Below are 57,671 nucleotides of genomic sequence, written 5' to 3'. Positions count from 1 at the left end.
CCAGGACTCCGGCGAACCACCAGTTGACGCCCGACCAGCCGTACTGGCCGACCTCGCCGCCCGTCAGCGCCGCGAGCAGCGCCACGAGCAACCCCGCGATCACCGCGGCGACGACGACCTCGACGTACGGGCGATCGGATGCACCCTTCCGCAGATGACGATGGACGCGCCACACCGCGATGGCCACCGGCACCGCCAGCAGCACACCGAACGCCGGAGACAGATGCGATTGGGGCATCGCCGCGAGCGTCGGCAACGGCGGCAGGGTGCCCGGAGTGACGGCGAACAAACCGGCCTCGGCGACGCCGACGTTCGCGGGCGCTCCGACGAGGATGCCCGCCGCGGCGAAGGCGATGTTGGGCAGGTAACAGATCGACAGCAACAGTAGCCCCGCGACCCCGCCACCGCCGCCGGCGATGGAGAAGGTCTCGCGGACCGACTCGTGGTGCCAGGCCATGGACGCGATCGTCGCCACCGCACCGGCGGCCCACAGCCAACCGACGTACTCCGCGGCCAGTCGCAGCGACGCCAGCGGCCACTCCGGCCACGACCGCCGGCGCAGCAGGGCGCGCGTCAGCCGCGGGCCCATGCCCGCCAGCAGCGCACCCGCATGGATCGCCGCCGTCGAGCCCAGCGCGGCGGGCAGGAACGGCGCGTCGATGCGCAGGACGCCGGACGCGTCCCACAGCATCAGCCAGGCGACGAGGGTCAGCACAAGGGGCACGCCCAGGAACACGGCGGCCATGGTGCGGACGTCGCGGATGCTCACGGGCCCCGAGACCTCCTTTCGGACGCGCCAGGCGACGGCCAGGAAATACGCCATCGCGGGCAGGGCGGGCACCAGGCCGAGATCGGTGCCCCCGAACTCGAAGGGGCCGAGATTGAGGAGCATCCACGACGCCGCAATGGTCGCGGGCAGCGGCGTGAAGCCGCCGCCGACGACGGTGACGCCGATGACCGCGATGGAGATGATCAGCAGAAGCGCCACCCCGTGCACCCCGGCGGCCGCGAGCAGAAAGCGGCGGATCCGGGCGGCACGGGCCGTGCCGGCCGCCGGGCGCGGATCACCCGCGGCGGGTACTCCGGCGGCGCCGGCGGTGGCGGTTGCCGCGGACGTGGCGGCTGCGGGCGCAGTGGCGCCGGCCGCGGCGGGCACCGACGAGATGCGCTCCGGCCGCGCCGGTTCCCTGCGCGGCGACCGGCCCTTCGCGCGACGGGAGGAGGGCCCGGTGCGGCGGGTTCCCCGCCCCGGGGTTCGCTTGCGCGGATTGGCGTCACTCACTTCGATGCCGTCCCTTTCCTCCGTTGGCGTTCATCGGCCACCGCGGAGCGGCCGAATCATCTGGGACGAGACTATCGCGATGCGCGGATGCGGCCCGGGCGACGCGGCGGAACGCCCGAATCGGAGAAATCCGTGCAACGCGACCCGTTACAGCGGGGGTGGCGGGGGTGACGCCCCCTCGAACCAGCCCCGCCGATCCCCCTGGCCCACGCAACAGATGGGACTGAAGTGGCAAAAGTGGACTTATTGAAAAAGCCTGGGACCAACGTAAAGAGGTCCAGGTCACACAACTCGGCAAATCGCGCCAAACAGGTTGCCCGAGGGTTGCCGTTTCGTTATCGTTGCACCCGCTGCATAACGACATGGTTACGTTTTGCGGCCTCGGGGCAGTCACAGAGGCCCAAGGTAACCAAGAGATCACATGACGCAAGGGGAACGAAAGTGACGCAGACCATTACGCGACGCAAGGCCGGTGCCCACCGCAAGCCGGGCAAGTCGATCAAGAGCCGCATCGCGATGGTCGCCCTCACCTCCTCCGCCGTCTCCGTCTCCGGCGCCGCGGCCACCGCCGCCGCCGACACCAACGAGGACACCGACAAGGATCTCGTCGCCCAGGACGCCGCCCAGACGCAGATGTCCTCCACCCCGACCGTTCTGTCGGTCCGCGACTTCCGCCCGGCCTCCGATCTGGGCACGCACCTGGCGACCGCGCTGGAGTACAACAACCTCCGCACCGCCGCCGACCGCGCCGCCCGCGCCCCCCAGCTGTCCGTGCCGGCCATCGGCGCCTTCACCTCCGGCTTCGGCCCGCGTTGGGGCACCATGCACAACGGCATCGACATCGCCAACGTCACCAACACCCCGATCATGTCCATCATGGACGGCACCGTCGTCGATTCCGGCCCGGCCCAGGGCTACGGCCAGTGGATCCGCGTCCTCCACGACGATGGCGCGGTGTCGGTCTACGGCCACCTCGAGACCCTCGGCGTCGCCGTGGGCGAGCGCGTCTCCGCCGGCCAGGTCATCGGCGGCATGGGCAACCGCGGTTTCTCCACCGGCACCCACCTCCACTTCGAGATCCACCCCGATGGCGTCACCCCGGTCGACCCGGTGGCCTGGTTCATCCAGCGCGGCCTCGACGTCGTCTCCGGCGGCTCCCTCTAGGACGCCAGCTATCGGCTTTCCGGCCGGTTCCCGCTTCGCGCGGGGACCGGCTTTTTTGCTTTGCTACGCCGCCCTGCGACGCTGCCCTGCGCCGATCACGCGAAACCGGCCCGGGCGCCGGTCGCCCGGCATACGCTGGCGGGATGAACGACGCGAACCTCCCCGCCACCCGCCCCGCGACGGGCAAGCCCACGGCCACCGTCGAGACGTGGAAGAAGCTGTCGCGCATCCCGATGCTCGGCACCCGGCTGTTCTCCGCCGCCGTATCGCTGAAGGCGCCGTATTTCCGCACCTCGCTGCCGCGCCTGCGCGTCATGGAACCAGGCCTGGCCGTGGCGTCCGCCCCGAAGTGGTGGGGCGTGCAGAACCACATCGGCACCTTCCACGCCATCGCCGCGTGCAACCTGGCCGAGTTCGTCATGGGCATGCTCTGCGAGGCATCCGTGCCGGCCTCCCACCGGTGGGTGCCCAAGGGCATGACCACGAACTACGTGAAGATCTCCAAGGGCGGCCTGACGGCCACCGCCACCGCCGACCTGCCGGACTTCACGCAGATCACGCCGGAGTCGGGCGGCCGCAACCTCGACGTGCGCATCGAGCTGGTCGACGCCGAGGGCACGCTGGTCCAGGACGCCGTGATCACCTGCTGGATCACGGCGAAGCGCCCGAAGTAGCGGCGTGCCCGGGCACGCCGCGGGCTAGAGCTTCTCCATCGGCAGACCGCCGATGAGCATCAACCGCACCTTGCCGGCCGAACCGAAGTCGATGGTCGCCGTCGCCCGCGGGCCGACGCCATCGACGGACATGACCGTGCCCAGGCCGTACTTGTCGTGGACGACCTTGTCGCCCGCGACGAGCTGCAGCTCCTTGTTCTTCTTCCGCCCGCCCGCGGACCCGACGCCCGGGCCCACGCCCGCGCCGCCGGCCCCGCCGGAGCGGCCGAAACCGCCGCCACCGGAGCCCGAGCCCGCGCCGTACCCCGACCGGGACGACGACCCGAAACCGGAGCGTCCGGAGCCGCGTCCGAATGCCGCTCCCCCGCCCCACGACGTCGCAGGCTCCTCGCGCAGCCACTCGACCAGCTCGTCCGGGATCTCGCCCAGGAACCGCGACGGCGGGTTGTTCTGCGGCGAGCCCCACGACGACCGCGTCTGCGCCCGCGAAATGTAGAGGCGCTTGCGGGCGCGGGTCAGCCCGACGTAGGCCAGCCGGCGCTCCTCCGCCAGCTCCTTCGGATCTCCCATCGCCCGCAGGTGCGGGAACTGGCCGTCCTCCCAGCCTGTGACGAACACGACCGGGAACTCCAGGCCCTTGGCCGTGTGCAGCGTCATCAAGGTGACGACGCCGCGCTCGTCGTCGGGGATCTGATCGGCGTCGGCCACCAGCGACACCCGTTCCAGGAACGCCTGCAGGCTCCCCGGCTCGGGCTGTCCGTCGTCCATCCCATCGTCGGCCGCTGCACCCGCCCCATCGGCGTCGTCAAGCGGCTCCATGCCCTCGCGCAACGCCGCCTCCGCCGAGAACTCCCGGGCCACCGACACGAGCTCGTTGAGGTTGTCCAGGCGCGTCGCGTCCTGCGGATCCGACGATCGCTCGAGTTCCGCGCGGTAGCCCGTGCGGTCGAGGACCGCCTCCACCAGATCGCCGATGTCGCCGATGTCGCCCGACTCCATGTCCGCGGCGATGCCGTCGAGCAGCTCCGCGAACCCCTTCATCGAATTGCGCGACCGCGCCGCGACCATGGGCACCTCGCCCCGGGCCGCCGCGCGCAACGCCGCCCCGAAGGACGTGCCCGTGTCCTCCGCATGCAGCGCGACGTGGGACTGGGCCTTGTCGCCGATGCCGCGGCGCGGGGTGTTGATGATGCGCCGCATGGACACGTCATCGTCCGGATTGGCCACCACGCGCAGGTAGGCGACGATGTCGCGGACCTCGCGGCGCTCGTAGAAGCGCGTGCCGCCGACGACCGTGTACGGCAGACCCATGCGGACGAACACGTCTTCCAGCGGCCGCGACGAATTGTTCGTGCGGTAGAAAACGGCGATGTCGGAGTAGGTCGCCTCGCCGCGGTCGACGAGGTCGTCGATCTCGTTGGCGATGAACCGGGCCTCGTCATGCTCGTTGTCGGCGACGTAGCCCTTGATCTGCTCGCCCTCGCCCAGATCCGTCCACAGCTTCTTTTCGCGGCGGTTCTCGTTGCGCGCGATCAGCGCGTTGGCCGCCGACAGGATCGTCTGCGTCGACCGGTAATTCTGCTCCAGCAGGATCGACTCGGCGTCCGGGTAATCCTCCTCGAACTCCTCGATGTTGCGGATCGTCGCCCCGCGGAACGCGTAAATCGACTGGTCGGAATCGCCCACCACGCACAGCTCACTCGGCGGGACCTCCCCGCCCGGCTTGCCCACCAGCGCCGACACCAGCGCGTACTGCGCATGGTTGGTGTCCTGGTACTCGTCGACCAGCACGTGGCGGAAACGGCGGCGGTAGTACTCCGCCACATCCGGGTGCTCGCGGAAGATGCGCACCGTCTCGCCGATCAGATCGTCGAAGTCCAGCGCGTTGGCCGCCCGCAGGCGCACCTGGTACTCGCGGAACACCCGCGCCACGACCTCGTCGAAGGGGTTGCGGGTGGTCTCCGCGTCCGACGCCGCCTGGTCCGGGCCGATGAGCTCGTTCTTGAGATTCGAGATGCGGTTGGACAGCACCCGGCCCGTGAACTTCTTCACGTCCAGGTCCATGTCGCGGGCGATCATCGACAGCAGACGGCGCGAATCGTCGGCGTCGTAAATGGAGAAATTAGAGTTCAGCCCGGGCACCAGCGCATGCTGCATGCGCAGGATGCGCACGCACGTGGAGTGGAACGTGGCCACCCACATCCGCTGCGCGGTCGGCCCCACCAGCGACGCGACGCGCTCGCGCATCTCCGCCGCCGCCTTGTTGGTGAAGGTGATGGCCAGGATCTGCCCCGGATGCACCCCGCGCGCGCCGATGAGGTGCGCGATGCGGCGCGTGAGCACCGCCGTCTTGCCCGAGCCCGCGCCGGCGACGATGAGCAGCGGCCGACCCGCGTGCAGGACCGCCGCCCGCTGCTGCGGATTCAGCCCCTCCAGCAAGTCGTCGCGGGACCCGAAGGAATCGCGCGAATCTGCGGTGGCGGGTGCGGCGGAGCCGGTGGGCGAGGTGGTAAAACCGAGCGAATCAACCATGATGGGCCAAGCCTAGCCCAGCCCCCGGATCACCCCTTTGGCAGAATGGAACGCATGAACGACGACCTCATCGCGGCCTTCGACGTCCGCACGCCCACCGGCACCGACGATCCCCTGAGCTCGTCGGAGATCGAGAAGTACCGCGAGGAGATCAACCGCCTGGACAAGCTCATCATCGACGCCGTCCGGCGCCGCACCGAGGTGAGCAAGGCCGTGGGCAAAACGCGCATGGGTTCCGGCGGCACGCGCCTGGTGCACACCCGCGAAGTGCAGATCATCAACGAGTTCCGCGACGCGCTCGGCCCCGAGGGCCCCGCCATTGCCACCGCCCTGCTGCGCATGGGCCGCGGCCGCCTGGGGTAGCACCTTCGGGCTCCCGGCCGTTCCCCGGCCGGTTCTCGGCCCGTTCCCCATTCCCCGGCCCCCGCGCTCCCGGGTGGTTAGCCTGGGAAACATGAGCAGCCAACGCACGGACCGCACCACCGTCGCCGCCTGGGCGTCCTGGGATTGGGGTTCCGCCGCCTTCAACGCGGTCATGGTCACCTTCATCTACTCCGTGTACCTGACGGAGTCGGTCGGCGCGGACATAGGCGGGTCGATCCCGGCGTCGTCCTGGTACGGCTGGGCGATGGCCGCCGCCGGCATCATCATCGCCGTCGTCGCCCCGGTTCAGGGCCGCCGTGCAGACGCGAAGGGCAGGCGCCGTTGGTCCATGGCGATGTGGACGCTGGTGGTCGTCGCCCTGATGGCGTCGCTGTTCTTCATCGAAAACGAGCCCGCGTGGTTCTGGCCGGGCATCGTCATCATGGCCATCGGCGCCGTCGCCTTCGAGTTCGCCGAAGTCTCCTATTTCGCCATGCTCCGCCAGGTCTCCACCCCGGACAACGTCGGCCGCGTCTCCGGGATCGGCTGGTCGGCGGGGTATTTCGGCGGCATTTTCCTGCTCTTGATCTGCTACGTCGGCTTCATCGCCGGCGAGGGCGGGGCCTTCGGCTTGTCGACGGCCGACGGCATGAACGTCCGCGTCGTCGCCCTCGTGGCGGCCGCATGGTTCCTGCTGTTCGCCCTGCCGACGTTCTTCCGGGTCCCCGAAATCGACCCCGACGCCGACATCGACGCCAGTTACGCCCAGTCCTACCGGCGCCTGTTCGGCGAGCTGCGCCAGTTGTGGCGCGAGGACCCGCGGTCCATCAAGTTCCTGGTCGCCCAGGCCGTGTTCCGCGATGGCCTGGCCGGGGTGTTCACCTTCGGCGCGATCCTGGCGGTGACCGTCTACGGCCTGTCCCCCGCCGACGTCCTCCTCTTCGGCATCGCCGCCAACGTGGTGTCGGCGCTCGGCGCCCTGGGCGCGGGATTCCTCGACGACCGCATCGGCCCGCGGCCGGTGATCCTGTGGTCGCTGGGCCTGATGGTGGTCACGTCCCTGGCGCTGCTCTTCGTCGACGGCCCGGCGTGGTTCTGGCCGCTGGGGTTGACGCTGTGCCTGTTCGTCGGCCCCGCCCAGTCGGCGGCACGGTCCTACCTGGCCCGCATTGCACCCGAGGGCCGCGAGGGCCAGATGTTCGGCCTCTACGTCACCACCGGGCGTGCGGTCAGTTGGATGGCCCCGGCCGCCTTCGCCGCGTTGGTGGCCATCTTCGGCACCGACCGCGCGGGCATCGGCGGCATCGCGCTGGTGCTCGTGGTCGGCATGACCCTCTTCGCGCTAGTGCCGAAGAACCCGGCCTCCCCTGCCCCTACCCCTCCAGCGAAATGAGCTTGTCCTCGAGGAATTCGTCGATGCCGGTGAAACCGCCCTCGCGGCCGAGGCCCGACTGCTTGACGCCGCCGAACGGCGCGGAGGCATCCGACAGCCCGCCCTTGTTCACGGCGACCATGCCGGATTCGATGGCCTCCGCGGCACCCAGCGCGCGGGTGAGGTTTTCGCTGAACACGTAGGCCGCCAGGCCGAAGATCGTGTCATTCGCCCGTTCGATGGCCTCTTCGTCGCTGGAAACCTCGGTGACCGCGACGACGGGGCCGAAGATCTCCTCGGCGACGATGTCCGCCTCCAGCGGGAAGCCGGTGAGAACGGTCGGCTCGTAGAAATAGCCGTCGGCCAGGTCGTCGGAAAGCTGCGGGATCTTTCCGCCGCAGTGCACCGTCGCGCCCCGCTCGATTGCATCATCGACGAGCTTTGCGACGGTCTCCTGCTGATCCCGCAGGGCCAACGGGCCGAGTTCGGTGTCCTCGTCGGTGCCGCGGCCGAGGGTCAGTTCGCGGAACATGGCCACGACGCCGTCGGTGAACTCCTTGGCCAGCGACTCGTGGACGATGAAGCGGTTCGGCGCGATGCAGACCTGGCCGCCGTTGCGCAGCTTCGCCGCCTTGACGGCCTTGACCGCCTTGTCCACGTCGCCGTCCTCCAGAACCACGAACGGCGCGTTGCCGCCGAGTTCGAGGGAGACCTTCATCGACGTCTCCATCGCCTTCGCCGCCAGCGCCTGGCCGACGGCCGTGGAGCCGGTGAAGGTGAACTTGCGCAGTCGATCGTCGTCGAGGATGGCGGAGACGTTGCTCGCCGTCCCCGTCGGCAGCACCTGGACGACTCCGGCGGGCACGCCCGCCTCTTCCAGTAGCTTGGCAAGGTACAGCATGGTCAACGGGGTCTTCGACGCCGGCTTGGCGATGATCGTGCAGCCCGCCGCCAGCGCCGGCGCGATCTTGCGGGCGCCCATGGCCAGCGGGAAGTTCCACGGCGTGATCGCCAGCGCCGGGCCGACCGGCTGGCGGACGGTGACCAGGCGCGAGCGGCCATCCGGCGAGCGCCGGTAGTCGCCGCGCAGGCGCACGGCCTCCTCGGAGAACCAGCGGAAGAACTCCGCCGCGTACTTCACTTCGCCCCGTGAATCGGGCAGCGCACGGCCCATTTCGAGGGACTGGAGGTACGTCAGCTCGTCGTCATGCTCGAGGATCAACTCGAAGGCGCGGCGCAGAATGTCGGAGCGCTCGCGCGGCGACGTAGCGGCCCACCCGCCCTGCGCGTCGCACGCGGCGTCGAGGGCCGCGCGGGCGTCGTCCTCCGTGGCGGAGGCGACCTCCACGAGCACGCGGTCGGTCGCCGGGTCACGGACCTCGAACGTGCCGCCGTCGGAGGCGTCGCGGAAGGTGCCGCCCAGGAAAAGCTGCGTGGGCACGCCGGAAAGAATGTCGTTCACTGAATGTCCCATGCCGTCCATGGTGCGCCGGGGACGAGGTTTTGTCGATGGAACCCGGCCCCTCTTCCCTCTCCCGCCCCGCACGCCGGGCCAACCGCAACTAGGCTTGTTGGGGCGAACGAACGGCGCGGAGCGCCCCCGGCGATCCACGCCGGTGCAGTCCCCGCCACATCGAAGGAGCTGGAGAAACCCAATGACGGACATCACCACCACCCCCCAGTGGGAGGCGCTCGAAGAGCAGCAGAACCGCATCATCGATCTGGATCTGCGCGGCATGTTCGCCGGGGATCCGGAGCGCGCCTCGAAGATGACCTTCGACGCTGCGGGGTTGCGCGTCGATCTGTCCAAGAATTTCGTCGACGATGACGTGCTGGCCGCGCTCGTCGACATCGCCCGCGCCGCCGACGTGGAAGGTGCCCGCACCCGGATGTTCTCGGGCGAGCACATCAACTTCACCGAGGACCGCGCGGTGCTGCACACGGCTCTGCGCCTGCCGGTGACGGAGGACCTGGTCGTCGATGACCAGGACGTCGCGGCCGACGTGCACGACGTGCTGGGCCGCATGCGCGACTTCGCCCGCGCCCTGCGCTCGGGTGATTGGCTGGGCCACACGGGCCGCACCATCAAGACGGTCGTCAACATCGGTATCGGCGGCTCGGACCTGGGCCCGGCGATGGTGACCAAGGCGCTGCGCACGTACGCCACCGCCGGCATCGACGCCCGGTTCGTCTCCAACGTCGATCCGTCGGACCTGTCGGCGGTGCTCGACGAGGTGGACCCGGAGTCGACGCTGTTCATCGTGGCGTCGAAGACGTTCACCACGCAGGAGACCCTGTCCAACGCCCACGCCGCCCGCCGCTGGCTCATCGAGCAGCTGGGCGACGAGGCCGCGGTGGCCAAGCACTTCGTCGCGGTGTCCACGAACGCGGAGAAGGTCGCGGAGTTCGGCATCGACACCGACAACATGTTCGGGTTCTGGGATTGGGTCGGCGGCCGTTATTCCGTCGATTCCGCCATCGGACTGTCCATCATGGCCGTCGTCGGCCCGATGGACTTCATGCGTTTCCTCGAGGGCTTCCGCCTGATGGACGAGCATTTCCTCGACGCGCCGTTGGAGGAGAACGTGCCGGTCCTGATGGGCCTGCTGGGCATTTGGTACGGCGAGTTCCTGGGCGCCGACTCCCACGTGGTGCTGCCGTACTCCGAGGACCTGTCGCGGTTCCCGGCGTACCTGCAGCAGCTGACCATGGAGTCCAACGGCAAGTCGGTGCGCCGCGATGGCGAGTGGGTGGATTGCGACACCGGCGAGATCTACTGGGGCGAGCCGGGCACCAACGGCCAGCACGCGTTCTACCAGCTGCTGCACCAGGGCACTCGCCTGGTGCCGGCCGATTTCATCGGATTCGCCCGTCCCCGCCAGGATCTGCCGACGGCCGACGGAACCGGTTCGATGCACGATCTGCTGATGTCGAACTTCTTCGCGCAGTCGAAGGTGCTGGCCTTCGGCAAGGACGAGGACGAGCTGGCGGCCGAGGGCGTGCCCGCCGAGCTGATCCCGCACAAGGTCATGCCGGGCAACCGACCGTCGACGACGATCCTGGCCGAGGAGCTCACCCCGGCCGCGGTCGGCGCGCTCATCGCCCTCTACGAGCACATCACCTTCGTGCAGGGCGTCATCTGGGACATCAACTCCTTCGACCAGTGGGGCGTGGAGTTGGGCAAGAAGCAGGCCGGCGATCTGCTGCCGGCCGTGACGGGCGAGACCGAGCCGGATTCCGGCGACGCCTCCACCGACGCGCTGCTGACCTGGTACCGCTCCAAGAAGTAGGCCCGTTCCCGGGAGTTCCCCGCTTTACGACGGCCCGTCCTCTCCCCCGAGGGGCGGGCCGTTTCGCATGCGCGGAAAGCGGCGAACCCCGGACACGATGAACCCCCGACCGGATGCTCCCGGTCGGGGGTTCGCGTCAGACGGTGGGCCCGAAGGCGTGCCACCGCCCGGCCGTCTTCCGGTGCGGCCTGCGCCGCGAAGTTCTATCCGGTCGGGCAGATGACCTCGACGCGGACCTCGTCGGTGCGGTCCTCGTCGTCGTACTTGCCGGTGCCGGTGATCAGCCACTTGTCGCCGTCGCGCTCGACGACGGCGTTGGCGGCGTTGTCGTCGTCGATCTCGATGTCCATGTTGGCGGTGTCGATGTCCAGCGACTCCAGGACCGGGGTGCCCTCGGGGTCGTTGATGTCGATGTCGACCTGGCCGGTGTCGGAATCGTCGGCGCCGATCTCGATGTCGAGGTCGTTGTCGTCGTTGTCGATGGTGCAGCGCACCGGGGTGAACTGGCCGTCGACGTCGTTGCCGCCGACCTGGACCACGGCGGCGTCCTGGCCCAGCGGGGCCTGGGTGGTCGTGGTGGTGGCGTCGCCGTCGGTGGTCGTGGTCGCCCCGTCATCGTCGCCCGAGATCGCCTCGGAGATCTTGGTGTCCTCCGGGGCGTCGGTCACGACGGTGGTGTCCTCGTTGTCGGAGCAGGCCGTCATGGCCAGCGTCAGCGCCGGAATGGCGAGCAGAGCGGCGGTGCGGTTGCGGAGCTTCATCTTCGTCGTCCTCTTCATCGTCGTCATCTTCAATATTTCACTCGGTACGCAACTCAAAGGTAACGGCCATTCACTCTCGTCGCCAAGCATCATTCCCGAATTGAAGGGGAACCGTTACGCATATGTCACACAATTCGGCGACCGGGGCGAGTCGCCGCAAGTCCGCGTCAGAAGGGGGAGAACCCGCTGCGGGCACGGTCGGCGTCGACGATCTCCTTGCCGAAGGGGAAGCAGGTCACGGGGATCATCCTCACGTTGGCGATGGCCAGCGGAATGCCGATGATGGTGATCGCCTGCGCGATGGCGGTGGTGATGTGGCCGATGGCCAGCCACACGCCGGCGATGACGAACCAGATGACGTTCATGAAGACGTTGACGCCCGCCGAGCCGCCCGGGCGGTCGACGACGACTCGGCCGAAGGGCCACAGGGCGTAGGACGCCATGCGGAACGAGGCCACGCCCGCCGGGATCGTGACGATGAAGATGCAGGCCACGACGCCCGCGAGCACGTAACCGAGCGCCAGCCAGATGCCGCCGAAGATGAGCCAGATGAGGTTGAGTACGAGGTTCATGCGCCCGAGCGTATTCACTCCGCCCGCATCGGGCGCGCCGATCGGCCACACCCTATGATCGAAGACATGTCTGCCTACGTCGATGACGACATCCTGACCCTCCGCCTGGCCCAGGGCACCGGCGAAATCCTCAAGGGCGTGCGCAACGTCGGCCTGCTGCGCGGTCGCGTGCTCGGCGACGCCGGCGACGCACTGTCGCAGGAGTGGATCGCCCGCGTGCTCCAGCAGCACCGCCCCGACGACGCCGTGCTGTCGGAGGAAGCCGCCGACAACCGCGACCGCCTGGACAACAGCCGCGTCTGGATCATCGACCCGCTCGACGGCACCCGCGAGTTCGCCGGTGGCCGCCAGGACTGGGCCGTGCACATCGCGCTGATCGAGGACGGCACCCCGGTCCACGCGGCCGTCGGCCTGCCGGATCTCGGCCAGGTCTTCCACACCGGAGAGGCGAAGGCCGTCACCGGCCCGATGTCGAACAAGATCGTCGTCTCCCGCACCCGCCCGCCGGAGGTGGGCAAGTTCGTCGCCGAGAAGCTGGGCCGCGAGCTGGTGCACATGGGCTCGGCCGGCGCGAAGGCCATGCACGTGCTGCTCGGCGACGCCGACGCGTACATCCACGCCGGCGGCCAGTACGAGTGGGACTCCGCCGCGCCGGTGGGCGTCTGCAAGTCGGCGGGCCTGCACGTTTCCCGTCTCGACGGTTCGGAGCCGGAGTACAACCAGGTCGACACGTTCATGCCGGACATGCTGTTCTGCCGCCCGGAGATCGCCGACGACATCCTCGCCGCGGTCGCCGAATACAAGGAGAAGCACGGGGACTTCTAGGCGGCGGGCCACCGCCCTCCGACGCTCTTTCGGTGGGCCGGTACCCTGGGCCGCATGAGCGCGAGCACCTCCCCTTCCGCCACGACCGTGAAGACGCCGTACGAGGATCTCCTCCGCGAGATCCTCGCCGACGGCGCCCCGAAGGCCGACCGCACGGGCACCGGCACCCGGTCGCTGTTCGCCCGGCAGATCCGCTACGACCTGTCCGAAGGCTTTCCGCTGCTGACCACGAAAAAGGTCCACCTCAAGTCGATCATCTACGAGTTGCTGTGGTTCCTGCGCGGCGATTCCAACGCGACGTGGCTGCAGGAGCGCGGCGTGACCATCTGGGACGAGTGGGCCGACGCCGACGGCGATCTCGGGCCGGTCTACGGCGTGCAGTGGCGGTCGTGGCCGACGCCCGACGGCCGGCACATCGACCAGATTTCCCGTGCGCTGGACACGCTGCAGAACAACCCGGATTCGCGCCGCAACATCGTGTCGGCGTGGAACGTCTCGGAGCTGGAGAACATGGCGCTGCCGCCGTGCCACCTGCTGTTCCAGTTCTACGTCGCCGACGGCAAGCTCAGCTGCCAGCTGTACCAGCGCAGCGCCGACATGTTCCTGGGAGTGCCGTTCAACATCGCCAGCTACGCGCTGCTGACGCACATGTTCGCGCAGCAGGCGGGCCTGGAGGTCGGCGAGTTCATCTGGACCGGCGGCGACTGCCACATCTACGACAATCACGTCGAGCAGTGCGAGCTGCAGGTCTCCCGCGACGCCCGCCCCTACCCCACGCTGAAGTTGCGCAAGGCGGAGTCGCTGTTCGACTACGACTTCGACGACGTCGAGGTCGTCGGCTACGACCCGCACCCGCCGATCCGCGGGCAGGTGTCGGTCTGATGTCCGGGTTCGAGTCGGGGCAGGCCTCGCTTGACGACGGCCGGCGTCCCGGCCGTCCGGCCTCCATCCGGATGATGTGGGCACAGTCGTCGGACGGCGTGATCGGCGACGGGGACTCGATGCCGTGGCACATCCCGGAGGACCTGGCGCATTTCAAGGCCACGACCATGGGCGCGCCGGTGATCATGGGCCGCCGCACGTGGGATTCGCTGCCCGCCAAGTTCCGTCCGCTGCCCGGCCGGCGCAACGTCGTGCTGTCGCGGTCGATGACGCCTGAGGACGTCCCCGGCGCGGAGCTCGCCCATTCCCTCGACACCGCCCTCGATCTGATCGGCGATGTGCCGGTCGCGTGGATCATCGGCGGCGGCCGCGTCTACCGCGAGGCGCTGCGCATCGCCGACGAGTGCGAGGTCACCGAAGTCGACGGCGTCTTCGAGGTCGATACCCCGGTCCTCGCCCCGGAATTGCTCGGCTGGCGCCCGGTCCGCAAGGGAGAGTGGGCGACGTCGTCCAACGGCCCCCGCTTCCGCTTCACCACGTGGCGGCCCCGCGAAGAGTGACGTCGGCCACCCTGCGGGGGTCCACCGGAACATTCCCGGTGGCGGCGCCGTTGCAGGGTTCATGACCAACGACAAGCTGCCCCTGCCGAAGACGACCGAAGCCGTGACCATCTACGCGACCAGCTGGTGCCCGTACTGCCAGTCGCTGATCAGCGGCCTGAAGCAGCGCGGCGTCCCCTTCGAGGCCTGGGACGTGGAGAAGCACGCCGACCTGTCCGCCTGGGTCGAGTCGGTCAACGGCGGCAACCGCGTCGTGCCCACCGTCCTGTACTCCGACGGCACCCACGCCACCAATCCGGCCGCGGCCGAGGTGGAGATCAAGCACGCGGAGCTGACCTCCGCGTAGTGCCGCCCAAATAGTGCCGCCCGTCCCCTTCGGGGACCGGCAACGACGAAAGCCGCCCGGGAAACCGGGCGGCTTTCGTCATGACGCGGGGATCGCGCCGACGGCCCTAATCCAGGTCGTCGTGCGCCATGAGCTGGCGCGCGGCCTCGGTGATGGAGCCCGACAGCGACGGGTACACCGAGAAGGAGCTGGCCAGGTCGGCGACGGTGAGCTGGTTGGACACGCACACCGCGATGGGCAAGATCAGCTCCGACGCCGTGGGCGCCACGACGACGCCGCCGATGATCATGCCGGAGTTCTTGCGGCAGAACAGCTTGACGAAGCCGCGGCGCAGCGAGCGCATCTTCGCGCGCGGGTTGCCGGCCAGGGGGAACACCTCGACGCGGGCGGAAACCTCGCCCGACTCGATCTGCGCCTGCGAGACGCCGACAGTGGCGATCTCCGGGCGCGTGAACACGGCCGAGGACACGGTGCGCAGGCGAATCGGCGACACGCCCTCGCCCAGCGCGTGGTACATGGCGATGCGGCCCTGCATGGCCGCCACCGACGCCAGGGGGAACAGGTCGGTGCAGTCGCCGGCGGCGTAGATGCCCGGCACGGAGGTGCGGGAGACGCGGTCGACCTTGATGTGGCCGGACTGGGCCATGTCGACGCCCACGGCCTCCAGGCCCAGGTCCGCGGTGTTCGGGATGGAACCGACGGTGATCAGGGCGTGGGAGGCCAGAACCTCGCGACCGTCGGAGGTGACCACGCGGACGCCGCCGTCGTCGGTGCGCTCGACGAGGTCGCAGCGCGCGTTCTTCACCACGTCGACGCCGCGTTCGAGCAGCACGCCCTCCAGGGCGTCGGCCGCGTCGGCGTCCTCGTGCGGCAGGATGCGGTCGCGGGAGGCGACCATGGTCACCTTCACGCCGAGCTCCGTGAACGCGGAGACGAACTCCGCGCCGGTGACGCCGGAACCGACCACGACGAGGTGTTCGGGCATCTCCTCGAGGTCGTAGACCTGGCGCCACGTCAGAATGCGCTCGCCATCCGGGCGGGCGCCCGGCAGGATGCGCGGGGAGGCGCCGGTGGCCACGAGCACGAGGTCGCACTCGATGGTCTCCTCGCCGCCCTCCAGCAGCTCCACGGTGACGTAGTGGGTGATGCGGCCCGGCTCGTAGTCGTCCAGTCGGCCGCGGCCCTGCAGCATGCGGATGCCCTCGCGGTCCATCTGCGCGCGGACGTCGTCCGACTGCGACTCGGCCAGGTGGCGGACGCGGTCGTTGACGGCGGTGAAGTCGATCTTGCGCGACGAGAAGTCCGGGCGCAGGCCCATGTCGTCCGCGCGGCGCATGTCGGTGCGCACGCCGGTCGCGGCGATGAACGCCTTCGACGGGACGCAGTCGTACAGGACGGAGGAGCCGCCCATGCCGGCGTCTTCCACCACGGTGACCTCGGCACCGTACTTGGCGCCGACGAGCGCCGCCTCGTAGCCGGCGGGGCCACCGCCGATGATCACGATCCTCTTGGTCACGGGTCCTCCATGTTCGCCTGATTATGCGTCGCCCAGTCTAACGGAGGCGGCGGACCCTGCCCGACGGGCTTCAGTTCATGCGGATCGCCGGGCCCGAACGGTCGGAGTCTCCGTTCTCGTAGCGGGCGACGATGCCGCCGAAGAGCCGCACGCCGACGCCGAGGCAGCGTTCGTCGACGACGATGTCGTCGCGGTGCAGATCATGCTTCTCCCCGCGCCCCGACCAGCAGCCCAGGCGCGCCATGGCCCCCGGCACGTGCTCGAGGTACCAGCCGAAGTCCTCGCCGCCCGACGACTGCGGTGCCTCGATGACGGCGTTCTCGTCGACGCGGCGGACGGTCTCGGCGACCAGGGCGGTGCAGTAATCGTCGTTGAGCACCGGCGGCACGCCACGCTCGTAGTCGAGCCGGTGGGTGGCGCCGGTCGGCGCGAGCACCTCGTCGATGAGTTCGCGCAGCAGCGGGTCGATCGCCCGCCACGTCTTGATGTCGGCGGTGCGGATGGTGCCCCGCAACCGCCCCTCGGCCGGGATGGCGTTGGGCGCGTAGCCGGCGTTGATGGCACCGAAGACCAGGACGGTGCCGGTGCGCGGATCCACGCGGCGGCTGAGCAGCCCCGGCAGATCGGTGACCAGCTTGCCCAGCGCATAGACGACGTCCGTGGTCAGATGCGGGCGCGAGGAGTGCCCGCCGGGGCCCTCGACGTGGATGTCCAGAGTGTCCGACGCCGACGTGATCGCGCCGACGCGCACGCCGACGTGGCCGACGCGCAGTTTCGGCTCGCAGTGCACGGCGAAGATCCGCTCGACCCCGTCGAGCGCCCCGAATTCGATGACGTCGGGGGCGCCGCCGACCATGACCTCCTCCGCCGGCTGGAAGATGAACCGCAACGGCACCGGCAGCGTGTGCTCGCGCTGGTACTCCGCCATGGCGATGGCCGTGGCCAGGGTGATCACCGTATGAAAATCGTGGCCGCAGGCGTGCATGACGCCCTCGTTGACGCTGGAGTACGACAATCCCGTCGCCTCGGTGATCGGCAGCGCGTCCATGTCGCCGCGGAACGCCAGGCGACCGACCCGCTCCCCCGCCGCCCCGGAATTGCCGGAGGCGTCGCCGATGTCCACCATCAGCCCGGTGTTGGGGAACATGACGGGCTCCAGGCCCGCCGCCCGCAACTTGTCGGCGACGAACTGCGTCGTGGAGTGCTCCATGTGCGACAACTCGGGATGGGCATGCAGATGCCGGCGCCACGCGAGCACCTGACCTTCGTTGCGCGTCCACCAGTCCCGAATGAAGTCTTCCATCACAATTTCCGAGTGTAGGCGCACCCGGGCCGCCGACTTGCGGGGTGGTCTCGGCCCATGAGGGGGCGGTGCCTCCTCCGTTCCGTCGATGCAACGCCGCTGTTCTGCGACAATGGCGGCATGAACAGCCCCCGCGGCAATGGCGATTTCCCGTACTCCGACAGCTCCTCCTTCCACCACGAGCCTCGGTTCGGGCAGAACTTCCCCCATCCGCCGTCTCACCCCCATCCGCCGTCGCAGCCCTTTCCCGGAACGTCGGCGCATCCGGCCGCCCCCGTGGGCCCGGCTCGCGGGTCAAGGGCCTCGGGGGCGCTCATCGGCGGAATCGCCGTGGCCGTGATCGCCCTGATGCTGGTCGCCGGCGTGGGCGTGGGCATGTGGCTGAACGGCAGGGATTCCGGAGCCTCCGGCGGCCCCGGTGGTGATGGCCCGGTCGCCCCGGTCGCGCAGCCGACGACCGTCGCCGGGCAACAGGCTCAGCCGGAGACCGTCACCGTCACCGAAGAGGCGCGGGAGGATGCGGGGCAGACGCGGCACACGGCCACGTCGACGCCGCGCACGTGGTCCTCGACCCCCACGGATCTGGGCACCGGCCGCTCGGACGTCGACTCCTACGGATGGAAGGATTCCTACGCCCGGTGCGGGATGCGCGGCCAGGCGGTGGCGGTGCTGATGGTCCGCGATTCGGCGGGCGATCCGATGCTGACCGTGGCCTGCATGAACGCCGACGGCCCCATGTACTACCGCGGTACCGGCACCGCCGGTGACTTGGAGGCCGACATCATCGTCGACGAAGGCGACCGCATCGTCGCGCAGAACGGCGCCTGGAAGTACCAGATGTCGCCGAGCGGGCTGGTGATCACGGAGAACAACGTGGTCAAGCACTCGTACCCCGCGGAGGTGTGGGGCGCCGAGTGACGGTTGCGGCCACACGGCGGACCTTTCGGCCGCCGTGCAACTTCGGCCCCATCCTTCACATCCGTCACGGGCCCCTGCAACAATGAGCCCATGAGCTCATCCGACGATCGCGACGCCACCACCTCGAGGACGCTGGCCATCGCCATCGGCGTGGTCGCCGCCGCACTGGTCTTCGTCGTCGCGGTGGCCGTCGGCCTGTACCTGGCCGACGGCGACGACGACCCCGGCGTCCCCACCGCCGCCCCGGGAGCCCCGGCGTCGCAGGAGACGTCGGAAAGCCGTTCCCCCTCCCCCTCTTCATCGGAGACTTCGGAGAGCACGTCCGGTTCCACCACGTCGTCGACCCGGACCAGCACCTCCAGCTCCGAGCCGACGACCGAGCCCCGCGATGATTTGGGCACGGGCCGAGACGACGTCGATGCCCGCGGCTGGATCGCCTCCCGCGCCCGCTGCCACGACGGCGACCGCGCACTGGCCGTCGTCGCCACGGAAACCGGCACCCGCGCCGCCGCCTGCGAAACCCCCGGCGGCGACAAGTACTACCGCGGCGACGCCGGCGACGTCGGCTCGCTGGAGGCGCCGATCATCGTCGACGAAGGCGACCGCATCGTCGCCCGCAACGGCGCCTGGAAGTACCAGATGAGCCCCGACGGCCTGATGATCACCGAAAACAACGAGGTCCGCGACACTCAGGCCGCCACCGCGTGGGGGCGGGCCTGACCAACGGGCCGGCCGCTGGACCGCCGCACCGGCCGTCGTCAAGCGACCAACCCAAAGCCGCCGACGGCCGAAAGTGACGGGCCTACAGATCGATGTTGCGCGGCCCGTAGAGGCGATCGCCGGCGTCGCCGAGGCCGGGGACGATGTAGGCGTCGTCGTTGAGATCCGGGTCGATGGTCGCGGTGACCAGGCGCACGGGCAGGCCGGAATCCTCCAGGGCATCGACGCCCTGCTGCGCCGACACCATGCACACGGCGGTGATGTCGTCGGCGCCGCGATCGACCAGCAGGCGCAGCGCGTGCAGCAGCGACCCGCCGGTGGCCAGCATCGGGTCGACGAGGAACACCGGCTGGCCGGACAGATCATGCGGCAGCGCCTCGAGGTAGGGCACGGGCTCGTGGGTTTCCTCGTCGCGGGCCAGGCCGATGAAGCCGACCTGCGCGTCGGGGATCATCGACAGCGCGGGGTCGATCATGCCCAGCCCGGCGCGGATGACGGGCACCACGATCGGCGGCTTGCGCAGGCGGTGGCCGCGGGCGGTGGTCACGGGTGTTTCCACGTCGAAGTCCTCGACGTCGAGGCCGCGGCTGGCCTCGTAGATCAGCATCGCGCCGAGGTCGGCGAGGGCGGTCCGGAAACCCGAATTGTCGGTGCGGGCGTCGCGCATGATGGTGAGGCGCGACGCCGCGAGCGGATGGTCGACGACGGTGATGTCCATGGCCTCCAAAATACAACGACGGGGGCAGAGGGCAGGGGGCGCGCGGAAATCAGATGGAACCGATCGGTGCCGGGGCGCGTCTAAGGGGGCGACACGATTCTTCGCGAGCAGAGGAGCCCCCATGCCCTTCCCACCACTTCCGAGCCCCCACCTGACCGCCGATCCGGAGTCGCTGGCGGCCTCCGCGGCGGCGTTGCGCCGACTGTCCGTGGGCGGGTCGCCGCAGGCCGGGACCTTTCCGGTGCCGCTTGACGACGCCCACGTGCCCGCCGTCGCCGGGGATTCCGGCATCGGCCGGTTCCTGGCCGCGCTGTCGTCGGCGGCGCGGGCCCAGCAGGCGCGGGTGGGTGCATTGGCCGACTACGCCGACGGGGCGGCCGGGGCCATCGATTGGTTCACCGGGGCGGTGGATGACGTCGAGTCGGCGTCGTCCGGGCGTTTCGGCCGCGACGGGGAGGCGATGGCGTGATCTCCCCGATGCAGGACGTCCCGCGATTGCTGGCCTCGGCCATCCCGGCGGTCGCGGCGCCGGGCGCGGCCGCGGCCCCCGCGATGGTCGACGATTGGTTCGGCGTGGCGGAATCGGTGGCGCGGCAGTGGACGGGCGACGGCGGCGACTCGGCGGCGACGAGCCTGCTGCGCGCGGCGACGGGCGCCGCGGAAGTCGACGGGCATGCGACGGGCATCGACGCGGCCGCCACCGAAGGGCTCGGCGCCATCGCCGCTGCGGCGGTCGACCTGGCGATGTTGGCCGCCGAATTCCTGGTGAAATGCGCGGGCAGCGCCCCCGGGGCGATGGGGGCGGGACCGGCGGCGCCGCTGCTGGCCATGACGGGGATGCAGGGCCACGCGGTGGAAACCCTCGGCGAAGCCGGCGGGCGGCTGGCGCGGCTCGACGCGGAGCTGACCGCACCGACGTCGACGTTGGAGTCCATCGCGGGGGCGGACGTGGACATCCCCGCTCCGCCGATGGTGCCGGCGGGAATGACGGATCCGGCCATGGCGGGGGCGGGCGCTCCGGGGACGGGGACTGCTGCTTCGAGGTTCGGAGCAGGTTCCGGAAGGACCGCGCTACCGGAGTCGGGCACGGGGACGGCATCGGAGACCGGCGCCGGCGATGGGGCGCCGACGCCGGAAGCGCGTGCCGCGGTGCAGCACGCCCTGTCGGCGGTGGGCACCCCGTACCAGTGGGGCGGCAACACCCCGGGCGTCGGTCTGGATTGTTCCGGGCTCACGCACTGGGCCTACGGCCAGGCCGGCGTCGAGATCCCGCGCACGGCGGCGGAACAGGCGGTCGGCCGGCCCGTCGACGGCTCGGAGCTGTTGCCGGGCGACCTGGTGGTCTGGGACGGCCACGTCGCCATGGTCGTCGGCGACGGCCAGATGGTCGAAGCCGGCGATCCCGTGCAGGTCAACCCCATCCGCACCACGAACATGGACATGGGGTTCCGGGGGTTCTGGCGGCCGACGGGCTGATCCGGCCGTGGCGTGGTCGCCTCCCCCACCTGGCCGGGTATCCTTCCGGGTGCACCGATCACCGATTGAACGACGTTAGGACGAACCATGGCCAGGCAGGGCATCGTCGCCATTGAGCTGGAGCTGACCGAGGGCACCGCGTACACGCTGTGGGCGCCGAGCTGGCGGGAGGGCAACGCCGAGTGGCAGGCCCTGATGGGCGAGGGCGACGACGTCCTGATGTTCTCCTCGCGGGCGGAGCTGCTGGCCCACCTGCGTTCCGGGGGAGCCCACGACATGACGTCGCACCCGTCGTGGCGCCGTTTCGAAAACGAACTGCCGGCGTCGGTCATCGCGGAGCCCCGCGACCGCCACGACCTGGTCGGCCTGCCCGACACCCTGGCCGGCAAGGCGGATCACGACCACGTCTCCACTGCCGATCGCGCCCTGGGCATCACGCGTTCCATCGGCGCCATCGCCGACGTGACGCCCATCAACCGAATGTTCGCGTCGAACTCCGTGCTGGCCGCCACCGCCAACGGCGCCGACCACTTCCACGGCGCGGGCGCCGCCCAGTGGTCCGCCATCGGCCGCGTCATCCTGCTGAACTGGGACAACTGCGTCGACGCCCTCGACGAGCTGTTCACGAAGGGCCGCAAGGCCGCCGGCGAGCCCGACGCCGACGCGGTGAAGGCCGCCGAAGCGGAGCTGGAGGAGGCCGAGAAGACCGTGGAGGCCCGCCGCGCCGCCGCCAAGGAGGCCCGCGCGAAGGAGAAGGCCGCCGCGGCGGCCGCCGCCGACGAAGCCGACCCGTACGACTCGACGGTGTGGGCGCGGGCGGGCATCGATCCGGTGCGCATCGCCATCGGAGGCCGCACCCTGTACACGCTTCGCTGCTACCTCGACGGCGCCCCGGTGTTCCTGGGCCGCCACGGTTCGATCCACACGTTCCCGCAGCCGCGCACCCTGGTGCGGTGGCTCATCGAGAACGACGACCACGATCTGGCCGCCATGAGCACGTGGGACGAGGTCATGACCGCCGCCAACGCCGGCGAGTTGGAGACGGTCGTGCACCCGGACAACGAGTACTCCTTCACCGGACTCATCGAGGACATCAAGGCCGGCCCCGCCAGCGTCGATCCGGCGCAGCTCGGCCGCGCCTACGAGCTGCTGGCCGACTCCGCCGACTGGGCGGGCGACGACGCCGTCAACGAGGTCCTCGCCGGCAACCAGCAGCTGCAGTGGTTGCTCAACTACCTCCTCGACACCGGCGAGCAGTCCGAGCCGGTGCCGCCGTACGACGACGAGGCCGATGGCTGGGCCCGCCTGGAGAAGGGTCTGACCGCCCGCTTCACCACCAAGCTGTAACGGCAGCGCCAGCACGGCGAAGGACCGCCGCCCGGAATGCTCCGGGCGGCGGTCCTTTTCGCGTCACGAGTGCGGCGCGGGATCAGCCGATCGTCGGCTCCTCGTCCTCGCACGGGTCGATCTCGCCGTCACCGTCCTGGTCGGTGAGCTCCAGGTAGGGCGGGTAGATCAGGGTGTCGAGGATGCGCTCGCGGGTCGGCAGATCCGCGAAGGCGCTTTCGATGGCGTTGCACGTGAGCTGGAACAGCTCCGTGTAGCCGTAGTCGAAGACGTCGACGAGGATCATCATTTCCCGCGTCATCGTCGTGCCGCCCAGCAGCCGGCTGCCCGTGTTCACGGTGCAGGTGAAGCCCAGGTCGTCGAGGAGCGGGAACGGGTGGTCCGCCATCGCGTCGACGATCCCCGTCTGCACGTTGGCGGTCGGGCACAGCTCCAGGGGGATGCACCGGTCGCGGATGTGGCCGGACAGCCGCTGCAGCTCGACGCCGTCCATGCTCGACGTCAGGTCCTCGAAAACGCGAGGGCCGTGGCCGATGCGGTTGGCGCCGGCGACGACGGCGGCGCGCACGGAATCAAGTCCCGCGCCCTCGCCCGCATGGATGGTGACCGGGGCCAGGTGCTCGCGCAGAATGTCGAACGCGGCCGAATGCAGATCCGGGGAATGGCCCTCCTCGGGGCCGGCCAGGTCGAACGCGACGACGTAGTCGTGGTCGGCGTTGTCGGGAAGGTTGTCGACGACGAGCTGCGCGACCTCCCCCGACCGCTCGCGATCGCGCATGGCCGACAGGATCAGCCGCGCGGTGATGTCGTGGCCCGCCTCCGCGGCGGCGTTCTCGCCCTCCATCAGGCCCTCGACCACGGCGTCGACGACCTGCTGCATCGACAGCCCGCCGTCGACGTGGAACTCGGGGGCGATGCGCAGTTCCGCGTAGACGACGCGGTCGCCGGCGAGATCCTCGACGGCCTCCCGGGCGATGCGGGTCAGCGACTCGGCGGTCTGGGTGACGGCCTTGGTGTGCGCGAACGCCTCGAGGTAGGCCGGGAGGCTGCCCGCGTTGCCCGCCTCCACGAACCAACGCGCGAGTTCCTCGGGATCCGACGAGGGCAGCCCCTCGTACCCCGCATCTTCGGCGAGTTCGATGAGCGTGACCGGGCGCAGTCCGCCGGAGAGGTGATCGTGGAGGACCACCTTCGGCAGATCCGCGACGACATTCGCCTCGACCTGCTGAGGGTCGAGGCTCATCTCGGGTGAGTTGTGCATGACTGGTCAGCGTATAACAGATTCACCCTCGGTTCCATTCCAAATGGGGGTCACCCGCGTCCGGACCGGCGGAGACGAGGGACTAGCGTGATCTGGCGATGGACACCACGAACCCCCTCCGCGCCGCAGGTCCGGCGTCGCGCGGCACCGCACTCGCCATGGCCGCGACCCTGATGCTGGCGGCCGCCCCGTTCACCGCCGGACACCCGGCGGTGGCCGCCCCGACGTCGGAACCTGCCGCACCGGCTGCACCGGCTGCACCGGCTGCACCGGGCGCACCGGAGCCCGACGGAACTTCCGCGCCCGACGACTCGGCGCCGGAAGAGGAGTCGAAGGAAGAGGAAACGGTGGGGCCCGCCCCCGGGCGCCGCGACACCCGGGACTGCGCGTACCGGACCACTCCCCCGCCTGCCGTGGATTCCTCCGAGGTTCCCGCACCCGGATCCCCCACCCCGGATCCACTGCCCGTGCCCGCGACCCCGGCGGGCGGCCCGCGCATGGCCGACTGCGACGTCGTCGCCGCCCGCGGCTTCACCGCGCCCGAGGACGTCGCGGCATCCGCGTGGATCGTGTTCGACGCCGGCAGCGGCGACGTCATCGCGGCGAAGGACCCGCACGGGCGCTACCGTCCGGCGTCGATCGCCAAGGTCCTGCTGGCGCTGGTCGCCATCGACGAACTCCCCATGGACCGCACCATCACGGTCCGCCACGAGGACGCGGCCATCGAAGGATCCCGCGCCGGAATTCTCGAGGGCGTGGACTACACCGTCGAAAAGCTTCTTCTGGGGCTGCTGATGAGCTCCGGCAACGACACCGCCTCCGCGCTGTCCCAGGCACTCGGCGGCCGCGACGAGACCCTGCGCAAGGTCAACCGCAAGGCCCGCGAACTCGGGGCGACGGACACTCGCATCGCCGACTACACCGGGCTCGACGGCCCCGGCCAGGTCACCTCGGCATTCGACATGGCGCTGTTCTACGCCGCCGCTTTCGCCGACCCGGAGTACGAGCGCCTCAGCGGCACCCCGCTGACCGAAATGCCCGGCGACGAGGAGGCGGGCATCGAGGGATTCACCATGTCCAACGACAACCAGCTGCTCGCCTCCGGTTTCGAGGGGGCGCTGGGCGGCAAGACCGGATTCACCGACGACGCCCGCCACACCTTCGTGGGCTTCGCCGCCCGCGACGGCCGCCGCCTCGGCACCATCGTCCTGGACACCACGGTCGAGGAAGGCCCCCGCGCATGGCAGCAGTCCGCGGCCCTGCTGGAAGCGGGCTTTGCGACGGCCCCCGATTCGTCGGTCGGCGATCTCGCGATTCCCGCTGCGGGCGACGGCGCGGACGACCTGGGCCCGGAGGACATGGAAGACGAAATCCTCGACGCCACGGGCGACGAGGATGAAGGGGGCCCGTCGACGCGGGACATCGCGATCGTGTCCGGCGCCGCGGGCCTGGTGCTGGTTGCCGTCGGCTGGTTCGCCGTCAGGTCCAGGCGACGCTGATCACAGGCGCAGCAGGCGGGCGACGGAACCCTTCGGGGCCGCTGCCTCCGGGCGGACGTTGATGACGGCCGGCGGCGGGGCGTCGGGCTTCTCCATTGCCATCGCCTCCTCGGTGGTGGCCGTCCACGCCGACGCGTACATGGTGATGCGCCAGATCAGGTAGAACACGACCATCAGACCGATGATCGGGCCGAAGACCGCGCCGGCGGGATTCGACAGCGCGTTGGAGAAGAACAGCGAACCCAGCTGCTTGACCACCTCGAGGCCGATGGCGCCGATGACCGCGCCCTGCATGGCGGGCTTCATGGGGACCTTGCCGCGCGGCAGCGACGCGAGCATCCAGAAGAACAGGATCCAGTTCGCCACCAGGCCCAGGGCGATGGCGACGACCGTGGTGAGGATGCCGATGCCCGGCACCCCGTCCAGGCCGACCTTCTCCACCAGCGACGACGTCAGGCCCGAGGAACCGATGGCGGTGACGGCGAAGGTCAGGGCGATCATCAGCATCATGCCCAGCAGGCGGATGAAATCGCGCAGCTTGCCCAGCACGAAGTTCTCGGCGATGATCGGCCGCTTCCACAGGGCGGTGACGCCCATGCGCAGGTTGCCCATCCAGCTCAGGCCCGACCACAGGGCGGTGATGAAACCGATGGTGAACACGCCGCCGGCCTGGCTCACCGCGCTGTCGATGATCGACGTCACCGTCTCGCCCATCTCACCGCTGAGGTTCTGGGTGATGCCGTCCTCGATGGTCCGCATCATTTCGTCGTTGCCCCGCAGCACGAAACCGAGGATGGCGAACGCCAACATCAAAAGCGGGAAGACGGACAGCACCGAGAAGTACGTGACGCCCGCGGCGAAGTGGTTGCCGCCCTCCTGCGAGTACCGCTCCTGCATGCGCATGACGTGGTCGAGCCACCCGTACTTCATGCGCATCTTGTCGACGAAACCGGGATCGTCGTCGGTGACTCGTTCGATGCCGTAGCGATCGGTCTTCTTCGGGTCGGGACGCGTCGATGTTGCCACCGCTCGAACCTGCTTTCGTCGTGGGGGAGGAAAGAGGCCGGTCACCGGCCCCGATCATCCGGGCGAACGTTACGGGGCCAGTTTACCGGTCCGCCCTCTCGGCGACGCGGTGAGCGTCGTAAAGCAGCCGTAAAGAAGCTAAGCCGTTACCGACCCGCCGAGCGGAGAAAACCGACCCGCTCGTAGACCTGCTCCAGGGTCCGGGAGGCGACCTCGCGGGCGCGGTCGGCGCCATCGGCGAGGATGCGCTCGAGCTCGCCGCGGTCGGCCATCAGCTCGTCGTAGCGGGCGCGCAGCGGGGTGGTGAACGCCTCCAGAGCTTCCGCCGTATCACCCTTGAGCTGGCCGTACCCGGCCCCGGCGGTCTGGTAGCCGGCGACGATGTCGTCCACCGGCACGCCCGTCAGGCTCGACTGGATGACCAGCAGATTGGACACGCCCGGCTTGTTCTCGCGATCGAAGCGGATGTCGCCGTCGTTGTCCGTCACCGCCGACTTGATGCGCTTGGCCGACACCTTCGGGTCGTCGAGCAGATTGACGATGCCCTTCGGGTTCGAGCCCGACTTGCTCATCTTCGACGTCGGGTCCTGCAGGTCGTAGATCTTCGCCGAACCCTCGAGGATGTGGGCCTCGGGCACGACGAACGTCTTCTTGTAGCGGGAATTGAAGCGCTGCGCCAGGGTGCGGGCCAGCTCCAGGTGCTGGCGCTGATCCTCGCCCACGGGCACCAGCTGCGGGCGGTAGAGCAGGATGTCGGCGGCCATGAGCATCGGGTAGGCGAACAGGCCCGCCGACGTGTGATCCGAGCCCTGCTTGGCGGACTTGTCCTTGAACTGCGTCATGCGCGACGCCTCGCCGAAACCGGTCAGGCAGGTGAGCACCCAGCTCAGCTCCGCGTGCTCCGGCACATGCGACTGGACGAACAGCACCGACTTGGCCGGGTCGATGCCCAGCGCGATGAGCTGCGCCGCACCCGCGATGGTGCGCTTGCGCAGCTCCTTCGGATCCTGCTGCACCGTGATCGCATGCAGGTCGGGGATGAAGTAGTACGCGTCGAAGTCGTCCTGCAGTCCGATCCACTGCTTCACCGCGCCCAGGTAATTGCCCAGATGGTACGAATCCGCGGTCGGCTGAATGCCGGACAGCACGCGCTGACGGCGCTCCGGGGAGCCGCCGGCCGGGCCGGATGCGGACGAATCGGTGGTGGTGGTCGGATCCTGCTGCGTTGCCATGCCCGAAAGTGTAGTTCGACCGGCGGGCGGGTTTCTCGCCGGGACCGGTCAGCGACGCTCGAGCAGCAGCCGCACGGTCTTCACCGCCGCGGCGCTCGACTCGCCGGGATAGAGGGCGCGGACCAGCGCCACGGCCGGCCGCACGCCGTGCTCGCCGAGGACGCGGCGGACGCGGTCGCGCTCGCTCGACGTCAACTCCAGCGGCGCCACCGGCGGTCGCCGGAGCATGCCCGCGGCGGCGACCGCAACCAGGGCCAGCACGCACAGCGCCGTGGCCCACAGCGGCCAGCCGTAGACGAAGGCCAGCACGGTCAATGCGAGGAAAACACCGCCGGCCACGATGAGGGGGACGCCGGCGGATGCACCGTCGCCGCCCTCGAGGCTGCGCGCCAGGGCCTCGAAGTCGAAGGTGGAGTCGGAATCGGGGCCGGAGCCGGAATCGCTGCCGCGGCCCGGGCCTCGCCGCTCGCCGGGGCCGGCGGGCTCGCGGGGCCCTCGGGGCTCGCCGGATTCGTCGAAATCGTCGAAGCGCATGCTCCCGTCCGAGGGGCCGTACGTCCTGTCGTCCACGACACTCCCCTTTCACCCGGCCCTGTCCGCACTACTTGGTGTACGCGAGTTACTCCGGGGCCGTCCGATTCAGAGTTTCGCACAATCCTACGTCAACTCCGACACCCTCCCCCGTATCGGAGGTGGCCCCGCACCCGGCCGGTCCCCGCCCGATCGCCCGGCCGCTCCCCTTCTCCAGCCCCAGCCCCGCGACTCGCCGCGACCATTGACTCGCCGAGCCGTGTTTCCGGGGCCCCTCCGCCTATCGTGGGACCGTCAACCCTTCTTCCGATCCCTTCCGCGGCCACGGGCTCCCCCGGCGCCGCGCGATGAACGAGTGAGGCGCACATGTTCGCTGCAGCCGCCGTCACGGTTCTGCTGCTGCTTCTCCCGGGCACGGCCACCGGCATTGCCGCCGGCCTGCGGCCCATGCCCGCGCTGGCCGCCGCCGGCCCGGTGATTTTGGGCGTCGCCGGCTTCGGCGCGTGGGTGGCCGGCGCGCTGGACATCCGATGGGGATGGCCCGTCTTCGCGGCGGTGTGGGCGGGCGCCACCGCCGTGGCGTATCTGGCCGCGACGTTCGTTCCCGCCGCAAATGCGCGTTCCGGCCGCGACGCCGAGGGATCCCGTTTCACGCGGCCGGCTGCGGCGGAATGGGCGACCGCCGCGGTGGCGGCCGCGGTGACCGCGGTGGGTTCGGTGCGCTATCTGCTGCCCTTGGGCGACCTCCCGGGCGGCGGCTCCAACCTGCGCGAGGCGTGGGACATGCACTGGCACAACAATTTTCTGCGCTGGGCGGCCGAGGAGGGCGTCGCGTCCCCGACGCGGGCCGGCGAGTTGATGAACCGCGAGACCGGCACCGAAATGTTCTACCCGTCGGCCTGGCATGCGTTGGGGTCGTTGGTGCCCGGGGATCCGATCCTGCAGGGCAACGTGTTCGGGGCGGTGGCGCCGATGGTGCTGTTGCCCGCGGGCGCTGCGTTTCTGGCCTGGGTCGTCGCCGGTCCCCGGTGGTCCGCCATTGCGGCCCCCGCCGCGGCCGTGGCGTCGATCGCACTGCCGGAGATCACCGGTTCACTGATGATCACCGCCTCCCTGCCGTACCTGCTGGCGGTGGCGGCGATCCCGGCCACTGCGGCGCTGCTGTTCACCGGCCGCACGGTCGCGGTCATCCCCGCGCTGGCCGGCGTCTTCCTGGCCCATCCGGCGGCGGCCGTCGCATTGGCGGTGTTCGCCCTGGTGTGGTGGCTGACGCGACCGCGGCTGGGTTCCCTGGTGCGGCTGGCGGTCACCGCCGTGCTCGTCGCCGTGCTGCTCGCTCCCGTGCTGGTGGCGGCCACGGGGCAGGGCGAGTCCGTCGCCGAGTACACGGGCCAGGTGGGCCTGGGGCGGGCGGAGTCCCTGTGGTGGACGGTGACGGGCCAGTCGAATCACACGCAGAAGATCGGCTGGTATCCGCCGGCGTTCGTCTTGTCCGTCATCGGCGCGGCGGTGCTGCTGTTCCGCCGGCGCCCCTGGACGCCGTGGCCGGTGTTCTCGCTGATCGTGTTGGGCGCCGTCGCCGACAGCGCGCAGGCCCGGTGGGCCGATCCGGTCGGCGAGTGGCTGCGCACGGTGGGCACCTTCTTCTACGACATGGCCTACCGGATCCAGGCGCCCATGGGCATTCTGCGGTTGGTGTGCATCGGCGTGGCGGTGGCGTGGCTGGTCGACGTGGTCGCGCGGGTCGCGCGGCGCAGGCGTTCCGGTGGCCCGGGTTCTTCGCTTGACGACGTCCCGGCCTCCCCGCCGCACGGTGGTGCCGCCATGCGCCGGCGCCGCGCCACCGCGGCGATCGTCGCGGCGGCGACGGCGTCGGTGGCGCTGGTGCCCGTGGCGTGGGCGACGGGTGACGAGGCCCGCTCCACGATGCTCGCCGGCCGCGGCACCACGTACGTGTCCGAGGCCGACAAGGAGGCGATGCAGTGGCTCGCCGGGCAGCCCGATGCGATGGAGGGCCACGTCCTGGTCAACCCCTCGGAGGGTTCCGGCTGGATGTACGCCCTCCACGGACTGCCGTCGCTGTTCACCCACTTCCCGTGGCCGGACCCGGATTCGGAGCTCAGCGCCGAAGCGCTCGACGACCTCGACCTCGCCGGCACGGGCATGCCGGGCGACCCCGGCGCCGCCAACGACGTCGACGTCGCATTGCGCAGCCTCGGGATCCGCTACGTCTTCGTGTCGCCGCCGTCGGCGAGTTCGGCGGGAGGGGCGGCACTGGCGTCGAAGTCCTGGGCCTGGTGGTCCCCCGGCCTGACGCCGGTCTACCAGGACGGCCCGACGACGATCTTCGCCGTCGACGCCATGCACCCGACGGGCCGGGTCGACTCGATTCTGGCGGACTCCCCGCACCCTCCGTCGAGACCGGATCCCGCACGTACCCCGCACCGCCAGCCCATCATCGTGCCGCCCGAGGAGGCCGCGCGGACGCTCGTCGGCGCGGTCATCGGCGTGCGCGCCGGCACCGGGGACGTTGACGGTGCCGGTGACGGCGAACTCGACGACGTCGAGCGCCTCGCCGGAGACCCGGAGCTCGGTGGGAACGGGGAGAAGGCCGCGCGGGCCGGCCGCGAGATGTCCGCGGCCCTGGCCGACGCCGTCGTGGCCGAGCTGCGACGGCGGGGGGCAACTCCGGTGCTGCTCGGCGACGGCTCCACCACCGACTCCACCACCGACTCCACCACCGCCGACTCCGGCTTCGACTCAACCGTCGGCTCCACCTTCGATGCCGTGGTCAACGTCGGCATGGACGCCAAGGGCGCGGGCGTTTCCGGGATCCGCGTGACGGGTTTGTACCCCGGGGCGACGGGCTTCGGTTCGGAACGGACGGCGAACCTCGCCGGCGGCGTCCGCGACGCACTGGTCTTCCACCGGTTCACCCCGGACAGCCGGTACGACGACGAGGGCCGCCGCGGGTACGTGGCCGACGGTCTGGCCCCGGCGTTCCGGGTCGCGCCGACGACGGGGGCCCCGGAGATCATCGCGTCGGCCGGCAACGTGGACAACGCCGCCGAGAACAAGACCATGAAGACGCGGGAGTGGCGGGGCCATTTCGCCCGCGCCCTCGCCGACGGCGTGGCGGCGATGCTGCGCCAGCAGCGACCCCCGCACCCGCGCCCCGCCATATGATCGGGGCGTGAACTTCGTGCGCACCCGAGCCGCCCTCTCCGTGCTGGCGGCCGCGTGCGCTCTTTCGGCGGCGGGATGCACCATCGGCTCCGGAGTCGGTCCCGCCGGTGACGCCGGTGCCGTCGGCGTGCGCGACGTTCCCGAGCCGGCCATCGCTGCGACGCCGACGTCCCGCGCCGACGCACCCCGGCCAACTCCCGCCCCGGAGAAACCTGCCCTCGACGGCCGCACCGTCTACCTCGATCCGGGGCACGCGGCGGTCATGCCGGATCCCACCCCGATGGTGACGGACGGGCGCGGGGGCGAAAAGCCCTGCCAGGTCACCGGCACCACGGCCAACGACGGCTGGCCGGAGCACACGTTCAACTGGCTGATGGCCGAGGAAATCCGCCCGCGGCTCGAGGCCCTGGGCGCGACGGTCCTGGTCGGCAGGCCCGACGACACCGGCACCGCGGACTGCATCGACGAGCGCGCCCGGAAGGAAAACGCCTCCGAGGCCGACGTCGTGGTCAGCCTGCACGCCGATGGTGCGGCCGAAGGCAACCGGGGTTTCCACGTCATCGCCATCGCCGATCCCCTGCCCGGCAATGACGCAGATGGTTCCGGCGCCCTGGCCGCCAACATCCGCGACGCGTTCGTCGCGGCCGGTTTCGCCCCGTCGAATTACCTCGGCGACGGCGGAATCGACCTGCGGGCGGACTTGACCGGGCTGAACCTGTCCACCAAACCGAAGGCGCTCGTCGAGTTCGGCAACATGAGGGATTCCGCGGACATCACCGTCCTGGGTTCCGCGGACGGTCGCGCCCGCATGGCCGACGCGGTGGTCGACGGGATCCTGCGGACGATCGGGAACGCGGACTGACCGGCACGACCTTCGGGCCATCCGGCTGCGACCGTGACCGTGGCCGTCGCAGTGGCCGCCGGCACTGCGGTCCGGCGGCCCGGCGGACTGCGCCGCTAGCGGTACTCGACGATGACCGGCGCGTGGTCGGTCCAGCGGCGGTCGTACGCCGACGGCTTCTCCACGATCGCCGTCACGGCCCGCTCCAGCATCGGCTTCGTCGCCGCCTGGTAGTCGATGCGCCAGCCCGCGTCGGTGTCGAACGCCTGGCCGCGGTAGGTCCACCAGGACCACGGGCCGTCGGCGTCGGGGTGCAGGCGGCGGGTGACGTCGAACCAGACGGGGTCGTCGTTGACCTCCGGCGCGGCCCACGCGGTGCCGTCGGTGAAGACGCCGGCCGCCAGTTCTCGGGCGGAGGCGTTCACGCGGGAAGCCTGCGGCGCTTCGTCGGGGAACGTGCCGAACACGGAGTCCATCCACGCGCGCTCCTGCGGCAGGAAGCCGGACTTGGTGCGGTTGGTGCGCCAGTTCTTCAGGTCCTGCTCGCGGTGGCAGATGTTCCAGTCGCCGCCGATGACGGCGTGCGCATCATCGCGGCCGGACGCGCCGAGCTCGGCGAGATGGCCGGAAAACGCGTCGAGGAAGCGGTACTTCTCGTCCTGCTTCTCCGTCTTCGCCGACCCGGACGGCAGGTACAGGCTGGCGATGCGGACGTCCTCGGCGATTCCCGAATCCGCGGCGCGCAGCACGCCGGAAATGTAGCGGCCCATCCGGTCGAATTCGTCGGAACCGAATCCCACCCGGACGTCGTCAAGCTCCGCCCGCGACAGGATGCCCACCCCGGCACGGCCCTTGGCCAGCTCGTTTTCCGCGCCGACCCAGTGCCAACCGGCCTCCAGAGCCGGGGCGAGGGCCGCGCGGGCCTGATCGTCGGTGGAGCGCACCTCCTGCAGCAGGACCACGTCGGCGGAGGTCTCCTCCAGCCAGGGCAACATGCCCAGGTTGTCTTCGTGGCGCTTCTTCACGGCGGCGCGGATGCCGTTGACGTTGAGAGTTGCGATGGTGAGCGGCATGCCCGGCAGCCTACTTCCCCGCCCGGATCCGCTTGACGACGGCCCGCGCCCCCGGGCAGCGGCACGAACCCACGCAGCGGCCCGAACTCACTCAGCCACCCAAACTCACTCGGAGGCGCGGAGCACCGCCTTCTCGCGCTCGGCGCCGGAACGCAGCGCCCGCGCGCGCAGCCACGCCGCGGGAGCCCAGACGACGATCGCCGCGAGCGCCAGCACCGCACCGGCCAGCGCCGGGGCGCGGTAGCCCAGTCCGGCCGCGATGACCGCGCCGCCCAGCGCCGCGCCACCGGCGTTGGCCATGTTCAGCGCCGCCTGGTTCAGCGCCGCGGCCAGGGTCTGCGCGCGACCGGCCACGTCCATGAGGCGGGTCTGCAGGTTGGGCACGAGCGTCGAGCCCAGCATGCCGATGACGCCGAAGTTGAGCACCGCCAACCAGCCGTACGGGGCGGAGAAGTAGAAGGCCACCAGCGCGACGGCCATGGCGATCAGCGTCCACAGCAGGCCCATGTCGCCGACGCGGTCGCTGACCCAGCCGCCCAGGTACGTGCCGACCACCATGCCGACGCCGTAGGCCATGAGCACCAGCCACATCAGGTTCTCGGCGAAACCGCCGACCTCCGTCATGGTCCACGTGATGTAGGTGTACACCGCGAACATTCCGCCGAAACCGACCGTGCCGATGGCGACGGTGAACCACACCTGCGGGGTGGCCAGGGCGCCGAGCTCCTCCAACGGGCGGGTGGCCGGCATGCGGTTCATGTGCGGGACGGCGAACCACAGGGCGATCAGAGCGGCGACGCCGATGACCGCGACGAGCGCGAACGCCGAGCGCCAGCCGAACTGCTGGCCCAGCGCCTGTGCGGCGGGCACGCCGGCGACGGTGGCCACGGACAGGCCCATCCCCGACAGCGCCACCGCCCGGCCGCGCTTGCCCGGCGCGGCCAGCGACGCTGCGACGAGCGCGGCGACCGAGAAGTAGGCGCCGTGGGGAATGCCCGCGATGAAGCGGGAGGCCATCACCGCGCCGAAGGAGCCGAGCGAGCCCGCCCACACCGTCGCACCGTTGCCGATGGTGAACGCCGCCATGAGCAGCAGGAGCATCCGGCGGCGCGGCACGGATCCCGTCAGCACCGTGATCAGCGGGGCGCCGACGACCACGCCGAGGGCGTACATGGAGATCACCGCGCCGGACTCCGCCTCGCTGCGGCCGAAGTCCGCCGCGATGTACGGCAGCAGGCCCATGGCCACGAACTCCGTGACGCCGATGCCGAACGCGCCCACCGACAGCGCCGCGACGACCCAGTTGCGCCGGGCACTGGAGACGTCGTCCTGGCGCGGGACTGGCCGCCGGTGTGACGAGAATGACGGTGCGTGAGCGGTCTTGGGCATGGGTCCTCCCGGGTGCGGGCGCATGAGCGAGCTGAATCGATACGGTGTTGATGCTGGTCCGGGCGGCAAAGCCGCAGGTTATGGGGCCACCCGGAGGAAATCGGCAATCATAGCGGATGGCCGGAAGGTTGGTTATCGTGAACAACCGTGCACAAGGACCTCGGGCATCGCATGCCCGGTCAACCTTCGAAAGGACAAGCGTGACCGAGCATTACAACTTCTATGAGAGCCTGGGCCTCGACGAGGGCTCGTCGACCGGCGACCTGCGGTCCGCGATCATCGCCACCCTCGAGGGCCTGCAGCGCGACGGGGTCCCCGGCCACGATGCCCGGGTCCAGGAGAACTCCGCCGCGTTGGCCGTGCTCGGCGACGACCGCCTCCGGCCCAAGTACGACGCCCGCCTGGCCGACGGGTCCGCCCCGCGCATGGGCATCCCGGAACTGCGGACCCTCGCCGCCACCGGTTCCTTCCCCGACGAGCAGGCGCAGCAGACCCAGCAGCCGCAGCACACGCAGCAGCAGCCGGTGAACCGCTACGGAGCCGCGGACTCCCGGTCGCACGACTCCGAGACCACGACCGTGATCCCGGCGGCCATCTCCGACGGCGGCGCAGACGATTCCGGGGCCTCCGCGCCCGAGCCCACGACGTCCGAGCGCGAGCCGTCCGATTCCACGCCGTCGGAGCGCGAGCCGTCCGAGGCCGCGGGCCCCATCGGGACCTCCGCCCCGGCCTTCGGGGCCGCCCAGGGCGCCCATGCCGCTCAGGCACCGCAGGCATCGCAGGCCACGCAGGCGCAGCCCTACGGGGCCCCGCTCCACAGCGCCCCCGCGCAGCACCGCCCCGCCCCGGACGGAGGACTCAAGCAGCTCTTCGCGGCGGTCCCGGGCCTCGCGAAGGGCCTGATGTTCACGTTGGCGGGCATCGGCGCATTCGCGGTCCTGCTCATCGTGGTCGGGCTGCTGATGCGGCTCGCCGACAGCTACTCCACCGCCGGCGCAACCTACCTCCACATCCTGTCGGTGATCCTCGTTTCGCTCCTCGTCCCCAAGATCCTCAAGGTCGGCGACTCCGCCTCCGTCATCCCCGCGATCGCGATCCCGGCGGCGATGGCACTGGCGTACCTGAACGAGATCGTCTTCAACGTCGCCTTGGATCTCGGCAGCGCCCTGACGATCACGGCGGACGCCCTGCTCGTGCTCGCCTGGGCCGCCGCGACCGTGCTGGCGATCCTGCCCGACACCCGCGCCTGGCTCTCCGGCGCGTACGTGGAGAAGCCGAAGCCGGCGGCTCCCCAGTACGGCGGGCAGCAATACGGCGGAGCGCAGTTCGGCGGGCAGCAGGCCCCGCAGCAGTACGGCGGAGCCCAGTACGGCGGAGCCCAGTACGGCGGAGCGCAGTACGGCGGAGCGCAGCCCCAGCAGCATTACGGGAACCACCCGGGGCAGCAACAGTACGGCGGGCAACAGGACCAGCAGCCGTTCGGCGGCACGGACGACGACGCCTCGACCGACACCCGGAGCTGATCCCCCGCACGCCCTCCCCGCTCTCTCCGAGCGCGCGTCCCCGGGCGCGCACGATTTCGCCCCCGCCTCGGGCCGGTACGGCACCATGCCGACTCCCCGTAGCGGGGGTACTTTTGTGTCTTAAATTAGTAATGGATGGATTGCATAACGTGGGCGTCGCAAAGCAAATGCCCCGCGAATATCCCGTGACCTGCGGCACAACCATGAGTTGCGCAGGTCACACCGCAGGTAGACCAGTGTTTCGCCCCCCGAGCCATTGCGGCGAAGTGAGTTATCGTGGTCTCCAACAGTTCGTAGATTTTCCACGGATCCTGCACCAAATAGGAGAACCCACCACATGGCCACGATCATCTGGACCCGCACCGACGAGGCTCCCCTGCTGGCGACGTATTCGCTGAAGCCCATCGTCGAGGCGTTCGCCGCCCAGGCCGGCATCGACGTCGAGACCCGCGACATTTCGCTCGCCGGTCGCATCATCTCCCAGTTCCCGGAGCGACTGACCGAGGAGCAGCGGGTCGACGACGAGCTGTCCGCCCTCGGCGAGCTGGTGAAGGAGCCCGAGGCCAACATCATCAAGCTGCCGAACATCTCGGCCTCCATCCCGCAGATCAAGCGCGCCGTCGCCGAGCTGCAGGAGAAGGGCTACGACATCCCGAAGTACCTGTCGCAGCCGGAGACCGAAGAGGACCGCCAGGACCGCGCCAAGTTCGACAAGGTCAAGGGTTCCGCCGTCAACCCGGTGCTGCGCGAGGGCAACTCCGACCGCCGCGCGCCGGAGGCCGTGAAGAACTTCGCCCGCAAGCACCCGCACCGCATGGGCGCCTGGTCCTCGGACTCCAAGACCAACGTCGCCACCATGGCCTCCAACGACTTCCGCCACAACGAGAAGTCCGTGATCATGGACCGCGACGACAAGCTGTCCTACGTCCTCGAGACCGACGAGGGCAACACCATCGTCCTGAAGAAGGACATGCCGGTCCTGAAGGGCGAGATCATCGACGGCACGGGCATCAACGCCCAGATCCTGTCGTCCTTCCTCAAGTCGCAGATCAAGAAGGCCAAGCGCGAGGACATCCTGTTCTCCGTGCACCTGAAGGCCACCATGATGAAGGTGTCCGACCCGCTGATCTTCGGCGAGGTCATCAAGGCCTTCTTCCCGTCGGTGTACCCCAAGTTCGAGTCCAAGCTGGCGTCGGTGAACCTGACGCCGGACTACGGCATCGGCGCCATCCTCGACGGCCTGCACAAGCTCGACGGCGGCACCGCCTCGGCCGTGAAGTCCGCCATCGAGCGCGACCTGGAGAACGGCCCGGCGCTGTACATGGTCAACTCCGACAAGGGCATCACCAACCTGCACGTGCCGTCCGACGTCATCGTCGACGCCTCCATGCCGGCGCTGATCCGCAACGGCGGCAAGGGCTGGGGCCCGAACGGCGAGGAGAAGGACACCCTCGCGGTGATCCCCGACTCCTCCTACGCCGGCGTGTACCAGGCCGTCATCGACGACTGCCGCGAGAACGGCGCCTACGACCCGACGACCATGGGCACCGTCCCCAACGTCGGCCTGATGGCGCAGAAGGCCGAGGAGTACGGCTCGCACGACAAGACCTTCCAGCTGCCGGAGAACGGCGTGCTGCAGGTCATCAACTCCGACGGCGACGTCCTCATCGAGCACCACGTCGCCCGCGGCGACATCTGGCGCTCCTGCCAGACCAAGGACGCCCCGGTCCGCGACTGGGTGAAGCTGGCCGTCAACCGCGCCCGCGCCACCGGCGACCCGACCGTCTTCTGGCTGGATCCGGCCCGCGCCCACGACGCGAACGTGATCACCAAGGTCGAGGAGTACCTGCAGGACCACGACACCGAGGGCCTGGACATCCGCATCATGGATCCGGTGGCCGCCACGAAGTTCTCGGTCGAGCGCATCCGCGAGGGCAAGAACACCATCTCCGTCACCGGCAACGTGCTGCGCGACTACCTCACCGACCTGTTCCCGATCATGGAGCTGGGCACCTCGGCGAAGATGCTCTCCGTCGTTCCGCTGATGGCGGGCGGCGGCCTGTTCGAGACCGGCGCCGGCGGCTCCGCCCCGAAGCACGTCCAGCAGGTCGAGGAGGAGAACCACCTCCGCTGGGATTCCCTCGGCGAGTTCCTGGCCCTGGCCGAGTCGCTGCGTTACGCCGGTTCGCATGACGACGACCCGCGCGCCAACGTCCTGGCCGACGCCCTGGACCGCGCCACCTCCAAGCTGCTGGAGAACGGCAAGTCCCCGTCGCGCAAGGTCGGCGAGATCGACAACCGCGGCTCGCACTTCTACCTGGCCCTGTACTGGGCCCAGGAGCTGGCCGCGCAGGACGACAACGCCGAGCTGAAGGAGACCTTTGCCCCGGTGGCCGAGGCCCTCGCCGCCAAGGAGGAGTCCATCGCCCAGGCGCTGCTCGACGCGCAGGGCGAGCCGGCCGACCTCGGCGGCTACTTCTTGCCGGACGACGAGAAGACCAACGCCGTCATGCGCCCGTCCGCCGAGTTCAACGAGATCATCGACGGCCTGCGCAAGTAGGTTCCGGCCGGCGCCCGGCCACCGGCCCGGCACCGCCCCGTTCGATCACCGCCCCGCTTCCCGTTTCCGGGAGGCGGGGCGGTGTCACGTTCTGGGGTGGGCCGTGTTTCGGGATGCGCCGCACATCCGACGAGATCAGGATTCTGGGCGCCAGGCGCGATCTCGTCGCGGCACGGCGGGCCGCACATCCGACGAGATCAGGATTCTGGGCCTCGAACGCGATCTCGTCGTCAAGCGGCGCCCGCATTGCGCTTCTCACCGCACCACGCGGCCCGGCCCGGGCGCGTCGAACCGCATTGTCCGCCCGGACCCCGTCGGCGGATTCGACCATTACCTTGCAGTAGACAGCTCGGTTCATTACGGTGGCGGGAGTGCGCCGCGCAAGTGTTACGCGGCACCCCGATGAAAGGACTCCCACCATGACCACCCGCTACGACAACTCCGGTGCCGGCGACTGGGCGCTGGAAACCCGCGCCATCCACGTCGGCCATGCCCCGGACGAGCAGACCAGCGCCCGCAGCCTGCCGATCTACAACACCACCGCGTACGTCTTCGACTCCGCGGAGCATGCGGCGAACCGCTTCAACCTCTCGGACGCCGGCCCGATTTACTCCCGCCTGACCAACCCGACGGTCGACGCGGTCGAGCAGCGCCTGGCCAACCTCGAGGGCGGCGTCGCCGGCGTCCTGTTCGCGTCCGGCCAGGCCGCGGAGACCGCCGCGATTCTGACGCTGGCGCGCGCGGGCGATCACATCGTCACGTCGCCGCGCCTCTACGGCGGCACGGAGACGCTGTTCAAGGTGACGCTGCCGCGCCTGGGCATCACGGCGACGTTCGTGGAGAACCCGGACGACCCGGAGTCGTGGCAGGCCGCGGTGCAGGACAACACCGTGGGATTCTTCGCCGAGACGATCGCCAACCCGCAGGCCGACGTCCTCGACGTCCCGGTGGTCGCGGAGGTCGCGCACCGCAACAACGTCCCGCTGATCGTGGACAACACGGTGGCCACCCCGGCGCTGCTGCGCCCACTGGAGCTCGGCGCCGACATCGTCGTGTCCTCGACCACCAAGTACTTGACCGGCAACGGCTCGGCGCTCGGCGGCATCCTGGTCGACGGCGGCAAGTTCGACTGGACGCAGACCCGCGAGGGCCGCGGCGACGTGCACCCGAACTTCACCGAAGCCGACGAGGCGTACCACGGCCTGAAGTTCGCCGACCTGGGCGCCCCGGCGTTCGCACTGCGCGCCCGCGCCGGCATCCTGCGCGACACCGGCGCCGCCCCGGCCCCGTTCAACGCCTGGATCCTGGCGCAGGGCCTGGACACCCTGGCGCTGCGCATCGAGCGCCACAACTCCAACGCGCAGAAGGTCGCCGAGTACCTCGAGGGCCGCGCGGGCGTGGCGAAGGTCAACTACGCGGGCCTGGCCTCCTCCCCGTGGCACGCGACGAAGGAGAAGCTGGGCCTGGCCGGAGCCGGCGGCGTGCTGTCCTTCGATCTGGAGGGCGCGGGCACCGCGGAGGCGTGGGCCTTCGTCGATGCGCTGAAGCTGCACTCCAACGTGGCCAACATCGGCGACGTCCGCTCGCTGGTCGTCCACCCGGCGACGACCACGCACTCGCAGTCCGACGAGCACGGTCTGACCCGCGCCGGCATTTCCCAGGCGACGATCCGCCTGGCGGTGGGCATCGAGAACGTCGACGACATCATCGCCGACCTCGAGGGCGCATTCGCGGCCGTCGGCAAGTAGTCCGGCCGCGGCGCCGCGGGAGCAGAGGCGGGGACGGCGGTTAGCCCGGGGCCCCGCCGGGCCGGGGCTGGCAGGTCGGGCACCACCAGATGATGCGCTCGGCATCCCGCTCCCCCGCCCCCGCGAGCGTGCCCTTCCGGATGGACGTGCCGCAGCGGCGGCATGGCCGACGATTGCGGCCGAACACGAAGCTGGTGTGGCCGGGCCTTTTGTCCCCGGTGATGACGCGGACCGGCGATAGCCGGTTCGCCCACATCACGCGACGCGTCACGTCCAGAATGCGATCCACGTCGACGTCGCCGACCGGCGTCGCGGGGTGGACCCCGCACAGGAAACAGACTTCGGCGCGGTACTCGTTTCCCACTCCCGCCAGCCTGCGCTGGTCCAGCAACGCCAACCCGATCGCCGTGCCGGGATCGGCCAGCACCCTCCGCCGGGCCTCCTCCCGGCCGCCCTCGAACCAATCGCTTCCCAGCACGTCGGGGCCGAGGTGGGCGACCCGGTCGTCGTAGTCGGCGAAGGGGAACACCCGCACCATCCCCAGGTCGTGGCCCACGACTTCGATCGGTCCGCCATCCGGGGCCCCGTCGACGACGAGCACCACCCGCGCCGTGTGCCCGGGTTTGCGCCATCTGGCGCCCAACCGGTGCACGGACCAGGTCCCTTCCATCCTCAGGTGGGTGTGCAGCACGTCGTCGCCGAACCGCATGAACAGGTGCTTCCCCAGCGGCCACACTCGTTCGGCGACGCGCCCGTCGAAGGAGGCCACGGCGTGGGCGGGGACGCGGATGCTCGTGGACACGACTTCCCTGCCCACCAGGAACTGCATCCGGTGCGCCAAGCGGTACACGGAATCGCCCTCAGGCACGGGCACCCGCCGATCCGGAACCTGAGGGTCCGGCACCGGCGCCTCCGATGCGCACGCCCTTGGGCGTGATCCTGGCGCCGGCCGATCGGAGCAGATTCGCCCACTCGGAGCCGATGACGGCGTCGTCGCCGACCTTCTCGATCACGATGCGCCCGGCCATGTTGCGCCCGATCGCCCGCTCCAGAGCGGCGACGACCAGTGGCACGACGTCTTCGTGCCCGAGCCCCGGGGGCGGGTCGAAGAGGGTCAACGTCCGCCCGCCGCGGGTGAGGTGGGCCGCGAGGAGTCCGTCGACGAGCACCACGAGGCTCCCGGCGGATCTGGTCGGCCCACGTTCCGGCCAGGGCAGCGCCGCACCGTAGGGGTTCGCGGGGTCGACGGCGGCCAGGACGTGGACCTCCGGGGAGTCGGTCCCCGAGGGCCACCCTTCGACGTCGGGGGTGTCGGCGAGGCCGCGCAGCCGGTCGATCACGGCGGCAGTGGAGAACTGCGCCGCCCCGAGCCCGTCGATGACCATTCCGCGCATGGCCTTCCCGGCCTCCTCGAAACGGGAGAGCACGCCGTAGGCCAGGGCGAAACCACCCACCGTCGCCTCGGCCACCACGCTGCCGCGGGTGACCACGCCGTACCGGTCCAACCACGCTTCCCCCAGCGCGACCGAACGCGCGGTGGCTGAAGTGTCGGCGTCGATCGTCGTCGACCAGCGGCCCATCATGTCGGCGGGCGCCATGGCCCGGTTGGCCTGGGCGAAACTGGTTCGCCCCATCCGCAGGCGCCCGCGGGCGGGAGTTCGCCGCGCCCGATGCGCGGTGCGCCCACCGGAGCCCCCGCTCAATCGGGCCCGCAGCGGCGCGAACCCATCGGGGCTGACCAGCCCGAGTTCGAACAACGACCAGAGGGCCTCGCGGATGTCGGTGGCGGTGGGTGCCCCGGCGGCTGGGATCCCACCGGCCGCAATCCCGCCCACCCCGTCCGCATGTGTGCCCGTGCCCTCTGCGCCGACGAGCCGGGAAATGTGGCCGAACAGGAATCCGCCACCGCCCCCGTCTGCCAGCACGCCGAGAATCCGCTGCTGGAGTTCGCCGAGCGTCGGCGGGCCGGCGCCATCCGTGGAGTCCGTGGCGTCCGCAACGTTCGCGGCGTCGGGGACGTCGACGAGTTGCGCCGCGTAATCGGCCGGGAGCAGCTTCACCCATGGGTCCGCGGCACCGGCGCTTCCCACCCCCACCACGAGGACTTCCCCGTTGGCCGTCAGTTCATCCAGGTCGCTCGGCCGATAGCCGCGCACCCGCTGCGGGAGCACCAGCGTCTCCCACGCCGACGCCGGCAACCGCACTCCCGCGAGTTGCTCGATGACCGCGAAGACGCCGTCGGCACCCCGCGCTTCGGGTTCTCGCCCGGCCGGCAGGACCGGCGCGACTTGCTGCCACTGCGGCAGGAAACGCCCGAAGGTGGACCCGCTGACGGGCTCCGTCTGGGCTCGGGCCGCCGCCAGCGAACGGGAGCGGATCGTCTTGAGCACCTCGGGCGCGAGAAACTCCGGCTCGTCGACGCCTTGGCGGTACCGCCCCTCCACCACGGTCTTCGACGCCGCCAGCGTGCCGACGATCGCGTGGGCCACGCTCGCGGCCACGCCGAAGGCGTCGCGGACGTCGTCGTGGGTGAACGGCCCCCGGGTTCTGGCCCACCGGGCCACGAGCTGCTCGAGGGCGTCGGGGATGACGTCGGCCCTCGCAGGAACGCCCGGCGGAACCGGTACGCCGAGGCCGTCGCGAAGCAATGCGGCGTCGAGGGATTGGGCGACGTGCTCGACTCCCGCGATGCGCACCCGCATCAGACGGTGGCCCAGTTCCCGCTCCGCGTCGTCCACGGTCACGGACGACACGCGACCCACCTCGTCCAGTGGCACGGGGCCGATGACCCGCAGCGCGTCCATGAGCTGCTCGGCCGTGGTTGCTCGACGACGTTCCGACCGCCTGCGCAGATCGGCGTCCACCTCGGCGATGATGGCGGGATCCAACAGGTCGCGCAGCTCCACCCCGCCGAGAAGTTGGTTCAGCAGAGCGGGGTCCAGCGCCAGCGCCGCCGCCCGCTTCTCGGCCAACGGACCGTCGCCCTCGTACATGAAGGCGCCGGTGTAGGTGAACAGGATCGACGTGGCGAAGGGGCTGGCCGTCTGCGTGGTCACCTCGGCGATGCGGACGGTGCGTTCGCGCAGATTCCCGCACAGTTCCACCAACGCGGGCAGGTCGTAGACGTCCTGCATGCATTCCCGGACGGCCTCCAACACGATCGGGAACTTCGGGTATTGCTTGGCGACGTCCAGCAGCTGCGCCGACCGCTGGCGCTGCTGCCACAACGGGGCCCGCTTGCCGGGATTCCGGCTGGGCAGCAGTAGAGCCCGGGCAGCGCATTCCCGGAACCGGGAGGCGAAGAGCGCGGAATTTCCCACCTGCTCCGCCACGATCGCCTCGACGTCGTCCGGGTCGATCAGAAACAGGTCCGACGACGGTTCGGCGGCGGAATCCGGCACGCGCAGCACGATGCCGTCGTCGGAGGCCACCGGCTGGGCGTCCATCCCCGTGGCCCGGGAGAACTTCGCGCCGGCGGCCAACGCCCACGCGGCGTTGACCCCTCGGCCGTAGGGGCTGTGCAGCACCACCCGCCAGTCGCCGAGTTCATCGCGGAAACGCTCCAGGACCAGGGTCCTCTCGTCCGGGATCACCCCGGTGGCCTGCGCCTGCTCCTCCAGATACGCGGTCAGGTTGTCCCGGGCCCACGGGTCCAGGCCGATGTCTTCGAGCACGGCGTCATCGGTTGCGGCGAGCCGTCGGAAAGCACCCAGGGCCTTGCCCAGCTCCGCCGGACGGCCCGCCTGGTCCCCGTTCCAGAAGGGCAGGCGCCCCGTGTGCCCGGGAGCGGGCGTGACCAGCACGCGGTCGCGGTCGATCTGCTCGATCCGCCAGCTGGAGGCACCGAGGGTGAAGACGTCGCCGACGCGGGATTCGTAGACCATTTCCTCGTCCAGCTCGCCGACGCGGCGCGGCACCGCATCGCCGCCCCCGGCGAGGAACACGCCGAACATGCCGCGATCCGGGATCGTCCCGCCGTTGATGACCGCGGTGCGCTGCGCCCCCGGCCTCGCGGACAGGGTCCCGGTGATGCGGTCGTAGACCACCCGCGGCCGCAGTTCCGCGAAATCCGTCGACGGGTACGTCCCGGAGACCAGATCGATGACGGCGTCGAACAGCTCGCGGGACAGCCCCCGGTAAGGGTGGGCGGCGGTCACCGTGGAGAACCAGTCATCGACGTCCAGGTCGTCCATCGCCACCGCCGCGACGGTGTGCTGGGCCAGCACGTCGAGTGCGTTGGCGGGCACGTGCAGTTCCTCGATGAGCCCCTTGCGCATCCGATCGACGACCACCGCCGTCTGCAGCAGGTCCGCACGGTGCTTCGGGTAAAACGAGCCCTTGGACACCGCCCCGACGACGTGCCCGGCGCGGCCGACCCGCTGGAGGCCGGAGGCCACGGACGGCGGGGACTCGACCTGGATGACCTTCTCCACCGCGCCCATGTCGATGCCCAGCTCCAACGAGCTGGTGGACACCACCGCGCGCAGCGAGCCTTCTTTCAGCATCGATTCGATGGTCGCGCGCTCGTCCTTCGACACCGACCCGTGATGGGCGCGGGCGATGACGGCGGGCGCGGTGCCCGCGACATCCGTCGCCTTCATGATCTGCGCCGGCGGGCGGCGCAGCTCCGGCGACAGCGACCCCGGATCGGTGCGGAGGGCGTGGAGCTCATTGAGCCTGCTGGTCAGGCGCTCGGCGGTGCGGCGGGAATTGACGAACACCAACGTCGACCGGTGTCCCATGATCTCGTCGTAGACCTGCTCCTCGATGAAGGGCCAGATCGACCCCTGCGCCGGAAGCGCCGATTCGGTGGGGAGAAGACCACCGGAGGAGTCGGAGGGGTCGGTGCCGGCATCGGTGGCGCCGATGGCGAGGCCGTCGTCGAAGATCGAGTCCCGGGACGGAACCGGGCGATCCTGCAGGTCGCTCATGTCCTCGACCGGCACGTGGACGCCGAGCTCCCACTCTTTCCTGGACGGTGGGTCGATGATCTCGACCGGGCGGTCGCCGCCGAGGAAGCGCGCCACGCTGGTCAGCGGGCGCACGGTCGCGGACAGCCCGATGCGCTGAATCTCCCGCCCGGCCAGGCGCTCCAGCCGCTCGAGGCTCAACGCCAGGTGCACGCCCCTTTTGGTTCCGGCCATCGCATGGATCTCGTCGATGATGACGGTGTCGACCGTGCCCAGGATCTCGCGCGCCTTCGACGTCAGCAGCAGGAACAGCGACTCCGGGGTGGTGATCAGGATGTCCGGGGGATTGCGGACCTGGCGGGAGCGTTCCGACGAGGGCGTATCCCCCGACCGGACCGCGACGGACACCTTCGCCGGTTCCTGCCCCAGTCGCGCCGCGACGCGGTTGATGCCCGTCAGCGGTGCCCGCAGATTGTTCTCCACGTCGACGGCGAGGGCCTTGAGCGGGGAAATGTAGAGGACCCGCACTCCGCGCGCGGCCTGTCCGCGGTCCCGGGAATCGGTACCGGAATCGCCGCGTACGTGGTCACGGGACTCATCACTGCCCCCGTGCCGGCCCTCCACCAGGGAACCGATTGCCCACAGGAACGCAGCCAACGTCTTTCCGGAGCCGGTCGGCGCCACCACGAGGGCGTTCTCCCCCTCGGAAATGGCCTTCCACGCCTCCACCTGCACATCCGTCGGCTCGGCGAAGACGTCGCGGAACCAGGTCGCCACCGACGGGGTGAACCGCCCCAGGGGATCCGTGTCTCGCGATGAAGCCATGAACCCGATTAAACACCGGCTCCCGGATCGCCGGTGGCCTCGATGCGTTCGATCCGCCGGCGTCGCTCCTCCTTCTTCAGGGCCTCGTACTCGGTGTCCTCGTCGAAGTCGAGGACGATGCGGCCACCGATGGAGCACACCGCGATGGCCAGCAGGGCGAATCCCGGCGGGGCCCAGTCGGTGACCAGGAACAGCGCACCGAGGCCGATGGCGAGGATCACGCCGATCCAGTCGATGTTCTCGGCGAGGCGCCCGCGGGTACGGATTCGTTCCAGTTCGGGGTCGGGCAGCCTCGGCGATTCGTCCGCGGGCGCGACATCCCTGCTGGCCGCCCGTGGCGCCGAACACGCGACGGTCCGCAAAGTCGCCGCCGAGGCGGGGCTGTCCCCCGGCGCGGTGCAGCACCATTTCCGGACCCGCGACGACCTCATCACCGCCGCATACGGACGCACGGCGGAACGGTTCCGCGCGGACCTCGAGGAGGCCGTCGCCGAAATCGACGACCCCGCGGGCCGGTTCCGCGCGGCCTGCCATCTGTTGGCGGGCTGCGCCGACGACTCGGACCGCGCCCGGGAGGCAACCGCGGCGTGGCTGGCGTTCGCGGGCATCGCCGCCACGGGAGGCCCCGCCGCCCCGGGGTACCGGGAGGCCTGGCGGCAGGTGGAGGACAACCTCGCCGATGCGCTGGGCGACCGGGAGGAGGCCGCGCTGCTGCTGGCGATGCTCGACGGCATCGCCGTCGCCCGCCTGGCGGAGCCGGAGCGCATGACGGCCGCCCGGGGGCGCGATCTCATCGATCGCCAGCTCGCGCGATTGGCCGCCGACGGCGACTACGCGGGCGGCCGCTGACCGGCCACCATTGACCGGGGGCCGACGCGCCGGCGGCCCGATCCCCCGACCCGGCGGGACGTTTCCCCGTGACTACTAGACCAAGTAGTCTTGACGTCGATGAACATCACTCTCCCGCCCGAAGGCCAGCCCGGTCACGTCCGCATCGGCGACGTCACCACGGAGGCCGGCGCCACGATCCCGGACGTCACCGTCGCCTTCGAGCGGTGGGGCCGCCTCAACGCCGACGCGTCGAACGTCATCCTGCTGCAGCACGCGCTGACGGGTGACGCGCATGCCTCGGGCCCGTGCGACGAGGAGCATCCGACGCCGGGCTGGTGGAACGGCATGATCGGCTCCGGCCGGGCGCTGGACACCGACGAGTACTGCATCATCTGCACCAACGTCATCGGCGGGTGCCGCGGCACCACCGGCCCGTCGTCGGAGCACCCGGACGGCGGCGCGTGGGGTTCGCGCTTCCCGGCGATTTCGGTGCGCGACACCGTCACCGTCGAGCGCATGGCGCTGAAGGAACTCGGCATCGAGTCGATCGTGGCGGTCATCGGCGGCTCCCTGGGCGGCGCCCGCACGCTGGAGTGGTCGCTGATGCACCCCGACGAGGTCGGCCGCGCGCTGGTCCTGTGCGTCGGGGCCCGCGCCAGCGCCTGGCAGATCGGCATCCAGAGCGCGCAGATCCAGTTCATCGAAAACGATCCCGCGTGGCACGACGGCGATTACTACGCCACGGGCGAGCGCCCCGTCCACGGCCTGGGCTTCGCCCGCCGGGTCGCCCATCTGACCTACCGCGGGGAGCTGGAGCTCGACGACCGCTTCGGCACCGCCGCCCAGCCCGGCGAGAATCCGCTGGGCCCGATGCGCACCTCCGACCGTTTCCAGGTGGAGAGCTACCTCGACCATCAGGCCGACAAGCTCGCCGCGCGTTTCGACGCCGGCTCCTACGTCGTCCTCACCGACACCCTCAACCGGCACGACATCGGCCGCGGCCGCGGCGGCATGAACGACGCCCTGGCCTCCTCGACGGTGCCCACGCTGGTCGCCGGCGTCGACACCGACATCCTGTACCCGTTCCACCAGCAGGAGCACCTGGCCAAGAACCTGGGCAACTGCATGGGCCTGGAGACCATCGAATCGGCCGTGGGCCACGACGGCTTCCTCACCGAATTCGAGCGGGTCGACGGCATCGTCCGCGACTTCCTCGCGGCCGAGGTCTAGCGGCCGGAATCCGGCGAACGTCCGTCTGGAACGGACCGCTTTACGACGGCTGGCCCGCCCGGATGTTCGCCACGACCACCGCCATGGTGACGGCGTAGGCGCCGACGGTGCCGAAGAACGCGGCTTTCGCCGCCAGGCCGGCTATCTCGTGCTCGACGCGCATGACCGCACCTGCAATGAACACGGCGTGGAAGGCCAGGACGAACAACCACATGACCAGGCAGCGCGCCGGCCGCACGATGCGCGGCGGGATCTGCCCGATGTACACCGCCAGCATTCCGTTGGACAGCACGAACGACGGCAACCACATGTACATGACCAGCATGCCCGCGGTGTCGTCGACCGGGATGCCGGAGGCGATGACGTACACGGCCACCGGCACGAGCACGCACGCCAGCCACGTGTAGGCGATCAGCGGCGCCCGTCCCGGGCAGGGGCCGCGGCGCCCGGAGACGGCGCAGTTCTCCCCCTCCACAGGTTCCATGCGATCCGCGTTCACGTCGATCAGCTCCCCAGCGCATCCACGGAGCTGGCCAGGAACACCATCCCGCCGCCGACGAGCAGGCAGAACCACAGGTCGAACTTGCGCGACCGCACGCTGAACACGCCGAGCAGCGAATCCGGCAGGAACTGGCGCAGGACGCCGAGGTACATCATCGTCGCGCCGAGCATGAACGTCGCCCGCCGCCAGCGCTCCAGGCCCAGGAACACCAGGGCCGCGCCCAGGCCGAAGAACAGCAGGCCGTACAGCAGGAGCCGCGTCCGCTCCGACCACTTCTCCCCCGGCGCCGGTTCCTTCGGCGAATGCGGGTTGACCATCGGGTCGGGCAGGTCCCCCCGGTCGACCCGCTCCGCGATTTCGCGCACGCCGAACCGCGCCGCCCCGCCTTCCGGCTGGTGCGGCGAACGGTGCGGGCGCGGCGTCGTCAAGCGACCCCCTACAGGCCCGCCAGGCGCTCGGCGCGCTCGACGACGTTGCGCACCAGGAAGGCGCGCGTCAGCGGGCCGACGCCGCCCGGGTTCGGGGACACGAAACCGGCGGTCTCCCACACGTCGGGGTGGACGTCGCCGGCCAGCTTGCCGTCGAGGCGGGACACGCCCACGTCGAGCACCGCCGCACCCGGCTTGACCATGTCGGCGGTGAGCATGTGCGGCTTGCCCGCCGCGGCGATGACGATGTCCGCCTGTCGGGTCTCCGCCGCCAGATCCTTCGTGCCGGTGTGGCACAGGGTCACGGTGGAGTTTTCGCTGCGGCGGGTCAGCATCAGGCCGATCGGGCGGCCGACCGTGACGCCGCGGCCGATGACGCACACCTTCGCGCCGGCCAGCTCCACGCCGAAGCGGCGCAGCAGGTGGATCGAACCGTTCGGGGTGCACGGCAGCGGCGCCGGCTCGTTGAGCACCAGCTTGCCCAGGTTCACCGGGTGCAGGCCATCGGCGTCCTTGTCCGGGTCGATGAGACCCAGGATGCGGTTTTCGTCGAGGTGCTTCGGCAGCGGCAGCTGCACGATGTAGCCGGTGCAGGCGTCGTCGGCGTTGAGCTCGGCGATGACCGCCTCCAGCTCCTCCTGCGTGGTCTCCGCGGGCAGGTCGCGGCGGATCGAGGCGATGCCGATCTGCTCGCAGTCGCGGTGCTTCATCTTCACGTAGGAGTGGCTGCCCGGGTCGTCGCCCACCAGCACGGTGGCCAGACCCGGCGTCACGCCGGCTTCCTTCAGTCTCGTCACCCGGGCGGCGAGATCCTGAAAGATCTCGTCGCGGTACATGTTGCCGTCAAGCTTCGTCGCCGTCATGGCGTCCAGTATGGCAAAAGGGGCGGGCCGGGCCGCACACGAGCATCGGTCACCGCGCCCGTTCCTCCCCCGGCCGCCTCTCCCCCGGCTTCATCACCCATTCGCCGATCGCGATCACCCACCAGACCAGGGCCACCACCGCCAGCGCGATCCCCACGTTGATGCCGGGCACCTCGTTGGGCGATTCGGCGCCCATCAGGTTCTCGACGATCCAGAGCGTCACCGGGTTGTATGCGGGCGTCGAACCGTCGTCGATGTCCGACGTCATGACCACCGGCAGTGACGACCACGCCAGTCACAGCAACCCCGGGCTCGGCTTCGGCGGCTCCGGCGGCGGAACGGCCCAGTCGTCGCGGTCGTGCGGCGCGTCCCCGTCCGCCTCGTGATTGCGGGAAGGTTGACTTTCGTCCATGCGGCGAGCGTGCCGCAGGTCACGGTCGCGCGCCAGGTTTCGGAGACGGAGCATCCGCGCCGAGTCGCCATCCCCTCCGGGGCCGTGCCTCTATTCCCCTCCGGGGAAGCCCATCTGGCGCCACGCCTCGTACGCCGCCACCGCCGCGGCATTCGACAGGTTCATGCTGCGCCGGCCCGGCAGCATCGGGATGCGCACCAACTGCGTGATCCGCGGATCCGCCAGCGTCTCCTGCGACAGCCCCGTCGGCTCCGGCCCGAACAGAAACACGTCACCGGGCCGGTAGGCGATGTCCGTGTGCCACGCCTCGGCATGCGCGGTGAACGCGAACACGCGCGGCCGCGCATCATCGTCCCCGGAGTGCTTTGCGACGCCGCCGTCTCCATCACCGTCGTCAAGCACCGAAGAAGCCGGGCCCACCAGCCGCGTCAACGCGGCATCGAGCGAGGGATGGACGTGGACCTCCGCGAGATCGTGGTAGTCCAGGCCCGCGCGGCGAACGTGCTTCTCCTCGAAGTTGAAGCCCAACGGCTCCGCCAGATGCAGCGCCGCGCCCGTGCCCGCGCACATGCGGATCGCGTTGCCCGTGTTCGGCGGGATCTGCGGGCTGGCGAACAGGACGTGGCAGAACGGGGCGGCGGGTGCAGACGCGCCGGGGGAAGCGGAGGAGGCGGAAGCGGTCACGGTGGGAAAGGGTACGCGGCGCCGCGGGGCCGGGATGACCGGTCAGTCCTCGACGCCCGGGGCACCGGCCTTCATCTCGGCGATGCGGGCATCGAGCAGCGACAGATTCGGCGTTTCCACCAGGCCGTGGCGGCCGAGGAAGTCGACCAGCGTCGCGGCGATGAGGCGGCGGCTCTTCGGTTTGGCGTACTTGTGGCCCTCGCCCGGCACCTGCAGGTACTCGGTGGGCACGCCGCGGGCGCCGAGCGCGTCGCGCATCTGCAGCGACTCGCGCTCCGGGACGTTGGTGTCCCACTCGCCGTGGATGAACAGCACCGGGGCGGTGATGTGTTCCGCGTTGTTCAGCGGCGAGACCTGCCGCAGCAGTTCGGCGTCGTGGTACGGGTAGCCGTACTTCGGGTACGCCGCCGACGCCAGCCACGGCTCGGTGGAGCCGTAGTAGCTCTCGAAGCTGGTCATGCCGCAGGCGTCGACGACCGCGCGGAACAGCTCCGGGTAGCGGGCGGCGACGAGGAGCGACAGGAACCCGCCGTAGCTGCGGCCGCCCAACGCCAGCCGGTCCGGGTCGCCGATGCCGGTGTCGACGAGGAAACGCGCGGTGTCGGCGACGTCGTCGATCGCCGCGAAACGCCCGTAGCGGTCGTCGGCGTGCAGGAAGGGCCGGCCCGCCCCCGACGAGCCGCGGATGTTCGGCGTGAACACGGTGACGCCTGAATCGACGAGCGTGGTGAGGATGTCGTGGTTGACCGGCCGCGACTGCAGCTCCGGGCCGCCGTGCAGGTGGATGTACACCGGCTGCGGGCCGTGGGCCGCGTCGTCTTCGCCGTGGTAGAGCCAGCCGGACAGCTCCAGGCCGTCGCGGGCGGTGAAGTGGACGAGCTCGGGGATGTAGTTTTCCTGGGCGCGCTCGGAAATGCGGCGCGAACGGTCGACGTTGATCGGCTCGATCTTGCCGGTGGAGGTGCGCAGGATCTCGACCGTCGGCGGCAGGTTCGGGCCCTCGATGGTCAGCGACAGCAGCTCGCCGTCGTCGGTGATGGACAGGTCGGAGGCGACCATGCCCGGCAGTTCGACGGAGCGGCGGACCAGCACCTTCTGGTCCTCGCCCAGGGACAGCAGGTCCAGCAGGGAGACGCCGGAGGTGTTCCACAGCACCGCGGCGGTGGACAAATCCTCGCTGATGACGAATTCGTCGACGTCGGAATCGGGATTGCCCACCAGTTCCTCGACGGCGACGTCGCGCCCGTCGACGGCGACGCGCAGCACGCGGCGGCGGTCGGAGGAATGGTCGGAGCACACGATGGCGGTGACGCGGCCGTCGGCGGCGGTGGTTTCCTCGCGCAGGATGGTGCCCGCGTCGGTCATGGCACCGGGCTCGGGGCGCAGCAGCGGCAGCCACGTGCCGTCGGGCTTGACCAGCAGCAGTTCGCGGCTGCCGCGCGGGCCGACGCGCATGAGGGCGTGGCCGGCTTCCGCCGAGACCAGCAGCGAGTCGGTGCGGCGGTCGAGCACCACGTAGTCGCCGGTGTCGGGGTCGACGAGGCGGCCTTCGGTGATGCCGTCGGCGCCGACGGCATCCATGGCCAGCTTGTCGCGATCCCATTCCACCAGGGTGGTCTTCGCGTCGCCGGACAGCTGGAGGCGTTTGGCCCCGGGCACGGCGGGGTCGGTGGACACCAGCCACGTTTCCAGGCGCTCGGTGCCCAGCGGGGAGACTTCGCAGGCGATCCAGCGGGCGTCGGGCGAGTGCAGCACGCGGGTGACGGGGCCGTCGACGGGCAGCTGGACGGGGCGCTCGTCGCCGAGGCCGTCGTCGGTGAGCGCCACCTGCACGGCCTTCGGGTAGCCGCGCTCGCGGACGATGTACGCGATGGCGCTGCCGTCGGGCGCGAGGGAGGAGCCGTAGGTGTGCCGCATATCCGCGATCTTAGGAAAGCGGGAGCAACGCCCGGCGATGCGCCTACCGGAAGTCCCTGCTGCGCCCGGCGATGACGGGGGCGGCGACGACCTCGCGCAGCGGGGTGAGTTTGTCGGCGACGATGGTCACCGCCCCGGAAGCGTTCTGTACGATGCCGCGGACCACCAGCGCCCGTTCGGTGGTGGCGATGACGCGGAACCGGTTCCACAGGCCCGGGGTGCACAGGACGTTCATCAGCCCGGTTTCGTCCTCCATGCCCAGGAACACCACGCCGCCCGCGGTTCCCGGACGCTGGCGGTGCGTGACTATGCCCGCCACCGTCACCCGCGACGAGTCCGCCACCTGCGCCAGCCCCGTCGCCGGCGTGACGCCGAGCGCGTCGAGTTCCCCGCGCAGCCGCGCCACCGGATATTCCTCCGGCGTGACCCCCGTGCCCGCCAGGTCCGCGGCGGCGAGTTCGAATTCGCTCATGCCCGGCAGCGCGGGAGCCGAGGTCACCGTCAACCCGGGCAGCATGCCCTCGTGCTCGGTCGCGGCGACGCCCGCGGCCCACAATGCTTGGCGACGGTCCAGCCCCAGGCATTCCAGCGCACCCGCCCGGGCCAGGGCCTCGACGTGGGAGACGGTCAGCGCCGCCCGGCGCGCCAGATCGGCGACGTCGCGGAAGGCGCCGGAATCGCCGCCGTCCCCGTCATCGCCGCCGTCGCCGTCCCGCGCCGCCACGATCCTCTTCGCGGCATCTTCGCCGAGGCCGGTCACCGACCCCAGACCCAACCTGATCCGCCCGCCGGGGCAGTCGGCCTCCACCCCGGAGACGTTGACGTCGGGGCCGTCGCAGCCGACGCCGTGGCGCCGCGCGTCGGCGACCAGCGACTGCGGCGAATAGAAGCCCATCGGCTGCGCCCGCAGCAGGGCGACGCAGAACTCCGCCGGGTAGTGGTGCTTGAACCACGCGGAGAAGTACACCAGCGACGCGAAGGACTGCGCGTGGGATTCGGGGAAGCCGTACGCGGCGAAGGCGACGATCTTGTCCCACAGGCGGTCGGCCACCTCGCCGACGATGCCGTTGGTCTCCCGCAGCCCGCCGAGGAACCGCGCCCGCAGCGCCTCCATCCGCTCGACGGAACGTTTGGAGCCCATCGCGCGGCGCAGCGCGTCGGCCTCCGCCCCGGAGAACCCGGCGGCGTCGACGGCGATCTGCATCAGCTGTTCCTGGAACAACGGGATGCCCAGGGTCTTGCCCAGCGATTTCTCCAGCACCGGGTGGTCGTAGACGACCTTTTCCTCCCCGTTGCGCCGGCGGATGTAGGGGTGGACGCTGCCGCCCTGGATGGGGCCGGGGCGGATCAGGGCCACCTCCACGACGAGGTCGAAGAACTCCCTCGGCCGCAGCCTGGGCAGCGTGGCCAGCTGCGCGCGCGACTCGACCTGGAACACCCCGACGGCGTCGGCGCGGGAGAGCATGTCGTAGACGGCCTTCTCCGCCACGTCAATTTCCCACAGCCGCACCTCCCTGCCGCGGTGCTCGGCCACCAGGTCGATGCAGTGGTGGATCGCCTCGAGCATGCCCAGCCCCAGCAGATCGAACTTGACCAGCCCGGCGGCGGCGCAGTCGTCCTTGTCCCATTGCACCACCGACCGGTCCTCCATCCGCGCCCATTCCACGGGCACGACGTCGGCGATGGGCCGGTCGCAGATGACCATGCCGCCGGAGTGGATGCCCAGATGCCGCGGCTGGCCGCGCAGCCCCTCCGCCAGCTCCGCGACCTGCTCCGGCGGTTCGGCGGTCTTGTTCACCCACGCATCGATGACGCCCGGCGCGTGCCCCAGCGCCCGGGCCGCGTCGCGCAGCGCGCCACGGCGCCGATACGTGATGACGTTGGCCACCTGCGCCGCATTGTCCCGCCCATAGCGCCCGTAGACGTACTGGATGACCTCCTCGCGCCGCCCAGATTCGATGTCGAGGTCGATGTCCGGCGGCCCGTCGCGCTCCGGCGACAGGAACCGCTCGAACAGCAGCCCCGCGGAGATGGGGTCGACGTTGGTGATCCCCAGCGCGAAGCACACCACCGAATTGGCCGCCGATCCGCGCCCCTGCGCCAGGATGTTCTCGCGCCGGCAGAACTCGCAGATGTCGTGGACGATGAGGAAATACCCCGGAAAGCCCAGCTCATCGATGACGCCGAGTTCCCGTTCCAGCTGGATCCAGGCTTGCTTGACGACGTCCGGCGCGCCACCTTCCCCGCCCTCGCCGACGGGCCCGGCCGCGTCGCCGTCCAGCCCCTCCGCGGGTCCATAGCGCCGCCGCGCCCCGTCCCGGGCGATGTGCGCCAGCCACGAGGATTCGTCGTGGCCCTCCGGCACATCCCACGCCGGCAGGTTCGGGGCGATGAGGTCGAGGGTGAACGCGCACTCCGCCGCCACCTCCGCCGTGGTCTCCAGGATGCCCGGCAGGTGCCCAAACAGGGCCTCCAACTCCGCACCGGAGCGCAGCCATGAGCCACCGGTCGGCGGCAGCTTCGGTTCGTGGTCGTCGAGGGATTCGCGCTGCGCCAGCGCATGCTTCGCCCCCGCCACCCGCGCATCCGACGGGGTCGCCGCCGTCGCCGCCGCGCCGGCCACCTGCCGCAGTCCGTGTGCGGCGGCCGCGGCGGCGAGATCCCGCTGATCGTCGGCGGCCGCCGGGGTCAGGTCCGCGTGGTGGTCCACCGCGACGTGCTCCGCGCCGAACGCCGAGACCAGGTCGGCGAGGTGCGGCAGCCAGGCGACGTCGGCCAGCACCTGCCATTGCCCACCGGCGGCCTCCGCCAGCTGCGGCAGCGCCGGATACCGGGCCACGCCCTTCTCCCCGCCGGACATCAGCGCGTCGTTGATGGCGTGGCTGAGCCGCCGGTACCCCTCCGGCCCACGCGCCAGCACCGTCAGCGGCGCCTGCGGCAGCGACAGCTCCGCGCCGATGATCGTGGCCAGCCCCGCCTCCGCCGCCGCCTCGGCGAACCGCGCCACGCCATAGAAGCCGTCGCGGTCCGCGATGCCCAGCGCCGTCAGCCCCAACCGCACGGCCTCGTCCACCAGATCCGCGGGATCCGACGCCCCGTGCAGGAAGGAATAGCTGGAGCGGCAATGCAGGTCGACGCCGCCGACGCCACCGCCACTCCCCGACGCGGCCACACCTCCATTCGCCCGGGCATTCGCTTCTCCGCCAGTCGCATCGCCCGCCGCACCGCTCACCGCACCATTCGCCGCCCCACCGGCGGCGGCATGGCCACCACTCCGGCGATTCCCGTTCATGCCGTACCCCGGCGTGAGCTTCCCCACCGACTTGCCGGAGAGGATCCTCTCGATGCGCGACCAGCTCAGCGGACCTTCGCGGCGCGAACCACCGGCACCGCCGGCATCGCCGGAACGGGCGCCGCCATCGCGGCCATCGCCACCGACGCCTCCCGCGGAACCCCTCCACACGCTCATGGCCCACACGGTAGACCCGCACGGGGATTTACGCGAACACCGGTTCGACGTTGCCCGGAACCCAACCCGGCAAACGGCGACAACTCCGGACGACTCGACAGGCCCATCCTCGCCGATAGAAGATGACAGAAGGGCAGCCGCAATCGCCACCGCATAAGCGAGTTCCCACGAAGGGAAAGTAGAAACTCGCGAACCCGAAGGACAAACGCCATCGATCAAAGTCGACTCCCAATTGAACTGATGCGTTCACCGAGGCCGGGAAGTTCAGACCGCAAAACCCGATCCAAACCTGCATTCCAGTTGCAATCTTGAAAGAGTCACCTCCAGCCACATGCGACCAGGCGAATACCACTAAACGAGCCGGTATCAAACCCGCAAGCGTTCTCCACGACAGCACGGCCAGACAGGGCCCGTGACAGATCAACCGAACGCCCTTAACCCCCAGGGATCTGTTATCTGATCGTTACAGAAGTCTGAAAAATCGAACTTCCTATGAACTAACGTGCACCCCATGCGACTACTCAGATTCACGGCTACCACCGCCGCCACCCTCTTAACAATGACCACTCTCTCCCTCGCCCCCCCAATCCAACACTCAGCACATTGCCAGCGCATCGACCCCGGAGCCAGGAATGTCAGGATTTGGCCATTGCTCGACTTGGATCAACGGGAACACGGCCTACGCCATCTGCGACGCGGAAAAGAGCCGCTTTCGAGCAACACGCGTGAATGTCTACTGCGAACAGATGGGACTCATTGGCAGGGGAGATAGCCAAAGAGTCGATGGACCTTGGGTCCCCCACGGCCAGATCTCGTCCGCAAGCTGCGGAGACTCCTGGAGTGCAAAGTACGCTTCTTACCAAATGGAATAACCCTCGGAAAGCAATCCAAAAAGGGTGAGTTGACATTGCCGACATCTCGACAGCGGCAATGCCAGCTCGCCTTTTCCGTGCCCTGGCCAACCAGAAGTGAGAGACGTTTTCCGCCCCCATACCCCCAGGAGGTGGTCACCACATAACCACTCGCACGATCCGCCACTTTGAAACCAGATCTTCCCAAAAGAGCTATACAGGAAGCGAATTTATCCCACCGCAAACAGTATGGAAACCC

General features: G+C 70.2%; 46 protein-coding genes (1 of these 46 only partly in view). 22 read left to right on the top strand and 24 right to left on the bottom strand.

The features are described 5' to 3' along the window. A protein-coding gene (locus tag CX1_RS03425) for a cell division protein PerM (protein WP_156425053.1) crosses the window boundary here: on the bottom strand, positions 1–1,282 show its 5' portion. It extends 470 nt beyond the left edge of the window; 1,282 of the gene's 1,752 nt are visible here — the first part of the coding sequence; it begins with the start codon at positions 1,280–1,282; its stop codon lies off the left edge, out of view. Between the two features lie 441 nt (positions 1,283–1,723). On the opposite strand from CX1_RS03425, the gene CX1_RS03420 reads away from it, so the two are divergent. Then, complete coding sequence (locus CX1_RS03420; protein ID WP_046651425.1) at positions 1,724–2,446, top strand: M23 family metallopeptidase; 723 nt, start codon at positions 1,724–1,726, stop codon at positions 2,444–2,446. Between the two features lie 143 nt (positions 2,447–2,589). Further along, positions 2,590–3,120 carry a hotdog fold domain-containing protein gene (locus tag CX1_RS03415; RefSeq protein ID WP_046651426.1) on the top strand — a complete coding sequence of 177 codons (531 nt, stop codon included), beginning with the start codon at positions 2,590–2,592 and terminating at the stop codon, positions 3,118–3,120. A 24-nt stretch (positions 3,121–3,144) separates the two neighbouring features. Here CX1_RS03415 and pcrA read toward each other — a convergent pair whose 3' ends face one another. Beyond that, positions 3,145–5,652, bottom strand: a complete 2,508-nt coding sequence (gene pcrA, locus CX1_RS03410) for a DNA helicase PcrA (protein WP_082719067.1) — start codon at positions 5,650–5,652, stop codon at positions 3,145–3,147. Between the two features lie 54 nt (positions 5,653–5,706). Here pcrA and CX1_RS03405 point away from each other — a divergent pair, with 54 nt between their 5' ends. Continuing rightward, the gene (locus CX1_RS03405) at positions 5,707–6,015 is read left to right on the top strand and encodes a chorismate mutase (RefSeq protein WP_082719129.1); all 309 of its coding nucleotides are present in this window, start codon (positions 5,707–5,709) and stop codon (positions 6,013–6,015) included. Positions 6,016–6,106: 91 nt separating this feature from the next. Next, the gene (locus CX1_RS03400; RefSeq protein WP_046651428.1) at positions 6,107–7,408 is read left to right on the top strand and encodes an MFS transporter; all 1,302 of its coding nucleotides are present in this window, start codon (positions 6,107–6,109) and stop codon (positions 7,406–7,408) included. Here CX1_RS03400 and CX1_RS03395 read toward each other — a convergent pair. Continuing rightward, on the bottom strand, positions 7,389–8,861 hold the full coding sequence (locus CX1_RS03395) for an NAD-dependent succinate-semialdehyde dehydrogenase (protein WP_082719128.1): 1,473 nt from the start codon (positions 8,859–8,861) through the stop codon (positions 7,389–7,391). The genes CX1_RS03400 and CX1_RS03395 overlap by 20 nt on opposite strands. A 181-nt stretch (positions 8,862–9,042) precedes the next feature. Between CX1_RS03395 and pgi the strand changes: the two genes are divergently transcribed. After that, positions 9,043–10,677 carry a glucose-6-phosphate isomerase gene (gene pgi, locus CX1_RS03390; protein WP_060925287.1) on the top strand — a complete coding sequence of 545 codons (1,635 nt, stop codon included), beginning with the start codon at positions 9,043–9,045 and terminating at the stop codon, positions 10,675–10,677. 203 nt (positions 10,678–10,880) lie between these two features. Here pgi and CX1_RS03385 read toward each other — a convergent pair whose 3' ends face one another. Then, the gene (locus CX1_RS03385; RefSeq protein ID WP_046651430.1) at positions 10,881–11,465 is read right to left on the bottom strand and encodes a lipoprotein LpqH; all 585 of its coding nucleotides are present in this window, start codon (positions 11,463–11,465) and stop codon (positions 10,881–10,883) included. Between the two features lie 140 nt (positions 11,466–11,605). Continuing rightward, positions 11,606–12,010, bottom strand: a complete 405-nt coding sequence (locus CX1_RS03380; protein WP_046651431.1) for a YccF domain-containing protein — start codon at positions 12,008–12,010, stop codon at positions 11,606–11,608. A gap of 66 nt (positions 12,011–12,076) precedes the next feature. On the opposite strand from CX1_RS03380, the gene CX1_RS03375 reads away from it, so the two are divergent. From CX1_RS03375 to CX1_RS03360, 4 genes are all read left to right on the top strand, one after another. Further along, positions 12,077–12,835, top strand: coding sequence for a 3'(2'),5'-bisphosphate nucleotidase CysQ (locus tag CX1_RS03375; protein ID WP_046651439.1), 759 nt, complete (start codon positions 12,077–12,079; stop codon positions 12,833–12,835). A 54-nt stretch (positions 12,836–12,889) separates the two neighbouring features. Further along, positions 12,890–13,717 carry a thymidylate synthase gene (locus CX1_RS03370; protein WP_046651432.1) on the top strand — a complete coding sequence of 276 codons (828 nt, stop codon included), beginning with the start codon at positions 12,890–12,892 and terminating at the stop codon, positions 13,715–13,717. Next, positions 13,717–14,277: a dihydrofolate reductase gene (locus CX1_RS03365; protein WP_052753353.1), complete on the top strand. Its 561-nt coding sequence runs from the start codon at positions 13,717–13,719 to the stop codon at positions 14,275–14,277. Before CX1_RS03370 ends, CX1_RS03365 begins: the two co-directional genes overlap by 1 nt. A gap of 61 nt (positions 14,278–14,338) precedes the next feature. Continuing rightward, a complete protein-coding gene (locus CX1_RS03360) occupies positions 14,339–14,623 on the top strand; it encodes a mycoredoxin (protein WP_060925286.1) in 285 nt (94 codons plus the stop codon). Between the two features lie 106 nt (positions 14,624–14,729). Here CX1_RS03360 and CX1_RS03355 read toward each other — a convergent pair whose 3' ends face one another. Then, entirely contained in the window at positions 14,730–16,139 is a 1,410-nt protein-coding gene (locus CX1_RS03355; RefSeq protein ID WP_046651434.1) for an NAD(P)H-quinone dehydrogenase, read from the bottom strand. 70 nt (positions 16,140–16,209) lie between these two features. After that, complete coding sequence (locus tag CX1_RS03350; RefSeq protein WP_174520142.1) at positions 16,210–17,442, bottom strand: amidohydrolase; 1,233 nt, start codon at positions 17,440–17,442, stop codon at positions 16,210–16,212. Between the two features lie 330 nt (positions 17,443–17,772). Between CX1_RS03350 and CX1_RS03345 the strand changes: the two genes are divergently transcribed. Beyond that, positions 17,773–18,360, top strand: a complete 588-nt coding sequence (locus CX1_RS03345; protein ID WP_046651436.1) for a hypothetical protein — start codon at positions 17,773–17,775, stop codon at positions 18,358–18,360. A gap of 90 nt (positions 18,361–18,450) precedes the next feature. Continuing rightward, the gene (locus CX1_RS03340) at positions 18,451–19,080 is read left to right on the top strand and encodes a hypothetical protein (RefSeq protein ID WP_060925285.1); all 630 of its coding nucleotides are present in this window, start codon (positions 18,451–18,453) and stop codon (positions 19,078–19,080) included. 82 nt (positions 19,081–19,162) lie between these two features. Here CX1_RS03340 and upp read toward each other — a convergent pair whose 3' ends face one another. Then, positions 19,163–19,798: a uracil phosphoribosyltransferase gene (gene upp / locus CX1_RS03335; RefSeq protein WP_046651437.1), complete on the bottom strand. Its 636-nt coding sequence runs from the start codon at positions 19,796–19,798 to the stop codon at positions 19,163–19,165. 121 nt (positions 19,799–19,919) lie between these two features. Here upp and CX1_RS03330 point away from each other — a divergent pair, with 121 nt between their 5' ends. From CX1_RS03330 to CX1_RS03320, 3 genes are all read left to right on the top strand, one after another. Further along, positions 19,920–20,267 (top strand): hypothetical protein, encoded by a 348-nt coding sequence (locus CX1_RS03330; RefSeq protein ID WP_046651438.1) that lies wholly within the window; start codon positions 19,920–19,922, stop codon positions 20,265–20,267. Then, positions 20,264–21,274, top strand: coding sequence for a C40 family peptidase (locus tag CX1_RS03325; RefSeq protein ID WP_255217630.1), 1,011 nt, complete (start codon positions 20,264–20,266; stop codon positions 21,272–21,274). Before CX1_RS03330 ends, CX1_RS03325 begins: the two co-directional genes overlap by 4 nt. An 87-nt stretch (positions 21,275–21,361) precedes the next feature. Further along, positions 21,362–22,621: a hypothetical protein gene (locus CX1_RS03320; protein ID WP_046651054.1), complete on the top strand. Its 1,260-nt coding sequence runs from the start codon at positions 21,362–21,364 to the stop codon at positions 22,619–22,621. Between the two features lie 82 nt (positions 22,622–22,703). Here CX1_RS03320 and CX1_RS03315 read toward each other — a convergent pair whose 3' ends face one another. Then, entirely contained in the window at positions 22,704–23,882 is a 1,179-nt protein-coding gene (locus tag CX1_RS03315) for an adenosine deaminase (protein WP_046651055.1), read from the bottom strand. A gap of 98 nt (positions 23,883–23,980) precedes the next feature. On the opposite strand from CX1_RS03315, the gene CX1_RS03310 reads away from it, so the two are divergent. Next, the gene (locus CX1_RS03310) at positions 23,981–25,381 is read left to right on the top strand and encodes a D-alanyl-D-alanine carboxypeptidase family protein (protein ID WP_193600460.1); all 1,401 of its coding nucleotides are present in this window, start codon (positions 23,981–23,983) and stop codon (positions 25,379–25,381) included. Here CX1_RS03310 and CX1_RS03305 read toward each other — a convergent pair whose 3' ends face one another. The 3 genes from CX1_RS03305 to CX1_RS03295 form a co-directional block, all read right to left on the bottom strand. Further along, positions 25,382–26,407, bottom strand: coding sequence for a YhjD/YihY/BrkB family envelope integrity protein (locus tag CX1_RS03305; protein WP_046651056.1), 1,026 nt, complete (start codon positions 26,405–26,407; stop codon positions 25,382–25,384). Between the two features lie 146 nt (positions 26,408–26,553). Then, positions 26,554–27,639: a tryptophan--tRNA ligase gene (gene trpS / locus CX1_RS03300; protein ID WP_046651057.1), complete on the bottom strand. Its 1,086-nt coding sequence runs from the start codon at positions 27,637–27,639 to the stop codon at positions 26,554–26,556. Between the two features lie 48 nt (positions 27,640–27,687). Next, positions 27,688–28,209, bottom strand: a complete 522-nt coding sequence (locus CX1_RS03295; protein WP_060925284.1) for a hypothetical protein — start codon at positions 28,207–28,209, stop codon at positions 27,688–27,690. Positions 28,210–28,536: 327 nt separating this feature from the next. Here CX1_RS03295 and CX1_RS03290 point away from each other — a divergent pair, with 327 nt between their 5' ends. Then, positions 28,537–31,356 (top strand): DUF6541 family protein, encoded by a 2,820-nt coding sequence (locus tag CX1_RS03290; RefSeq protein ID WP_052753290.1) that lies wholly within the window; start codon positions 28,537–28,539, stop codon positions 31,354–31,356. Between the two features lie 7 nt (positions 31,357–31,363). Next, on the top strand, positions 31,364–32,218 hold the full coding sequence (locus CX1_RS03285) for an N-acetylmuramoyl-L-alanine amidase (protein WP_082719066.1): 855 nt from the start codon (positions 31,364–31,366) through the stop codon (positions 32,216–32,218). 95 nt (positions 32,219–32,313) lie between these two features. Here the strand turns inward: CX1_RS03285 and CX1_RS03280 are convergent, their stop codons facing one another. Together CX1_RS03280 and CX1_RS03275 are read right to left on the bottom strand one after the other, a co-directional pair. After that, entirely contained in the window at positions 32,314–33,270 is a 957-nt protein-coding gene (locus tag CX1_RS03280) for an exodeoxyribonuclease III (RefSeq protein WP_046651059.1), read from the bottom strand. Between the two features lie 105 nt (positions 33,271–33,375). Beyond that, a complete protein-coding gene (locus tag CX1_RS03275) occupies positions 33,376–34,659 on the bottom strand; it encodes an MFS transporter (RefSeq protein WP_060925283.1) in 1,284 nt (427 codons plus the stop codon). Between the two features lie 200 nt (positions 34,660–34,859). On the opposite strand from CX1_RS03275, the gene CX1_RS03270 reads away from it, so the two are divergent. The 3 genes from CX1_RS03270 (at position 34,860) to CX1_RS03260 (ending at position 40,490) form a co-directional block, all read left to right on the top strand. Next, on the top strand, positions 34,860–36,182 hold the full coding sequence (locus CX1_RS03270) for a hypothetical protein (protein ID WP_046650799.1): 1,323 nt from the start codon (positions 34,860–34,862) through the stop codon (positions 36,180–36,182). A 337-nt stretch (positions 36,183–36,519) separates the two neighbouring features. Further along, the gene (locus CX1_RS03265) at positions 36,520–38,742 is read left to right on the top strand and encodes an NADP-dependent isocitrate dehydrogenase (RefSeq protein ID WP_046650800.1); all 2,223 of its coding nucleotides are present in this window, start codon (positions 36,520–36,522) and stop codon (positions 38,740–38,742) included. A gap of 419 nt (positions 38,743–39,161) precedes the next feature. Further along, complete coding sequence (locus CX1_RS03260) at positions 39,162–40,490, top strand: O-acetylhomoserine/O-acetylserine sulfhydrylase (protein ID WP_046650801.1); 1,329 nt, start codon at positions 39,162–39,164, stop codon at positions 40,488–40,490. Positions 40,491–40,530: 40 nt separating this feature from the next. On the opposite strand, the gene CX1_RS03255 is transcribed toward CX1_RS03260, so the two are convergent. From CX1_RS03255 to CX1_RS12260, 3 genes are read right to left on the bottom strand one after another with little or no spacing between them, the layout of a single operon-like run. Beyond that, a complete protein-coding gene (locus tag CX1_RS03255; RefSeq protein WP_046650818.1) occupies positions 40,531–41,358 on the bottom strand; it encodes a DNA-formamidopyrimidine glycosylase family protein in 828 nt (275 codons plus the stop codon). Next, entirely contained in the window at positions 41,351–46,225 is a 4,875-nt protein-coding gene (locus CX1_RS03250) for an ATP-dependent helicase (RefSeq protein WP_082719065.1), read from the bottom strand. Before CX1_RS03250 ends, CX1_RS03255 begins: the two co-directional genes overlap by 8 nt. A gap of 8 nt (positions 46,226–46,233) precedes the next feature. Next, positions 46,234–46,446, bottom strand: a complete 213-nt coding sequence (locus tag CX1_RS12260; RefSeq protein ID WP_060925282.1) for a hypothetical protein — start codon at positions 46,444–46,446, stop codon at positions 46,234–46,236. Here CX1_RS12260 and CX1_RS03240 point away from each other — a divergent pair. Both CX1_RS03240 and metX read left to right on the top strand, forming a co-directional pair. Further along, positions 46,433–47,074: a TetR/AcrR family transcriptional regulator gene (locus CX1_RS03240; RefSeq protein ID WP_060925281.1), complete on the top strand. Its 642-nt coding sequence runs from the start codon at positions 46,433–46,435 to the stop codon at positions 47,072–47,074. The two genes, CX1_RS12260 and CX1_RS03240, sit on opposite strands and share 14 nt — an antisense overlap. Before the next feature lie 99 nt (positions 47,075–47,173). Continuing rightward, the gene (gene metX / locus CX1_RS03235) at positions 47,174–48,286 is read left to right on the top strand and encodes a homoserine O-acetyltransferase MetX (protein ID WP_046650820.1); all 1,113 of its coding nucleotides are present in this window, start codon (positions 47,174–47,176) and stop codon (positions 48,284–48,286) included. 40 nt (positions 48,287–48,326) lie between these two features. Here the strand turns inward: metX and CX1_RS03230 are convergent, their stop codons facing one another. The 7 genes from CX1_RS03230 to CX1_RS03200 all read right to left on the bottom strand — a co-directional run bounded on the left by CX1_RS03230 (position 48,327) and on the right by CX1_RS03200 (position 56,561). Then, complete coding sequence (locus CX1_RS03230; RefSeq protein ID WP_169793206.1) at positions 48,327–48,770, bottom strand: hypothetical protein; 444 nt, start codon at positions 48,768–48,770, stop codon at positions 48,327–48,329. 20 nt (positions 48,771–48,790) lie between these two features. Then, positions 48,791–49,216 (bottom strand): DUF3017 domain-containing protein, encoded by a 426-nt coding sequence (locus tag CX1_RS03225; protein ID WP_244465504.1) that lies wholly within the window; start codon positions 49,214–49,216, stop codon positions 48,791–48,793. A gap of 8 nt (positions 49,217–49,224) precedes the next feature. Continuing rightward, positions 49,225–50,079 carry a bifunctional methylenetetrahydrofolate dehydrogenase/methenyltetrahydrofolate cyclohydrolase gene (locus CX1_RS03220; RefSeq protein WP_046650807.1) on the bottom strand — a complete coding sequence of 285 codons (855 nt, stop codon included), beginning with the start codon at positions 50,077–50,079 and terminating at the stop codon, positions 49,225–49,227. A gap of 49 nt (positions 50,080–50,128) precedes the next feature. Further along, the gene (locus tag CX1_RS03215; RefSeq protein ID WP_060925280.1) at positions 50,129–50,347 is read right to left on the bottom strand and encodes a hypothetical protein; all 219 of its coding nucleotides are present in this window, start codon (positions 50,345–50,347) and stop codon (positions 50,129–50,131) included. A 234-nt stretch (positions 50,348–50,581) separates the two neighbouring features. Then, complete coding sequence (locus CX1_RS03210) at positions 50,582–51,061, bottom strand: tRNA (cytidine(34)-2'-O)-methyltransferase (RefSeq protein WP_371440294.1); 480 nt, start codon at positions 51,059–51,061, stop codon at positions 50,582–50,584. A gap of 156 nt (positions 51,062–51,217) precedes the next feature. Beyond that, positions 51,218–53,092, bottom strand: a complete 1,875-nt coding sequence (locus CX1_RS03205) for a S9 family peptidase (protein WP_060925279.1) — start codon at positions 53,090–53,092, stop codon at positions 51,218–51,220. A 43-nt stretch (positions 53,093–53,135) separates the two neighbouring features. Next, a complete protein-coding gene (locus CX1_RS03200; protein ID WP_082719127.1) occupies positions 53,136–56,561 on the bottom strand; it encodes an error-prone DNA polymerase in 3,426 nt (1,141 codons plus the stop codon). Positions 56,562–57,671 lie beyond the last annotated feature (1,110 nt).

The sequence above is a fragment of the Corynebacterium xerosis NBRC 16721 = ATCC 373 genome, from assembly GCF_001552415.1.
GTDB lineage: Bacteria > Actinomycetota > Actinomycetes > Mycobacteriales > Mycobacteriaceae > Corynebacterium > Corynebacterium xerosis.
This window is presented reverse-complemented; position numbering and strand designations above follow the sequence as displayed.

What these genes read in the sequence shown, in the direction of transcription:
- CX1_RS03365 (WP_052753353.1), top strand. Translation starts at nt 13,717, where the DNA reads ATGTCCGGGTTCGAGTCGGGGCAGGCCTCGCTTGACGACGGCCGGCGT.
- trpS (WP_046651057.1), bottom strand. Translation starts at nt 27,639, where the DNA reads ATGGCAACGCAGCAGGATCCGACCACCACCACCGATTCGTCCGCATCC.
- upp (WP_046651437.1), bottom strand. Translation starts at nt 19,798, where the DNA reads ATGGACATCACCGTCGTCGACCATCCGCTCGCGGCGTCGCGCCTCACC.
- CX1_RS03360 (WP_060925286.1), top strand. Translation starts at nt 14,339, where the DNA reads ATGACCAACGACAAGCTGCCCCTGCCGAAGACGACCGAAGCCGTGACC.
- CX1_RS03260 (WP_046650801.1), top strand. Translation starts at nt 39,162, where the DNA reads ATGACCACCCGCTACGACAACTCCGGTGCCGGCGACTGGGCGCTGGAA.
- CX1_RS03405 (WP_082719129.1), top strand. Translation starts at nt 5,707, where the DNA reads ATGAACGACGACCTCATCGCGGCCTTCGACGTCCGCACGCCCACCGGC.
- CX1_RS03210 (WP_371440294.1), bottom strand. Translation starts at nt 51,061, where the DNA reads ATGTGCGCGGGCACGGGCGCGGCGCTGCATCTGGCGGAGCCGTTGGGC.
- CX1_RS03320 (WP_046651054.1), top strand. Translation starts at nt 21,362, where the DNA reads ATGGCCAGGCAGGGCATCGTCGCCATTGAGCTGGAGCTGACCGAGGGC.
- CX1_RS03280 (WP_046651059.1), bottom strand. Translation starts at nt 33,270, where the DNA reads ATGCCGCTCACCATCGCAACTCTCAACGTCAACGGCATCCGCGCCGCC.
- CX1_RS03200 (WP_082719127.1), bottom strand. Translation starts at nt 56,561, where the DNA reads ATGAGCGTGTGGAGGGGTTCCGCGGGAGGCGTCGGTGGCGATGGCCGC.
- CX1_RS03400 (WP_046651428.1), top strand. Translation starts at nt 6,107, where the DNA reads ATGAGCAGCCAACGCACGGACCGCACCACCGTCGCCGCCTGGGCGTCC.
- CX1_RS03230 (WP_169793206.1), bottom strand. Translation starts at nt 48,770, where the DNA reads ATGGAACCTGTGGAGGGGGAGAACTGCGCCGTCTCCGGGCGCCGCGGC.
- CX1_RS03330 (WP_046651438.1), top strand. Translation starts at nt 19,920, where the DNA reads ATGCCCTTCCCACCACTTCCGAGCCCCCACCTGACCGCCGATCCGGAG.
- CX1_RS03380 (WP_046651431.1), bottom strand. Translation starts at nt 12,010, where the DNA reads ATGAACCTCGTACTCAACCTCATCTGGCTCATCTTCGGCGGCATCTGG.
- CX1_RS03310 (WP_193600460.1), top strand. Translation starts at nt 23,981, where the DNA reads ATGGACACCACGAACCCCCTCCGCGCCGCAGGTCCGGCGTCGCGCGGC.
- pgi (WP_060925287.1), top strand. Translation starts at nt 9,043, where the DNA reads ATGACGGACATCACCACCACCCCCCAGTGGGAGGCGCTCGAAGAGCAG.
- pcrA (WP_082719067.1), bottom strand. Translation starts at nt 5,652, where the DNA reads ATGGTTGATTCGCTCGGTTTTACCACCTCGCCCACCGGCTCCGCCGCA.
- CX1_RS03250 (WP_082719065.1), bottom strand. Translation starts at nt 46,225, where the DNA reads ATGGCTTCATCGCGAGACACGGATCCCCTGGGGCGGTTCACCCCGTCG.
- CX1_RS03215 (WP_060925280.1), bottom strand. Translation starts at nt 50,347, where the DNA reads ATGACGTCGGACATCGACGACGGTTCGACGCCCGCATACAACCCGGTG.
- CX1_RS03220 (WP_046650807.1), bottom strand. Translation starts at nt 50,079, where the DNA reads ATGACGGCGACGAAGCTTGACGGCAACATGTACCGCGACGAGATCTTT.
- metX (WP_046650820.1), top strand. Translation starts at nt 47,174, where the DNA reads ATGAACATCACTCTCCCGCCCGAAGGCCAGCCCGGTCACGTCCGCATC.
- CX1_RS03385 (WP_046651430.1), bottom strand. Translation starts at nt 11,465, where the DNA reads ATGACGACGATGAAGAGGACGACGAAGATGAAGCTCCGCAACCGCACC.
- CX1_RS03395 (WP_082719128.1), bottom strand. Translation starts at nt 8,861, where the DNA reads ATGGGACATTCAGTGAACGACATTCTTTCCGGCGTGCCCACGCAGCTT.
- CX1_RS03370 (WP_046651432.1), top strand. Translation starts at nt 12,890, where the DNA reads ATGAGCGCGAGCACCTCCCCTTCCGCCACGACCGTGAAGACGCCGTAC.
- CX1_RS03340 (WP_060925285.1), top strand. Translation starts at nt 18,451, where the DNA reads ATGAGCTCATCCGACGATCGCGACGCCACCACCTCGAGGACGCTGGCC.
- CX1_RS03240 (WP_060925281.1), top strand. Translation starts at nt 46,433, where the DNA reads ATGGCGAGGATCACGCCGATCCAGTCGATGTTCTCGGCGAGGCGCCCG.
- CX1_RS03415 (WP_046651426.1), top strand. Translation starts at nt 2,590, where the DNA reads ATGAACGACGCGAACCTCCCCGCCACCCGCCCCGCGACGGGCAAGCCC.
- CX1_RS03350 (WP_174520142.1), bottom strand. Translation starts at nt 17,442, where the DNA reads ATGGAAGACTTCATTCGGGACTGGTGGACGCGCAACGAAGGTCAGGTG.
- CX1_RS03205 (WP_060925279.1), bottom strand. Translation starts at nt 53,092, where the DNA reads ATGCGGCACACCTACGGCTCCTCCCTCGCGCCCGACGGCAGCGCCATC.
- CX1_RS03265 (WP_046650800.1), top strand. Translation starts at nt 36,520, where the DNA reads ATGGCCACGATCATCTGGACCCGCACCGACGAGGCTCCCCTGCTGGCG.
- CX1_RS03375 (WP_046651439.1), top strand. Translation starts at nt 12,077, where the DNA reads ATGTCTGCCTACGTCGATGACGACATCCTGACCCTCCGCCTGGCCCAG.
- CX1_RS03275 (WP_060925283.1), bottom strand. Translation starts at nt 34,659, where the DNA reads ATGCCCAAGACCGCTCACGCACCGTCATTCTCGTCACACCGGCGGCCA.
- CX1_RS03290 (WP_052753290.1), top strand. Translation starts at nt 28,537, where the DNA reads ATGTTCGCTGCAGCCGCCGTCACGGTTCTGCTGCTGCTTCTCCCGGGC.
- CX1_RS03315 (WP_046651055.1), bottom strand. Translation starts at nt 23,882, where the DNA reads ATGCACAACTCACCCGAGATGAGCCTCGACCCTCAGCAGGTCGAGGCG.